Genomic DNA, 56,469 nt, shown 5'->3' on the forward strand with positions numbered 1-56,469 from the left:
GACAGAAACATTGAGATTCCTTCGGATCATACGTGCCCGCTCCACCCCGTCTAGCCCCTTCGTTCCTCAGGGGCCTGCGGCCGGGAAACTTTGCTGCGGCGCTCCTGCGTCGCTTATTTCCTCCGCAAACTTTCCCGCCCTTGCCCTGCGGGTAGACGTGCCTCCGTCGGGCACAGCTCCGCGATGCTCCGCCAGCAGCCAAAAAACAACGGGGGAGGAAAGCAAGCAGCTGGCCGGGTCACGCCGCTCCCTCACCACTCCTCTGCAAAGGACACAAACCATGATCCACAAATGCATCGCACTGGTTGTTCCACCCCGGCTCAGCGAGGCCGTCACCGCGGGCAGCCTGGACGTCCGGCACAGCGCCCTCGAAGTGCTCCTGAAAGGCGGGCTGGAATGCATCGTCCGGGGCGACTGGCACGTCTACATGAACGCCACCACCCCGAACCTCCGCCCCACCGCCCAGGCGCTGTGGCGGGAAACGCTGGACTCCACCAGGGCCATGGACGAAACCACCACCGTACGGCTCGTGGCCGCGTTCCAGCATGTGTTCATCCGGGATGTGCTGCTCTGCGAAATCGTCCATGAGCACATCGACAACGCCGGAAAGGTCCTCCTTGGACACGGCGGCATCGCCCCGGACTGGGCGCGCGTGGACAAAGCCCGGGACATCGCCCGCGAACTGATCCAGGCTGCACCGGAAGGCTACCGGGCACCCATGCTCACCCTCATCGGATGGCTGGAGTTCTACAAAGGCCGCGGCTCCACAGCCAACCACCACTTCGAACTCGCCACCCACGACACCAAGGGCTACCGGCTCGCGGAACTGCTCAGCGAAGTAATCCGCCGCGGCACCGTGGCAGGCACGGCTCAAAACCCGGACACCGCCTACCGGCCCCAGCAGTAACCCCCGGCTGGCAGGAGCCAAACGGTTCCTGCCAGCCACACCGGTCCGGCGGCCTCCCCCGCTGGCGCTCCTCCGGCCGCCGGCAACGCTGCGCGGACCAGCCTCCCCCAGCAAACCCCCATACGCTCCGGCTACAGTGGAAGGACAGAACCAACCACCGCAGCAGGGAGACCGCACCATGAGCACGTTCATCATGACCGACGACGACGCCCTGCCCGAGAACGCGAGCTTCGTCGAAGACGTCCTGGAACTGTCGCTTCTGACCGCCGGACCCGAAATCGGCCCCCTCGACGTCTCCCGGAAACAGCTCCCCGAAGACTGCTAACACCCAGCCGCAACGACGCTGCACCCACAGATTTCCATTGCAGAGGAAAACCATGAAGGCCGGCCAACGCCGGCCTTCATGGTTTAAGCACTCCTCGCCCCGGCCGCCCCGTGACCAGGTGCCGCTGTGCGTGGCGGTCAGGACGAAAGGGCATGCTCGCAGGGCTCGCACCCATTCGGGCATCCGCTGGCGCGGCCGGCTGTTGGGTCCAGGGGCCGCCGTCGCAGCGCTCCGGACCCCCTGGCCCTGTGGTGTCTACGACGTTTTTTGGCTGCTGTCCTTCGGATCATACGTGCCCGCTCCACCCCGTCTAGCCCCTTCGTTCCTCAGGGGCCTGCGGTCCGGAAACTTTGCTGCGGCGCTCCTGCGTCGCTTATTTCCTCCGCAAACTTCCCTGTCCTTGCCCTGCGGGTAGACGGGCCTCCATCGGGCACAGCTCCGCGATGCTTCGCCAGCAGCCAAAAAACAACGGGGTGCCCCTATGTTTTTCGTCAAGATGGTTTGCGCGTGTTCGTCGTCGTACAGACCTCGGCGTGGCAAGTTGGTGCGTGGTCGGCCGGCAGTAGGGTCTCCGGCGTCAGCTCTAGCGGCTGCCGGTGATACTGGTAGCGCGGGGCCGGGTCAGGGATTGTGCGAGCCGTGCATATCGGGACTGCCGGCGGAGGTTGTGGTCTTGTAATTTGGTGGCGATGGGGGCCCGGTGATTGCATCGGCGGTAGACATCGGGCACAGGTCCGTAATATGGCCCATTCCGGCGTACTCCCGGACGTCCCTAATTCCTGCAACTGCCGAGGGCTTGTCCGGAAAGGAACGCGAGACCGCCATCACCGTCCCGTCGGGAGCTGTAATTCTGAACCTGAAGCCCGAATCTTCGTCGTTGAAGAGTTCGAACATACCCGCCATTGGTCTCCTCCCGGCGGGGACCGCCACCTTGGCTTGGATATGTCATCGGGGCGGAAACACGGCGCTGGGCTGCCGTCCCGACGGTCTGGTAAAGGCATGGACTCCGGATGGCAACAAATGTGAAGCAGGCCACACGTCCGCCACTAAAGTTACGCGGAAAATCCGGTACCGGCCAGTAGAACTTTTACCGGTCACCCATGGGTTCAGGACCTTTTAAGTATTTCCCAGCCATCGAATTCGTAATTGACGACCAGCTGGGCCGGGACCGCGAACCAGGTGCCCGTTTTTCGTCTGGACGGACGACATGCTGCTACTGATTCTGGACGGCCCAGTGATTTGTTAATAAAATCTTGTCGACAGTCCGGCATGGGGCGCATTAGGCGTCCGGGAAGGAGGAGCAGATCACCGCTGACCCAGACCAATCTATGACTGACTTATCCGTTGAAGCCCCTCGTCCGAGGGGCTTTCCCGTGTCTGAGAACATCCTCGGGTGGCATGCTCACAGCAGGCCGTAGGGCTTGGCGGGGTAGACTCTGTGCCAAGCGACGCTCCTCGAGGGGGACCTCTACCCCTGGAGTGCGGACGCTGCACCATAGATTTCTTATGCAGAGGGAAACCAGTAAGAGACCGGCATGTGCCGGTCTCTTACTGGTTAACTCACGGCTAAGGAATATGCCCCGGCCGGGTGAGGCCTTGGTGCTACAGGGTTCGGGCGCGTCAGGCAGCGGCGATGCTTGCGGTTAATGCAGGGACTTGGGGGAGTCATATGAGAGTTCAACCTTTCACCGACCATCGGGAGCCGCTTCCGGAGCCCCAGGTCCTGCCCCCAACTTCTGAGCAACCTCGGGCCACGTCCCCGCTGGGCCTTGCGGAGTGCGATTCAGATTTCTCCGTTGACCGCGTGAGCCGGGGAGTACACCGGATCATCCTGCGGTCCAACGCACGCATCACCGAGGATGAGTGTGTCCAGTCAAGTGCGGAACTGCTGAAGGTCACCGGAGGAAAGCCCGGAGCCGTGCTATTGCAGATCACCGGCGTCGGTTCTGTCAGCCGTTCAGCGATCAGCCTTTGGCCCATGAACTTGAGCGTCTGGTCCTATCGGCCGCTCATGTCGACACGGACACACTCCGCCGTGAATTGCTGACCTTGGTCCGTGACCTCGTCGCGAGGGATAACGCATCCGTAGCCGGTGCCATCGTGGCTGCAGCAGACAAAGGCTTTTAGGGGCCCGGGGAACTGGAACCGCCAGATAGGCTCCCCACGGGTCGACCAGGTGCGGGGGGCTGAAGCTGCTGACGTCGCCGTCGGTATGCTACGGCCGCTCGGGCGGCTCCGTCCAGCGCCCCGCCGGAGTCGTCAGAGCTGGCCGATGCTGGAGACAAGCTCTGCGTGGCCCTCGCCGAGACTATAGGACAAGCCGACGACGGCGGTGCGGCCGTCCCGGATTGCGTCGGAAATCACGCGGGAGGTGTCGGCCAGACGGCGGGCGGTCTGTTTGACGTGTTCCACGACCATGTCGTTGATGTCGTGCTTTTCGTTCCGGATGGAGGTCAGGACCGAGGGCGTGATGCGCTCGACGAGGTCGCGGATGAAGCCGGACGGCATTTCGCCAGCCTCCACGGCTGCTTTTGTGGCGCTGACGGCACCGCAGCTGTCGTGGCCGAGGATGACGATCAACGGAACCTTCAGTTGGCTGATGCTGTATTCGAGCGAGCCGAGGACGGCGTCGTCGATGACCTGGCCTGCGGTGCGGACCACGAAGGCATCCCCGAGGCCCAGGTCGAAGATGATCTCTGCAGCGAGGCGGGAATCGGAGCAGCCGAAGATGACGGCGAAGGGATTCTGCCCTTCCACCAGGGATGACCGCCGCTGGGCGTCCTGGTTGGGGTGAATGGACTGGCCGGAGACGAATCGTTCGTTGCCGTCCTGAAGGCGGCGCCAAGCGAGGGCGGGGGTCAGGTAGTTAGCCACGCGGCTACTTTACGGGGAGGGAAGCTAGACGGCGAAACTGTTGCGGCCGGTGCCGGCGTGGCTCACGGGATTCCAACACGCCGGAAGGGGTGTGAGAACCTACGGCATCGACGCGCACGCCCACCGCGCCGCGCTGGCCGGGCACCAAGGCGACGGACCGGCGACCATCGCGGTGCTGGCCGGAGGACTTGATCGGGACTACCCGTCCGGGAACGCCGACCTCGCGGCCGCGATCCGCGCCAACGGCCTGACACTGTCGGAGCTTCCCCCGGGGTCCGCTCCCACCCGATACCGTTTCCTTATCCGGACTACTGGGTCTGGGGGATGCTGCACTGCGTATCCTGGGCCCGGGGTCTGTCCCTTGTGAGAGGGGAGAAGCAGTTTTTACCATGACTTCATGGAGTACGTGCGGCTGGCCGTACTGGAGCTCGTCAAAGCTGGAGTCATCAGCTTGGACGAGTTATGGGTTGCCTTTTTCAGTGTTGGCGGCAGCGCCGGTGAGCTGGAGCTCGAAGCGTATCTTTATGGGCTGATTCCGGTCAGTAACATCGATATGGAATTGCTTTCTCCTGCCTTGGAAATCATTGAGGATACTTGAGCACGATTGCTCCCTCCCTGTTCTGCTTTTAGATTGAAGGTATGCCGAGTGAGGACCAATCTGATGACTTTGAGCGCCTGCACGGCCTGATCTCCGGAACCGAGGACCTCAAAGGCTTCCTTGACGGCATGACCGGCTTCGCCGCGGAAATGATGACGCGAGGCACGGGTAGCCGGATCGAGTGCGCGGTCACTTTGCACCGCCGCAAGCGAAGTGTCACGATCGCCGGCAGCAGTGACGACGCGGTCTTTTTGGACGGCATTGAACAGAGCCTCGGGGAGGGGCCCTGCGTGGAGGCCCTCAAGGCGGGCCACACTATTGTTCTGGGAGATGCGTCCACTGAGACCAGATGGACCACGTATGCCCAGAATCTCCTGGCGGCAGGATGCCGCAGCGCCATGGGTGTCCCTCTCGAGCTGGGAAGCCAGGCCGATGCTGTCCTGAATTTTTTCGCTCCTACTACTGGCCTGTTCGATGACGAGGCCGTCAAGAACGCTGACATCTTCGCCGACATGGCCAGCCAGGCATTGCGCCTGGCCATAAGGATTGCGACCGCGGACCAGCTTGCCGAGAACCTACGGGCAGCAATGGAGAACAGAACAGCGATCGACCTGGCTTGCGGGATGATCATGGCCGAAAACCGATGCGGCCAGGAACAAGCGATGGAGTTCCTCAAGAAAGCCTCCAGTGACCGCAACGAAAAACTCCATGCCATTGCCGCGCAGATCATCGCCCGGGTTTCACGGGAGAATGTGCCCGCCACGTATTTCGAAGACTAAACACACGCCGCGTCGGATCCGCCGCTCGTGTCTGCGGCGAGCAGTGTCCCGGGTCTTGCCTATAGGGGGAAACCCGAATCTTTTCTTCTCAGTGTGCATTCGGAGCATCTTTTCTGAAGGCTGATCGAGACCGGGGGATTCCTAGTTCGACGACTTCCCGGTCGTGGTGGCTGTGTAGGGTCGTGGTGGCTGTGTAGTTTATACATCTGCGCGAGTTTCAGTTCGGCGCTGTTGAGGGTGACGCGTAGGCCTTCGACGTCCCCGACCCAGCCGTGTTGTTTGGCTTCGGTGATGCGCTCCTTGAGGTTGTCTATGATGTCTTGGAGTCGGGCGATCTGTGTGGGGTCGGGGCGGAGGAGCGCGCAGCGCAGGCCGTGTTCGTGTTGGCAGCCGGTGCCGTAGGCGCGTCCGCAGCTGCCCAGGCTGAGCTTGCGCTGCACGAAGTGGGCCTCGAATTCGTCCCATTCGGCAGCGGTTGGTTCGCGGTATTCCTCGGTGGGTCGAGCGACACGCCGCTTCTCGATAAATCGCTCAGGATCGTGATGCGAGTAGGCACGGCCGCAGCGCAAATCGAATGGGTTCACGGCGGGCCCTCGGCCCACGCGAAGCTGGTAGGCATAAAACGCTTTGCACACAGTCGTCGTGTGGTTGATCGTTGCGGGAATAGCGCGTCCCGAGATGCTTCTTCCCCGTGACCAGGTTCCGGCTCCCTCGCCGTTGCGGCTCGTTGCGGTTACCGACGAACTTCTCGGCCTCACGTGCCCACAACACGAAGTCGCGCGCCTCGAGCGCCATAGCCTTATCCCAGCTGATCCCGACCGCCCACAAGAACCGAAGGAACCGAAGCAACGACAACGCGTAGGTTCGCACCGTTCGCGGCGAGTAGTCCGTCGCGGCAAGCTCGAGCAGGTATTCCGTCGCAGGAGCGAACTCCTCCTCCATCGCGTCGACGACCACGAACCCAGGAACTCCGCAACAGGCCACGACCCGTCCAACCTCGGCGAGTGCCAGGTCCTCCACACGGCGCGGGGCAAAGCCTCGGTCCGACAGATCCATGAGCAAAGCATGCCGCTCACAGGCCCGTCGAGGACCGGCGACACGCGTCGTGAACCGTGGACTTAGTCCGGTAAATAATCCTGTCCCGGAACCGCATCACCGCCGCCATCGCCGGTGTCACGTGCGTGGTGGAAGCCCGCTGGCGCTCCGGTGCGCTGAACACTGCCCACCACGCCGAGACCATCGCCCGGCACGTCGCCGCCGTCCCCGGCAGTGTTCACAGCGCCAACTCCGCAGGATGCCACAGGCTCCTGAAGGACGGCGGCGCGGTACTGGTGACCGACGCGGCCGACCTCGCCGTCCTGCTCCCCGGCTAGGACCTGCAACGGCGGCCGGCCTTTGACGGCCGGTCACCGCTGGCGGTCCGCCGCGCGTGGCCGGGTGCCGCTTGTGGTCGCCGGCGGCGGACCGCCGTTCCCGCCAAGGATCCCGCTTGGATAAGCCAGGCGGGCGGCAAGCCTTGGGTGAGCGGCCGGCGTGGGCGAAACGGTGGCGCCCCAGACGAAAGGGCATGCTCGCAGGGCTCGCACCCATAAGGGCGTCCGCTGGCGCGGCCGGCTGTTGGGTCCAGGGGCCCCGTCGCAGAGCTCCGGACCCCCTGGCCCTGTGGTGTCTACGACGTTTTTTGGCTGCTGTCCTTCGGATCATACGTGCCCGCTCCACCCCGTCTAGCCCCTTCGTTCCTCAGGGGCCTGCGGCCGGGAAACTTTGCTGCGGCGCTCCTGCGTCGCTTATTTCCTCCGCAAACTTTCCCGCCCCTTGCCCTGCGGGTAGACGGGCCTCCGTCGGGCACAGCTACGCGATGCTCCGCCAGCAGCCAATAACAACTGTGAGTCTTTACGTGGCTGGTCTGGGACTAGCTGGCAGTGTTGATGCCGGTCGTTCTGCCTGGCGCGTGACTCGAAAAAACAATTGCCCTTGAAGGTGCGTTTCCCCCGATTTGTCCGCGCTGGGTGGAGCGACCGGCGTTGACCTGTCCCACGTCGTTGGCTTGATTAGAAGCTTGTCCAGCCTTTAGAGGTTGTGGCTCATCACAGTTTTGCCGCGGGGTGACTCTTCCCAGGTCCGGCGCCGGTCGTGCTGCGACCTGTCTTGCCCGTTCGAAAGGAAGGAGGGTGGCCGCGTTGACTATCGTTGCGCAGTCCCGCCCGTTCGTTATCGGCGTGGACTGTCACGCCCGAACCCATACTTACGCCATCATCGAGGCCAGCACTAAGCGACAGGTCGCGTGCGAGCAGTTCCCGACCACCTCGGCAGGGATTTCACGCGCCCTTGCCTGGGTAGGCCGAAGGACAGACGGCGATATGGGGTGTTTGTGGGCTGTTGAGGGTATCGGCTCATATGGGGCCCGGCTGGCCAGGGCAGCAACGGACGCGGGTTATGACGTCGCCGAAGCTCCACGGATGAACGCCCGAGGCCGTCGGGGGCTGGGCAAATCGGACCCGTTGGACGCCACCGCCATCGGAGCCGCTGTCCTGGGCTTGGAGGAGTCCCAACTCCGGGTTCCGCGACGGGATGAAGGAACCCGTGCCGGGCTCAGGATCCTGAGTGCGGCCCGGGATCAGCTGACGCGGGAACGAACAATGAATGTAAATGCACTCATCGCCCTCCTCCGGGCACATGACCTTGGAGTAGACGCCCGTAAGCCTCTGGTTCCCGCGCAGATCGCCGCGATCACCAGATGGCGGGAACGGCAGGAGCAGATGGAATTAGCGATTGCGCGGGAGGAAGCGGTTCGGTTGGCGCGCCGCGTTCTCGAAGTGACCACTCAGCTGGCTGCTAATCAGAAGCGCATGACTGAGCTAATTCAGCAAAGCCCCGCCGCCCCGCTGTTGGAGATGGTGGGCGCTGGCGCCGTTTCAATCGCTGCCGTCCTGACGGCTTGGTCGCATCCAGGAAGGGTTCGCAGCGAAGCTGCTTTCGCGTCACTGGCAGGGGTGAATCCCTTGCCGGCCTCAAACGGTAACACTGTCCGTCACAGGCTCAACAGGGGCGGTGATAGGCGCCTCAACCGTGCCTTGCACACCACCACCATGACTCGGATGGTTCACCACCCCGGAACGAGGGAGTACGTCGCCAAACGCACCCAAGAAGGCCGCGGCTACCGCGAAATTCGAAGATCCCTCAAGCGCTACCTTGCCCGAACCCTCTACCGCCAGCTCAACACCCTTTACGCCTCCATGGATCCTGCCCGACCTCATGCTGCAGGGGCGGAGCCCAGCCAACTCGTCGGAGCGTATCGCGATTCCGCGCCAGGCTAGGCCTCCTCGCTGCCCCAGCGTCCTAGCGCGACGATCGCCTCACGCAAGGCAAGCCCCCGATCGGTCAGCGCGTAGGCCCGGGTGTTGTGCCGGAGGGGCAGCCGGGACAGTACCCCGGCCGCTTCGAGCTCGCGCAGGCGGGTCGCGAGAATGTTCGTCGGCACGCCGAGGTCGCGCTGCAGATCGCCGTAGCGCTGCGGCCCGTCGAGCAGCCGCTCCACGACGAGCAGGGCCCACCGTGCTCCAACGATATCGAGGGCAGCAGCGAGGTCGCTCACACGGTCGGATCGGCGTCCGGCTTCATCCAAAACGGCGAGTAGTGGTAGCCGTCAGGGTCGTCGAACTGGCGCTGGTACATGAAGGGGTAGTCGTCGATATCACCGATCCGTCCGCCGGCGGCACCGGCGCGCTCGGTGAGCTCATCGACCGCCTCACGGCTGCCGAGGTCGAACGAGACCGTGACCTTCGAGGGGGTGTCGGGTCCGCCGACCAGCTCCTCGGCGCCCCCGACGCTCGCATACATCTCTCGGCTGCCGAGCATGACGTACTGCTCGGGGGCGATCGCGAAGCATGACACGTTGTGATCGGACATCTCGGGGTTGAGGGTCCAGCCGAGGGCGGTGTAGAAGGCAGTCGCGCGCTCGACGCTCTCGACCGGGCAGGTGATGAAAAGGCTCATGCGGCCAATGCTTGCAAAATGCAAGTGTGACGTCAAGACTAAGCCGCGCGCTCCGCGACTTGCGGGCGTGTAGGAGCACGTTCAGAGGTACGGACGAGTATTAGGGACCAAACCGTGCGTTCGGCAATGGTGCAGGCAGGGATCTCTAACCGGGCGTCGCCGCATCGCTCAGGCCGAGATGTCTTATATGGCTAGGGTTATGGGGCATCCCGGGTTACGAGACACCCTTTGATGTTGGCTGCATCTATTGCTCAGAGGGTGTGCCAGAACGCGGTGATGTCATTGGCGAGGAGCTCGGGTTCCTCGTGCGGAGCGAAATGTCCGCCCCGGGGCATCCTTGTGTATCTGGTGACTTGATATGACCGGGCGGCCCAACTTCGGGGTGGCTGTGCGAGGTCGAACGGGAATAGGGCGACCGCCGTCGGGACCCGCACCTGATCCACACGCGTTGTGAAGCCGGCCGCGAATTCGTAATACGGGCGGAATGACGTGCCGATGGACTTGGTGAACCAGTAGACGGATGCGAGGGTGAGGAGGTAGTCATCGCTGAACCGTGTCGAGACGTCCCCTCCGCAGTCGCTCCACGCCCGGTGCTTTTCGAGGATCCAAGACAAGAGGCCTGCCGGCGAGTCCGACAGTGCGGGAGCGAGGGTGAGCGGACGGGTTTGCTGCAGGTGTTGGTACGCACCTTCTCCTGCGACCCAGGCGTTCACACGTTCTAAATGTTCTTGTTCTTCGGGGCTGATCGTAGCGGGGTCAATTTGAAGCGGTGCAGCAACTGCGAGGAGATGGATGCCCGCGACTGCGTGGGGATGGGCAGCGGCCAGGCGTGAAGTAATTCCTGCGCCGAGGTCGCCGCCGTGGGCCGCGTAGCGGTCGAAGCCGAGGTGGTCTGTCATCAACCGGTGCCAGAGCTCGTGTGTCTGGTCGTGCAGGGATGGGCGCTGCGGGGAGAATGGCAGACCTGGCAGGGCCGGAACAATTACCGTTACGGCAGTCTCGGAACTGCCGCCGAACCGCGATGGTGCCGCTAACCGCTCGGCGAGAGCCACGAGCTCCAGAGCGGTGCTTGGCCATCCGTTGGTGAGTATGACGGGGAGGCCGCCCTGCTTTTCCGGGTCGAACCGGAGATATGCGACGGCGGTGCCGTCAATGTCCGCTGTATTCCAGGGCAACGCGTGGATGTGACGTTGTTGGGCTTCCCAGTCGAAGTCCTCGGCCCAGTACGAGACCAGTCGGCGCAGCTCTTCCTGGTCAGTTCCGGCTTCCCAGCCCGTCACAGGCCAGGAGGCAGGCCACCGTGTGTTACGAAGCCGGCGGCGCACCTCGTTGATTTCTTCGTTTGTCGGATCGAGGGTGAGGGGGGAACGGGACATAGCGCTCATTTCAACTGATGCATAAGTCGTGACGTTTAGACGAACTTATCCCAGCCTGTGCTGCTTCCTTCTCGTTGCAGCCATGCTGTGTTGGGACAGCGGAAGTGCAGGACTCGGGGTGCGGCCGGGACAATGAATGGAACCCGCCCGCACCCCTTTCCTGAGAAGACGCGGCGGACACGGCCGAAGACTGACTTGTGACGCCCTAACGATCTATGCATGCGTCCGGAAGCGCGGCCGGGGGGTTGTTGCTGGGCAACAGTGTCCGGCGATGAACGAGGACACGGCACTGGTCGCGGTGACCGTGTATTGCTTAGACAGGCATCAAGTTGCGGGCCCGACCATGACGGTCGCTTCCTCGATGCGTTCGAACCGTCCGTCGGAACCCAGGGCGGCGAAGACGTAGACCTCATAGACGACGCGCCGACCATCGACGCCGAGCAACTCGATGAGGTGGCGTTCGGCGTAGCTGCTGCCGTCGGTGATTTCATCCAGGACGGTAATGGTGACTTCTTGGGTGTTGCTTCGCAGGCGCCTGATGCGGGCGAGAAATCCGGCCCGGTCGTCCCACTGCCCGTTCGTGCGTTGGCGGAAGTCGGGGCTGATGTGACGGTCGGCTGCCTCGTCGACAGGAAGGTCGTGATTCTCGAGGAGGTCGGCCAGGGCGCCTCGGAGTGTGGTCATTGAGTGGCTCCTGATCTCCCCGGCCGCACGGATGCCGGTTCATGGCCGGCTCGTAGCGAGCTCATCGGACCGTGAGCACAATCTTGCCCTGGATGTGTCCCTGGGCCGCCCTCTCGTGCGCCTGCTGGGCGCTGGCGAGCGGGTAGGTGCTGTCGATGGCGACGCGCAATGTGCCGGCCTCGATCAGGCCGGCCAACTGTTCGAGCTGTTGGCCGTCGGAGCGCACCTGGGTGGATGAGACCACGACTCCGTGCTCGGCGACCTCCTCGGGGTCGAATTCGGCGAGGTAGACCGGGAACAGCGCGCCGCCGCGCTTGAGCGTGCGGAGGAAGCGTCGGCTGTGGGGACCGCCGACGGTATCGACTACGAGGTCGATGTCATGGGCGGTGTCTTCGGGGCGGTTCTTGGTGTAGTCGATGAATTCGTCAGCGCCGAGTTCCCGCAGGAATTCTTCGTGTTCTCCCGAGGCGACGGCGATGACGTGCGCGCCCTTCCATTTCGCAAGCTGGACGGCGAAGTGCCCAACGCCGCCCGCGGCCCCGTTGACCAGCACCGTGGTGTTGGAGTCGAGCCTGACCGGGCGGTGCCGATGGGCCTGAAAAGGCGAGGGATGGTCGTGTCCCAGCTCGACGAGGAACTGCCATGCGGTCAGCCCGGACATTGCTGCACCCGCGGCGTGCAGGTGTTCGACGCCCGCTGGCTTGTGCGCAAGGTCTGAGGCCGGCGCGGTCACGTATTCGGCATAGGCGCTGCCCTGGAGGCTGGTGGGGAAGAGGACCAGGCCGAAAACTTCTTCGCCCTTCGTGAAGCCTTCGACGTCGCCGGCGACAGCCTCCACGACCCCTGACACGTCGGTGCCCAGGATGATGGGCAGGTTCATGGGCGGCAGCATCTCTCGCGGCACGCCCGGCATGCCCTCGCGCATGTACCAGTCCGGAGGGTTGACGCCCACCGCGGAGACCCGGACGAGCACCTCGCCAGGCCCCACCTCGGGGACCGGCACCTCTTCGTGGCGCATTACCTCGGGGCCGCCGAAGTGGTGAATTCGAATCGCCTTCATACTGTTCGTGGGCATTGTGTGTCCTTTCAGTGGCCTGCCTGTACCATTACTGGAGCACTGCTCCGGTTGTCAAAAGGAGATGTGAGATGCGCGTCGACGCTCAAAGAAACTATGAGCACCTGCTCGATATTGGCCGCGTTGTTGTCGTCGAGCAGGGAGCTGAGGCGTCGCTGCGCGACGTCGCCCGCCGGGCTGGCGTTGGATTGGGAACGCTTTACAGGCATTTTCCGTCACGGGAGGCCCTGCTTGAAGCCTTGCTGCGCAAGAGCTTTGACAAGCTGGCAGCGCAGGCAGCCGAGCTTGAGGCGGCAAGCGCACCGGCAGACGCACTCATTGTCTGGCTGCGCGATTTCGTCGCGTTCTCCCGTACCTACCGGGGCGTCACGGAGATGATGATGGCCGCCATCGAAAACACGGAGTCCGCCCTCCATACCTCATGCGTCAGGCTGCGCGGCGCCGGCACGCAGTTGCTCACCCGCGCCCAGGCCGCCGGCGCCGCCCGCCCTGACATGGATGGCACCGACCTGTTCGCGCTCGTCACCGCACTTGCCTGGCTCGGCGACCAACCCTCAAGCGCGACCCGCGCCGGTCATCTCTTCGACATCATCGCAAGCGCAATCCTGGTAAATCGAGCAAGCGGCGATTCCCTCTCCGAATCCCCCTAACGCGGGACTGGGCTCGACAGGCGCCGCGACGGAGGCTCTAGATGCCGGCACAGCCGGCCCGATTGAATGTGCGATGAAGGCACAGGAATCCCAGCTGCAACAACCCGGCGTCTCATAACCCTTGAGATACGAGGCGTCTCGTCCAGAGGAAAGCACCGCGTCAAATGCGGTCCCAGGTTGTTTGAAATCACGTGGCTTTCCCAGCACCAGGCGATTCTCATAAGTATGTCTCGAAACCCTCTGTTTGAATCGGCATACTAATGATTAGTTACGAGACGTGGAGCCGCTCCGCGGCGTTGTTGGCTTGAGAAAACGGCCTTGTGGCTGGCTTGGGTAGCGGCGGATGATGGCGGTGCCGCGGTCGACGCCGCTGTGTCTTAGTGCTCAGAGCCTGTTTATGAGCGTGGTGTGGAGGGCTTCCACGGGAACCGTGGATTGGTGCCGCCAGCCCAACAGCCTAGGGGTTGACGAGCCCGTTTAGTAGATTCCTGAATCATTTCCCCGCCCTTCCCGCGGTACCTGACACCGCCAGCCCGGTGGTGCTGTTGGAGCGGATGCGAGGAGTAGATGATGGACATCGTGCACGAGCGTGCCGCGGGAATGGATATCTCCAAACGTGATGCGAAGGTCTGCATCCGGGTACCGGGAACGCGGGCAGGGACGTCCAGTAGGACAGTGGCCACATATGGGGCGACGACGAATGAGATCGTGCGTCTGCGGCGTGATCTGGAGGCAGTCGCGGTGACGGTGGTGGTAATGGAGGCTACCGGCGACTACTGGAAACCGTTCTACTTCCTGCTGGCGGAGTCGCTGAACGTGCAACTGGTTAATGCCAAAGCTGCGCGGAATATCCCGGGGAGGAAGAGCGATGTTTCAGACGCGACGTGGCTGGCGGAGCTCGCTGCCCATAATCTGCTGCGGGCCAGTTTCGTGCCGCCCGAGCCGATCCGTCAGTTGCGGGATTTGACCCGCACGCGATCGAACCTGACTCATGAGCGCACCCGCGAATTCTCACGACTGGAGAAAGCACTGGAGGACTCGAGTATCAAATTGTCCTCGGTCGTCAGCACGCTGAGCACTCAATCCGCCCGCAGCATCCTCAACGCGCTCGTATCCGGAGAACGTGACCCGCAGGCCTTAGCTTCGCTGGCGCACGCCTCGATGGGCCGCAAATCCGGGGCGCTGGTCGAAGCCCTCACCGGCCGCTTCACCGACCACCACGCATTCATGGTGCAGCTGCATCTGGACCGCATCGATCAAATCGAAGCGACCCTCGCGGCCCTCGACACCCGCATCGATATGGTGATGGAACCTTTTTCCTTAGCCCGGGAGCTGCTGATGACCGTCCCTGGGATTTCGAAGAATGTCGCTAACGTCATCATCGCCGAAGCCGGCGTGGACATGAGCGTCTTTGACACTGCGGGCCATCTGGCCTCGTGGGCGGGAGTATGTCCGAGCCAGAACGAGTCCGCTGGACGGATCAAGTCCACCCAAACCCGACCCGGCGACCACTACCTCAAAGCCGCACTGGGAATCGCGGCGCTGGCCGTGTCACGATCCAAAACGACCTATCTCGCCGTGAAATACCGTCGCATTCAGTCCCATGCCGGTTCCCTGCGTGCCGTAGTCGCTCTCCAACACACGCTGCTCGTCATCGTTTGGAACATGCTCCACGACGGTGTCGCCTACGATGAACTCGGCATCGATCATTATGACAAAACGAACCCCGAACGCGCCAGGAAACGCCTCCAACGCAGAATGGTCTCGCTTGGATTCGAGCCCAACCTCACCCCACTTTCTGCAGGGAGCTCACCTTCGTTTTCTTAGTAGACACACTCGGAGGCAGGCATGTCGAAACTCATTGGCTATGCACGCGTTTCGACACGACAGCAGTCCACGGACCGGCAGCGCGCGGATCTCCTGGCCGCCTGTGTTCGACGCGATGACCTATACACCGACCATGGGGTCTCCGGAGCACACGCATCTCGACCACAGTTCGATCGGTCACTCGACGCGCTCATGGAAGGTGACACCCTCGTCATCACGACTTTGGACCGGCTCGGGCGATCCACCCAGAACATGCTCGCCCTCGCCGATGAACTCCGCAGCAGGAAAGCCGGTTTGCGCGTGCTGAACCTGGGCGGAGGCGACGTCGACACCGCAACACCGATGGGCTCAATGTTGTTCACGATCATGGCCGCCCTTGCGCAAATGGAACATGAGATCAAGCGCGAACGCGTCACGGACTCCATCAACAAGCGACGCGAGGCGGGCCTGGGTCTCGGCGGCCGGCCCCGCCGGGTTACCGATAGCCAGATTCGAAATGCTGTCCGATTGGTCGAAGGTGGAGAGCCCGCGGCGCAGGTTGCCCGCGACCTGGGAATGTCCCGAGCAACCTTTTACAGGCGGTCACGAGCCCTTGCCGGCCAGCAGGCTGCCATTTAGCACCGTAAAAGACGGCCATATCGCGCCAACATTGACACCCGACCCCGTTGCGGGAGTGGGAGCTGTAGGTGTTTTGAACAAGCAGTGCCTTTTCAAAACGCTGGTGCCTTACCTCAGCCGGACCGAGAGCGCCCGGCGAACTTCGGCGGTACACAGCGCTGGGCGCTGTGTAATGGTCCTCGCTTCGCTCGGGCTGTAGAAGCGTTTTTCTTGTTTTGGCTGCTGTCCTGAGGGATTGTACGTACCCGCTCCGGCCCGTCTAGCCCCTCCGTGAACTCCGGGGCCTGCGTGCCGGGAATTTCCCTCCGGCGCTCCTTCGTCGCTGATTTCCTCCGGGAATTTCCCGGCCCTTGCCCAATGGTAGACAGGCCTCCGTCGGGCACAGCTCCGCAAGCTTCGCCAGCAGCCAAAACAACGGGGGGAGAGGGGAAGCTGGCCGGTCACCAAAGCCGCCCCGCCCACCGGATCCTCAGCAAAGGACGAGAGAAACCATGAACGATCGCACTGCACGCGCAGCCCTGACCCGACTCTTCGAACCCGGCGACCGTGTCGGGCGGGCCCTCGTGGGCAGGCTCGGCGCGTACGCCGCGTTGAGGCTTGCTACCGGCGCGCAGCCCGTACACGCCATTCCGGAGGCAACGGTCGAAGAACTGTCAGAGGTGTTGAGACGGTGGGCTCCGCGGGTTCCGGAGGTCGATCCGAAGAAGGACTTGGCCATCATCGAACGCCTGGGCGGCGGGTTTCTCATCCCAGGAGATGAGCGCTGGCCGGAGGGCTTGGATGATCTGCCTGACGCCCCGTACGGGCTGTGGTATCGGGGCAACATCGACGATGGCATCCCAGCGCCGTCGAAGTGTGTGGCCCTGACCGGATCCCGGGACTCGACCAGCTACGGCGCCTCCGTTGCAGGCGACATGGTATACAGGTTGGCCCAACGTGGAATCTGCGTGATCTCAGGCCTTGCCTACGGCATAGATGCACACGCACACCGGGCCGCTTTGGCCGGAAGCCAGGGAGAAGGACCGGCAACCCTCGCGGTACTGGCCGGAGGCCTTGACCGAGACTACCCGTCCGGTAACGCCGATCTCGCGGCCGCGATCCGCGGCAACGGCCTGACGCTCTCAGAGCTCCCGCCCGGTTCCGCCCCGACCGGTACAGGTTTCTGCAGAGGAACCGCATCATCGCTGCCCTCGCCGGAGTCACGTGTGTCGTGGAGGCCCGCTGGCGCTCAGGTGCGCTGAACACCGCGCACCACGCCGAAACGATCGCCCGGCACGTGGCCGCCGTCCCCGGCAGCATCCACAGCGCAAACTCCGCAGGATGCCATCGGCTGCTGAGGGAAGGCGGAGCCGTGCTGGTCTCCGATGCAGCGGAACTAACTGAGCTGCTCGCCAGCTAAGACTCCCGGGTGGCCGGTCCTTCCCGGGCCGGCCACCGCGGGCGGTCCGCCGCTCGTTAGCGGCTTGCACGTTGGGTCACCGGCGGCGGACCGCCATTCGCAAAACCAGGCGCCGGCTCAGCTGCCGCCCGCGACCCACCGCCGTGCCGGCTCACTTTGGGGATCTGTGGGCGCCCCAGGGAAAAGCTTGTTCGCAGAGCTCACAGGATCGGGCGTCCGCGGGCGCGGCCGGCTGTTGGGACCAGGACGCACCGTCGCAGAGCTCCGGACCCCCTGGCCCTGTCTTGTCTACGACGTTTTGGCTGCTGTCCTGACGGATTGTACGTGTCCGCTCCGGCCCGTCTAGCCCCTCCTTCGTCGGGGCCTGCGGCGCAGGAAATGTCCCTCCGGCGCTCCTTCGTCGCTGATTTCCTCCGGGAATTTCCCGCCCCTTGCCCTGCGGGTAGACAGGCCTCCGTCGGCCACAGCTCCGCAAGCTTCGCCAGCAGCCAAAACAACGGGGGGAGAGGGGAAGCTGGCCGGTCACCTAAGCCGCCCCGCCCACCTAATCCTCAGCAAAGGACTTTCAACATGACCGACGCAATCCGCATCTCCAGCCCCGCCGACATCCTCGGTTTCATCCCGCACTCCCTCGGGTTCGTACCGCGGGAATCCTTCGTGTTCCTGACCATGCGGGGCAAGACGCTGGGCGCGACACTCCGCGTCGACGCCCCCGCGTTCGCGGAACCCGCCGGTTTCGCCCGCTCCATGGCTGACTATCTCGCACTGGACACTCAGGCCACGGCGGTGCTGCTGGCCATCTACACCGCCAGCACCGCGGCACCCGGACAGCCGCGCCCCTTCCACGACCACGTCGAGGCCGTCATTGAGGCGCTGGAGGGTGCAGGTACCCCGCTGCAGGACGCGTGGCTGATCACCCCGTCGCACTGGCAAAACCTGCTGTGCGACAGCGACGCCGGGTGCTGCCCACCCGAATCACTGGAATCCATCACCGACGGGCAACTAAACGCGGAACTGGTGTTCCGCGGCAGCAGCTACCAAAAGACGCCCGGCACCAGCTACGCACCGTTCGCAGGCCCAGCAGACAGGGAGGAACAGATCCGTCATGCGCTCCCTGAAGTGCTCGGCGCGGAGCTGAATCCCGGCAGGGAACTGTGGGCCGACGCCCTGACCCGGGACGGCTGGACGGATCCGCAGACAGCGGTGGAGCTGCTGGCATGCTTCCAGCGCCCGGACCTGCGCGACACGTTGCTCTGCAACGTGATCAACCCGGACCTGCCGGACGCCGAGGAAAGCGGGAACCTGCTCATGGGAGAAGGTATCGCCCCGGACTGGAACCGCGTGGACCGGGCCCAGGAAACCGCCCGGGACCTCATCGACGCCGCGCCGGAAGGCTACCGGGCGCCACTGCTGACCCTGATCGGATGGCTGGCGTACCTCAAAGGTCAGTCGTCAGTAGCTGCGGACCACTTCAAGCTTGCTCTGGCTGATACACCAGGCTACAGGCTCGCGGAACTGATGGACCAGCTGGTGAGCCGGGGAACCATCGCCCCGGTCGCGAAGAACCAGGCAACCGCCTATAAGCGTCACCGCTAAAAGCAACGGGGCCGGACCGGGAAAACGGTCCGGCCCCTTGGGTGCGTCGGCGGCCTCCCCCGCATGCGCTCCTCCGGCCGCCGATCACGCTGCCGCGGGCGCAGCACCACAAGCGGGCAACGGTCCGGACGCCGGGCTACAGTGGAAAGGAACAACATCCACTACCGCTCGGGAGTAGCACTATGAGCCACGAGTACATCCTCACGGATGACGACGCCGCACCCGCTGGCGCCACCCACGCCCAAGACATGCTGGAACTGTGGATGTTGACCATGCCGCAGCCAGGCGCCCCCATCGTTGATATCTCCTGGGAGAAATCCCCGCTGGACTTTTAAATTTCTGCAACGATGACGCTGCAGCACTGATTTTCCTAATTCTGTATTAGCGGCTCCATTTGGGCTTCCGAAGCCGCTGCCGTGACGGGTTTCCTGACACCCCGCGCCGGTGGACTCCTATAGATTTCCTGGCTCTGGAGGCCTCGCAAAAGAGCGGTGGCCACTTGGCAGATTAGGTCTCTCGAAACCCGTCTCACAGCTTTGCGTGACCTGCCCTGTTCACTTGCCCAGCGGTTACTGGGTCGCTAGGGAGTGTCTGCGAATTCTGCAGGGCCGCCAGGTTGATGCTCTTTGTGGTGCGAGCCCATCGAGGGGAGACCTCCCTCTAAATTGCCGAGCCTTCGAGCTCTTGATTAAGACTGAGGCCCCCTGGATGAGCCGGTGTCACGAACGGCTAGTGAGATGGCGGACCAACGAGTCCTGGAATTAGGTCGCCGCGTGCCCCGAACAGGCTCACCCATGACAGGGAGAAGAGTTAGGAGCAGGAATTGAACGTGTACTGCGGCCTCGACTGGGCCGAAAATCACCATGACATCGCGCTCGTCAACGAAGCCGGCGAGCGATTGGCAAAACAACGCATCACCGATGACGCCGCAGGCTACAAGATCCTGCTGGATCTCCTCGTTGCGCACGGCGACACCCCGCAGGCCCCGATTCCCATAGCAATCGAGACCAGCCACGGACTCCTCGTAGCCACCCTGCGAACAGGAACACGCCAGGTCTACGCCGTGAACCCGCTCTCAGCCGCCCGATGCCGGGACCGGCACGCAGTTTCCGGCAAGAAATCCGACCACGGCGACGCGCTCGTCCTGGCCAATATCCTGCGCACCGACATGGCAGCCCACCGGCCTCTGCCCCAGGACAGCGAACTGGCCCGGGCCATCACTGTCCTCGCCCGAGCTCAACAAGACGCCGTCTGGGCACGGCAACAAATAGCCAACCAAGTTCGCTCGCTCCTGCGCTACTACTACCCCGCAGCGCTACAAGCGTTCCTTGGCAAACAGAATGGCCTCACCCGAGACGACGCCCGCATCATCCTGACCATTGCTCCCACCCCGGCCCGCGCAGCGAAACTAACAACAACACAGCTGCAGTCGGCCCTTCGCCGATCAGGACGCAGCAGGGGAATCGAGGCAGAAGCAGGCAGGCTCAAGGAGATATTCCGTGGCACCTATGCCCGACACCCCCAGCCAGTCGAGGACGCTATGGGGCTGCAACTAGCAGCCCTGCTGCTGCAACTGGACGCCGCATGCACGGCAGCAGACCGGCTCGCCCAGGCCGTTGAAGAGGCATTCCTGAAGCACCCAGACGCACAAATTCTCCTGAGCTTCCCAGGCTTAGGCGTTCAACTCGGAGCACGAATACTGGCAGAGGTAGGCGACGACCCCACTCGGTTCGTCGACGCCCGAGCGCTAAAGGCCTACGCCGGATCAGCTCCGATCACGCGCGCATCTGGGAAAAAGACCTACGTCGGCCGACGATACGTCAAAAACCACCGGCTGATGCACGCAGGATTCCTCTGGGCCTTCGCCTCCCTCAAATGCTCCAAAGGCGCCAACGGACACTACCGACGGCGCCGCGCAGCTGGAGACTGGCACGCAGCTGCCCAACGCAACCTCTTCAACCGATTCCTCGGCCAGCTCTACTACTGCCTTCAGAGCCGGAATCTATTCGACGAGCATCAGGCCTTCGCGTCTGCCGCCTGACCAGAACCCCATCAAACAACCCAAGACTCTTCAACGGCCGGGATCGGTCGTAATGCCGTGCTGCCGCAGTGCGCCTGCGACTCGCTGACGGCTAGCCTGAAGACGTTCCATTGCTGAGGAACAACCAGATGAGGCCGACGCCATATGGCGTCGGCCTCATCATCCTGACGTTAAGGTCCAGGCCCACAGGTAGCATGGGAATGTCTTTTTTGCCGAGGGACAAAGGTAAGGCCGGCACCGACTTGAACTGGTCCCCAAAAGTTGGACTGGCTAACTAAGAGCCTAGAGCAGTGTCATTGGATCGGGGGTTCCGTATGGGCTCGCAGGGCTGTTGACCCGGCGCATATGCCGCCGTACTGCCGGCGGCCCCGCTTTCCAGTAGCCGAAAGAGCTCCCTTCCAAGGCTAGGAAGGGAGCTCTTTCGGGTTTATCTGTGGTCAGTGGCTAGCGCCGAGTTTGCCGCCGAGGCGTTCGCGCATGAGGGTGCTGGCGTCGTTGAGGCCCACGATCTTCACGTCCTTGCCGTGGTGGTGGTATTTCTCGGTGATGGCGTCCAGCGCCGCGATGGTCGATGCGTCCCAAAGGTGGGAGGCGTGCATGTCGATGACGACGTGCTCGGGGTCGAGGGCGTATTCGAACTGGGTGTAGAGGTCGTTGGAGGAGGCGAAGAAGAGTTCGCCGTCGACCACGTAGGTGGCCGTTTCGTGGCCGCCGATGGTCTTGACGGTGCGTTCGACGGTGACGAAGTGCGCGACGCGGCGGGCGAACAGGACCATGGCCACGATGACGCCGACGCCGACGCCGATTGCCAGGTTGTGCGTGGCGACGGTACCGATGACGGTAGCGACCATGACCATGGTTTCGCTCTTGGGCATCATCTTCAGGGTCCGGGGCTGGATGCTGTGCCAGTCGAAGGTGGCCACGGAAACGAAGATCATCACGGCCACGAGTGCGGCCATGGGGATGACGGAGACGACGTCGCCAAGGACGACGACGAGGATCAGCAGGAAGACCCCGGCGAGGAAGGTGGAGATCCGGGTGCGGGCGCCGGAGGCTTTGACGTTGATCATGGTCTGGCCGATCATGGCGCAGCCGCCCATGCCGCCGAAGAAGCCGGTGACGATGTTGGCAACGCCCTGGCCCCAGGCCTCGCGGGTCTTGTGGGAGCGGGTGTCCGTGACGTCGTCGACCAGTTTGGCCGTCATCAGGGATTCGAGCAGGCCGACGAAAGCCATGGCCAGGGCGAACGGGAAGATGATCTGCAGCGTTTCGAGGCTGAAGGGTACGTTCGGGATGAACAGGGTCGGCAGGGAATCGGGCAGGTCGCCCTTGTCGCCCACGGTCGGGACCGCGACGGCGGCGAAGACGGTAATGAGGGTTAGAACCACGATTGCTACCAGCGGGGCCGGGACGGCCTTGGTGAGCTTGGGCAGGCCGAAGACAATCACCAGGCCCAGTGCGACGAGGGGGTAGACCAGCCACGGAACACCGAGGAGTTCGGGGACCTGGGACATGAAGATCAGGATGGCCAGGGCGTTGACGAAGCCCACCATGACCGAGCGGGGAATGAACCGCATGAGCTTCGCGACCCCGGAGAGTCCCAGGATGATCTGGAAGATGCCGGCCAGGATGACGGCGGCGACGAAGTAGTCGACACCATGGGACTTCACCAGTGGGGCTATGACCAGGGCGATAGCGCCGGTGGCCGCGGAGATCATGGCAGGGCGTCCGCCGACGAAGGCGATGGTGACGGCCATGGTGAAGGATGCGAAGAGCCCGATCCGAGGGTCGACGCCGGCGATGATCGAGAAAGCGATCGCTTCCGGGATCAGGGCCAGGGCCACGACGAGGCCGGCGAGGACCTCGGTCTTGAGCCGGCGCGGTGACATCAGGGTTCCGCGGACCGCTTGAAGCTGTTCAGGGGTGAACGCCGGCGGGTGTTCGGCTTTGGTGACGGCCATTGCTGGCTCCGTTCATGGTCAAGAAGACGCGCGTCTGCGGCTTCGTTTTGCTAATGAATGAGGGGGCGCAACGCCGCGCCGGGAAGAGGGGGAATTAGTCTTGAAGGTCTCACCCCACTACATAAACCCTACCCTAACGTGATGGTAGGGTTTAAATTCGAACAGGACGGAGGAGCTGATGACGGCTAAGACCAGCAGCACCAACACCATGCACATCGGCGAACTGGCAGAGCGGACGGGCCTGTCCCTGCGGACCATCCGCCACTACGACGACGTGGGGCTTCTCCCTGCAACAGCGCGGACCGACGGCGGGTTCAGGGTGTTCTCCGAAGATGACTTCGAACGCCTCATGGTCATCAAGCAGATGAAGCCGTTGGGTTTCTCGCTCGAGGAAATGGCTGAAATCCTTGCCCTCCTTGCCGCCCCGGGAGAAGCGCTGCCAGAAGAGTCCGGAGCCCTGTCGGGATTCCTGGAGAGGGCTGTGCATCAGCGAGCCAAAATGGCGCGGAACCTGGCCCAGGCCGATGAGTTCATTGAAAGGCTTAGCGCCCGCTCCTGAATAGATACCTGCGCCGAAGGTCTACCGTGTGCCAGCAGGAGGCAGGAAATGAGGGCTAAGCCGCGAGGACGTGGGCACGGTACCGTATCGGGCTGAGGCCTTTGAGCTTCGTTGAGATCCTTTCGGTGTTATACCAGTGGATGTACTCGTGCAGTGCCGCTTCTAAAGCGTCGACGCCAAGGAAACGGACGCGATTGAAGAGTTCTTCCTTGAGGTGACCGAAGAAGTTCTCCATCACCGCGTTGTCGTAGCAGTTGGCTTTGCGGGACATCGATTGGACCGCGCCGGCGTCCGTCAAGAGTCTGCGCCAGGAGACGTGCTGGTATTGGAATCCTTGGTCGGAGTGCACGAGTGGTTTCTGTCCCTTCTCCAGGGTGGCCAGTGCGCCGCGCAGTGATGAGTTGGTCAGTTCCAGATTGGGCGAGGTTCCAATGGCGTAGGAGATGATTTGCCGGTCGAAGAGGTCCATGACCGGTGATAGGTAGAGTTTCCTGTCGCCGACGCTGAACTCGGTTACGTCAGTCACCCACTTCTCGTTCGGGCTGTCGGCATCAAACTTCCGGTTCAGCAGGTTCGGCGCAACAACGCCCTGCGCGCCCTGGTAAGAGTTATAGCGCTTCTTCTGCCGGACCTTGCAGACTAGCCGGAGTAAACGCATCAGCTTCAACACGGTCTTCTTCGCGACCGTCCACCCTTGCTTGACCAGTTCGGTGTGGACGCGGCGGTGCCCGTACCGGGCGCGGCTCTTCTCGAAGATACCCGTGACCGCGGCTTTGAGGTCTGCTTGCGGGTCAGGGGCCAGCAGTCGCGCTTGGTGATAAAAGAACGTCGACCGGGGCAGCCCGGCAACGTCCAGAAGAACGTCCAACCGGTGTTCGGCCTTGAGAGCGATGACAGCGCGGACCTTTAGCGCTGTTCCTCGTCCCTCAAGGCGTTTACTTTTCCCAGGAAGGCCACCTCTGCCCGCAAGCGCTCGTTCTCGCGGCGCAGCCGCTGCAGCTCCGACTCTGGCTGCGTTGGCGCCTTGGGAGGTGATATAGGTCGGCCGGGTGATTTCGGGCGCAAGCCGTCCTCGCCCTCGTTGCGGTATATCCGTGCCCACTTCTTGATCAGATCCGGCGAGGAAAGCTGAAGCTCCTGTGCCAGGGCGACTTGGCTCTCGCCGGCCTGGAACCGGCGCACCGCGGCGAGTTTGAACTCGAACGAGAACTTCCGCTTGGTTGATTTGGTCACTAGCGCCGTACCTCCGCGAACTCTCCACAGGTTGTGAATGCGGATGACAGCTTTCGAGCGGACCCCTAGCCTCGTCGCCACTGACTTCGCACCCCAGCCAATTTCGAACAACGCTACCGCGGCCTCGCGCTGTTCCTCAGATAACGAACTACTTTCCTGCATAAAGACTGCTCCCCGAAAGTGCGGACTGATTTCTCAGTCCAACTTTCGGGGAGCAGTTCAACTACGGTGACCGGCCTTACCGTTTCCGGCGTTAGCCCAGTCCTGCACCGACTACGGTGACCGGCCTTACCGTTTGCGGCGTTAGCCCAGTCCTGCACCGACGGCATGGCCAGGCTGAATGGCTCTCTACACTCACAACCACGCGTCAGCGTCTCCCACCCCTAGAGGGAACCCTGAGCGGACAATTCCGAATGCACGAAAGGGATCCCTCACCGGGCGCCTGGTGAGGGATCCCGCCTATTCGGGAGAGACTTCTGTTATGCAGCACGGGTATACGAATGAAACCTATCGGCAGGGACTCCGCGTCGGGAAGCGATACCAAGGCCCCGATGCCGAAGGTAGGGCCGCCGCCGAGCTCCTTGCCCTGACTCGGCTCGTCGGGCGGATCCCGGTCCCGGCGGTCATCGATGCTGGGGAGCTCACGCTGACAACAGCCTTCGTGCCGGGCGAGCACGGCCAGGACCTCATCGAGTCTGGCCCCGCCGAGGAGACCCTGGCAGCGTGCGGGAGGCTCTTGCGCGATCTGCACATGCTCGACCCCGGGATCCTGGAGCCCGGACCGCATCCTGCCGGCGCCGTGATCCGACATGGCGACTTCGGGCCGAACAACGTACTTATGGGTCCGGAAGGGTTCGAGCCGGTCGCACTCCTCGACTGGGAGTTCTCCGGAATCGGCACACCGATTGACGATCTGGCCTGGTGCGAGTGGATCGTCAGGATGCACCACCCGGCCGCCATCCCGGCCCTGCGGGCATTCTGGGAAGCGTACGGTTCCTGCCCCGAGTGGGCCGAACGTCAGGCAGCGATGCTGAATCGGTGCGCAGAGCTCGAGGACTTCTGCCGCCGCTGGTCATCGCCCGATGCGGTCACAATGTGGCAGAAGCGCATCGTTGTCACTCGTGGATGGACGCCCGGGCACTGACCACGCTCGCCCAGACACATCCGGAGAAGGATCCGCTCGGGGAACCCCAACCAGGACGGGGCCAGACGGGAGACGACAGTCGAGTTCTAGGTGTGGATAAGAGCGCTAAACGGCCGCTTGGTACCAGCGCTATTTGGCACGTCGCGCCTCTCGCATCATGGCGAAGGATGAAAGAGCTATCCGTTCCGATCGCCACGCCGTCTCTTTCGCTCCGTCAAGAGCAGAGCACCAAGAGCAACGACCATCACAACAGGCACAGCGAACATTAGCGGCCGGAGGAAATCCGGGAAAGAGGCGGCAAGTATCCCCAAAATCAGGATGACCGCTACCGCAGGCAAAATGAAGGCAGCTCGCAGTTTCATGTCGATGCCATTCTGATTAGCCATGACCGCACCCTTTCCGCCTACGGACGTAACCCTTGCGTATCTGTTGGAGGCTATTGCTACGGTACTGGCATGACGACAATCAACACACATCCGGGGCCGCAAGACTCGGTGATCACCACGACTGTCGATGGAGTTCCCGTGGCGTATTCGGCCCCGGCTTCGATGACGACCGGTCCTCGGCTGGCGATTTGGTTGCCGTTTCTCGGTGGTACGAAGGAAACGACGTTTCCCGTTTTGGAGAAACTTTCAGAACAAGGTTTCTTCGCATTAAGTCTCGACCCGTGGCAGCACGGAGAAAGGGCCACAGAGCCGGCGAAGGAATTGATGACCCAAGTCTTCGATGGCTTCAGAGAGCGCATGTGGCCGATCCTCGGACTGACCGCCCTCGACGCCTATCGGGTTGCCGATTGGGCAATATCGACTCACGGACTCGCCAATCACTACGTGGCCGGGGGTGTATCGATGGGTGGTGATATCGCTGTCGCCCTAGCCGGAGCTGATATACGAGTCACAAGAGTCGCCGCGATCGTTGCTACGCCGGACTGGACTCGACCAGGAATGACCAGAGTTGGTGAGCGCGAAAACATGATCGAGCAAGGCGATCCGACTGCCTTTGGACAATGGCTCTACTCGCGTCTTGATCCAGCAAGTAATCTCCCCGCCTACGCTCGTGCCCCTGCGATCAGTTTCGAGCTTGGGGCAGCCGACACACACGTTCCGCCGACCGGCGCTTCCCGTTTTCGTGAAGCGTTGGGCACCACCTTCCCCAAGGCAGCGGACGCCATACGGATCACCGTCCACGATGGCTTAGATCATCTCGAAGCGGCACGGAGCCCGGATCTTCAGAACCGTGCCGTTACTTGGCTTGGCGACGAAGAGAACGTCGCCCGCTGACGCTCCACCTTACGGTGGTCGTCCGGGGGCAACGATCCACCTTCGGGATGGTGATCCGTCCCGCTAAGTGTTGCAATCACCGCAAGAACCCAAGGATCTCTTCCAGCAGACGGTGCCAGACGGATCGCCGCGGCCAATCTAAGGAGAGGCGTTGAGGTCAGTCGATCGAAGGCCGAATGGGAACCCTGCACGGCACAGGTCGTGAGGTCTAGTCCAATCGCTCCGCTGGGAACGACTACATGGACGTGGAGTGACGTAAGGTGGGCGTTATTGGCTCCATTTGGTCCATCTTTGGAGCTGTCCCGATGAGCCTTCTAGGGAAGCGGTAAGCGATGCGCGGCTTTACTTTTGATTACACTCCGTCAGATAAGTTCGACCGGCCCGATGAGGAAGTCGCACGGAATGGCTCTGTATATGACAGATCGACCCTAGCCCGACACGAAAACCTGAGTCGGGAGGTCTTTCTCATCCTGGCTGACACAGACGAGTATGACGTCTATAGCTCGCTCGCGATGAACTACACAACACCCCCGGATATCTTGGACAGGATTGTTGAACGCTTCCCGGAACTACGGGGATTTGCGGCTACCAACCCGAGTGCTTCCGCTGATCTGATGAGAACAGCCCCGCTGGCCGAACACATCGCGCAATCCATTGTTAATTTCCTGAATCAGGTCGAGGCCACCGACGCTGAACGCCGAGAACTGATGAAGCGCTACTACAAGCTGCAGCCGCCTGGCGGCCCGCTCCTAGGGGACGTCTGGGCCGACATCCGTCCGGAGTAAAGGTCGCCTCCGCCGCTTTTTTGGGGAACCGCTACCGAAATGGTTCCGATGGACTAGCCCAATTACGCGCGTGACCCGAGCGAGAGCCATGGCCAGCAGCAGGGCTGCAGGACTCAGAGTTTGTGATCCGATGTTCCTGAGAACTGTCTGGTGAGGGTGTGGAGCGCCTTTTCATACTCTGCCCGCTCGAATACGAACGTCCTGTCGATCTCTACAGGTTCTGTTGGCGTGCCAAAAATGTCATCCCACCCGAGGTCAGACCAAGTGACAGTTTTGTTCGTAATGCTGATTCGTGTGCTTAGGCCTCCGCAGCCGGGGTCTCCACATTGGCAGTACAGGAGCCATGCTCGTCCGTTCCTGTCCGCGGGCACCGGGCCGCCAAGAAGCTCCTTCAGTTGTTCCAAGAACATTTCAGATTGATCTGACCAGGGCAGGGGGATCCGGCGGTCGGGGTCATCTGCTTCGGAGGGTTCGATTAGGGCGAGCAACGGTAAGCCATCTATGTAGATTTCGTGAATGGGCGCACGGACTTTGATTTCCTGCCGGCGGCGGAACAAACGGAACCTCGACTCCGTCCACTCCAGTTCATCTCAACGAACGTCAGCGAGTTGATCGGTTTCTCCTCACAAATCTAGTTTCCCAGCTCTGAAGCCAGCGGTGGCTCCGACCATGTCCCCGCTGTGGGAACGTCTATCGGGGAGTGGGACCGTCGCTAGGCCAGTTCTCCTAGGCATCGTTCTCTAAGCAGAGCCAGGCTTGCGGGACTTGCAGCAAGCTCGACGACGCCTTTGTCGGTGTTCAGCGCGACAATTCTTCCCCTTGGTAATACTGCCCAAGGCGCCTTAGTGGGTTCACCGAAGGGGGTTGGCGCTGAATACACTTCAACAGAGGCGGCCAGAGGGCCAGTCGTGCCAGTTTTGGCTTGAAATAGGAGTCTGCCGGGTTCTGCCTTTGCATATCCCTGAGCCCACCTCCCTTTTAGAACTGATCCCTTTTCGCGATGAGCGCATTCGAAGATACCTCGTTCGGCGTCCAGTGCTATGCGCCGCTTTTTGGCGGCATGTAAAGGCATTGTGAGAATTATCGTTAGGGCCAGACTGGCGGCGATCGTGATCATAAAGCCTAGCCAGAATCCGAACTCCTTCATCCAGGAGTTCATTCCCGCCGTTACGACCGCCACCGGGGGAAGGAAAGCCAAAATATTTGGGTCCAGAATCTTCTCGATCCGGCCGCGGGGTGCTGGTTCCAGTTCTGGCTCGTTCATTGTCCTGTGCCTGGCCTTCAAATTTATGACGTCACCCTACACGCCTTTCTGAGTCGGCCACACCTCAAGCGCCGGTCGGTTCCTTCCTTCGGCGTACCGCCAAGGCAACGATGCAACTGTTCTCGTAAGGGGAATTCCATATGGAGCCTCCGTATCGTCCCGTAAGCCGGTCCGCCCGGGAACCCTTCACGGCACAGGTGGTTAGGTCTAGTCCAAGGCTTCCCCTCGGGAACCCTCATGGGACCGGTGCGACAGAGTTCGAGCCACCGCAACTCAGTGCCATGTTCTAGCGCGCCAACGCCTCGCCCAGCCGAGGCAGCGTTGAAGTATGCCGGGGCCAATTCCGGGAAAGTGCGCATACATTAAGGCTTTTGCCTTATCCCCGTCGAACCAGACGATCTTGAAGGAATCGAGCATTTCCTCCATCTCGGACTTGTCTTCGGCAAAGAATGAGTAGTCACTGTCCTGGATTTCCACCATGCATTCCGGTCCGGCGAACTCGAGGAGATACCACTCCGGGGTAGCTGAAGGCTGGGAGTAGTAGAGAATGAAACATCCAGCATGCGAGCCCTCATGGCACAGTCCAATGGACGCACGATCCTTGCCTTTGGGCCCGACGGACAAGTAGGGACGTGACGAATCACGTGAACCGGAAATCATAATTTGATTATGAGGCCATGCCCTTGGTGTCGAACCCGAACCTCGAAGGGACACAGACGGCCGACCGTCTCCCGGTGGCTAAGATTCAGACACCACGGTTTAGAGCACGCTTCAAGATTTGGGGGAGATATGAAGATGGTCCTTGTCGCAATTGCAGCCTGGTGCCTGACTGGCCTCATAGTCCTACTTGGAATTAGCGCTGGAGCCACAATCTGGTTCTACATGGAGCCAGTCGTCGACACAGTGCCCGATCCAGGAAGCTACTTTGTAGCCGCGGGTGCTGGATTCCTGGCACTAGCCCTGAGCCTGTTTGTCAGCGCCGCTGTTACTGTTCATGCCGCCCAGAGCAAAGCCACATGCAAGCCTAAATCCATCTGAACAACGCTGTTCGGGAGGAACCGGCTATGGCATCTGTACAAGTCAATCCAGCTATCTCTGACTACTCCGCGTGAGCTTTAACAGGCCCCCGACCAGAAAGGCTGCGCCTCCCAAAATCCAGACATAGGCCCCGTTCTGCAGTCCTTGGATAGTGAGCCACCAAATGCCCAAGACGAGAAAGAGAACGCCTCCGAAGAGCAAGAGAATTGCTTGGTTGCGAGGTTTCATGATCACCGTTCATCTGCATTGACGAATTAGTAAGCGGAGTCTATACCGACGGAGGCGGGCACTTGGTCTAAAGGGAACAACAAACCCCATGAGTTTGGTGTCCTGCTGCCAGGGGCGAGGCTGTCCCGGTAAGGGCAGCCCGCAAAACGTCCCGCAAGCCGGTCCTCAAGCAGAAACTCCTCCACCTGACCTGAGACGTTGAAACCTGACCTGAGACGTTGAAACCTCACCAGGCAATGCATCCCGCAAGACCAATCCGACAAATCGTCCGAGGAGGGAGCCCCGTATGGAGCCTGCGTTGAAGGATTTGTCCGCGGAACAAGGTCCTGTCCTCGCCTGGGGCAAGACACCTCAGCCCAGGCAGTCTCATGAAGGTTTGAACATCGTCAGTTGAGGCTGGTCCAGAATCACCGTCTTAGCGGTGCTGCGTCACGTTTGCATAGTCAGCGGCAGGACTGGCACTTGACGCCTTGGCACCGTGAGATGTCTTTTGCTGAGGGAAAACAAGGGAAGGCCGGCACCAATGTGCCGGCCTTCCCGCTAATTATTCTGGAATCATCCTCGTTACCCTGAATTCCCCCTCGGGTAGGGGCCTGCGGTGATCAACGCGTCAATGTCACCGGCAGTTCGAGCTCCGTCCACGCTCCTGCACCCGTGGTGTCATTGGCGCTGACGAGAACCGTCCTGGTGCGGACAGTACCCGGCTCCCACGGGCCCCAATCGAACTTCGCCCAGTATGACCACGCCTCGCCGACGTCCAGCAGGTTATTACCGTTGGCATCGCCACCGGTGTACGAGTAGAAGTCCGTAGCGGGGTCCTCGCGATCGGAGAATCCCTTCAGCGGCGTGCTATCCGAATCAGCCGTTCTAACCACATCGAATGTCACCGTCGAATACGGATAGTTCCCGTCCAGAGCCGTGGAATACTGCGTCTGAAGATTCACCGCTGAAAGAGATGGCGCTGGTATCGCAAATGCCTGCAAAGCACCAGCAATGTCCTTGCTGGTTCCGTCCGTGAAGCTAACCCGGACAGAGTAATCGACGATCCCCGGGCTCGTCGGTGACCACGTCAACGTAGCAGGGATGGTCGGCATGCCCGGCGATATCTCTGCGTTGGGGATGGGATTCGAAAGCCACTGAACTGAAAGAACGTCGCGCCCGTCCGGGGCTAAGGTGACCATTCCCTTTTGCCCGACCCGGACCGGCACTGTCGGAAGCTTCGTGCCGGTTTTTGGATTGAGTGCCTTGGATGTCTTGGCGATGTTAGTCGCAGCGGACTGGACATACGCGGCGCTGTCACCGGTCGGCCAATAGTAGCTTTCGTGAATTTCTTTCGCTGCCGCAATAGTGCTTGCGTTTCTTGCCTGCAAAAAAGCATTCCAGTACTTGTTCGAAGAATAGCTCAAGTCCAGGTTGCTGGCGTCGCAGACGAGGTCTTTGGCATGGCAGACCGAATGAAACCTCGTGGCCGGCCAGTATGGAAGATTCGGGATCGGCGCCTTCAACGGTTTGTACTTAGCGCTGGTGGCACCGACGGCCGCGCCGCCCCACCAGATGCCGTACCCTCCGTCGCCGGCTGTATCCATCGGTACGCCACCTTGGTTGGCCACCCTGTCGCCGTCGGCGATCGCAAGAACACCATCCAGTCGAGGCAAAACCTGGCCTCCAAGCGCAGAATACTTGGTCTTGGGCTGAGTAAGTTGCCAGAGAGCCCGGTGCATCACCATCGCGCCTTGCGAATAGCCCATCAAGACGTAATGCTCGCCCTCGTCCTGACAGCGTGGTACCCGTTGTTCAAGGAACTTCAACGTTTCATAGACACCTGAGTCGATGGAGTCAAAAAAGGTCTGGCGATACTGTCTGGTCGTCAGCGAGATGGGATCCGCTGGAGCCGATGGATAGGGGACGGTGTAGTACCCGACCTCGTAGCCCTCCATATGCCCCGCGTATGCCGTTAAGCCGAGCCACGCTTCGGGACCAAACCCGTTATTGTCTGCGTACGTCTGCCCCGAACCTTGGGCCCCCAGGACTACCACGTCCTGGCAGGGCGACGTTGATCCCACCTTGATCGGATCGGCGCCTGCTGCATGTGCCGGGACGACAGCCGAGGCGGTGATTCCCACCGTCGCGGCCAAGGCACAAAGTACCTTTCGGAAATGTCTTTGATTCAACCCCAGTTCCCCCTCTTGTCCGGCCACATGAAATCGCTGGCCTCTGGGCTGGACCTTATCTGAACCGCGTTTCCTGACGAACACTTGTCGCCTAAAAACCGCAAAATTACGCGATGGGGCCGGTGGTGCCGCGTCACGCAGTGCAATTGATCTGTTTGCAGTCCAACCAGCACTCCGACTGCAGCCCGCGCAAGGTCAATCGGTTGGCTGCTTTCGGCCTCTCCCGCTGACTCTATAGCCTGGGCCCGTGAGTGTGTGCCATTCCGATTTGTCGACCGGGACCTTCCAGGCATTGAAAAAGGCGTCCTTGATTACGACCCTGGGTATTCAGGGATAATGATCGTATTGGGGACCGCAGGAATGAAGCATAAGGAATAGGACCCCATGGCCAGGGAATATCGCGTCCAGCTGATCGACGACATTTCAGGTGACGAAGCCCAGGAAACCGTCACGTTTGCTCTGGACGGTGTGCAGTACGAAATTGACCTCACAGATGGGCACGCGGCAGAGCTCCGGGAGCACCTCAACCCCTTCATCGCCAAAGGCCGGCGCCTACGCAATGGCGCCGCCAGCCACCGCCCCAGAACAGCAGCCGCCATCGGCCGGGAAGAGTCCAAAAAAATCAGGGAATGGGCACAGGAGCACGGCTACACCCCCAGTTCCCGGGGAAGAATCAGCCAGGACATCGTCCAGGCCTACGCCGCGGCCCACGGCTGACCGCCGGCCAAGCCCAGCAGACCCGTCGAGCCCGGTCCAGGCGCCGACGGACGACAGCCTGCCCCACCAGGCCGGGACTGCTACCGGCCGATCACCTCCATGATGTCCAGGGCAGTGCGGAAGAGGGCCAGGACAAGCCCGGCCGAGGCGATCCAGATAGCCGCGACCTGGAGCCGAACCGAACGTTCACTGCTGTGCTGCTTAACCACTGGATGCCTTCCTCTTTCAGCCGGAGGACCATCCTAGGACCGGGGACCGTCAGCCAAAGGCGGGCTTCCCGGCGGCAGGACCGGGCTGTGCACAGGTTCCCAGCCGGTGCCGGCTGATGCGGCAGGGGAGTGTGGACAAGGGCGGTCTGCCCATCCACAGAAACCAGCCGGCGTGTCCTGAACCCCGGCGTGTCCGCGGGTTAAGAGCCGAGCCACGCAAGCCGAGAAGGCCGCCAGCCGTTGATCCGGGCGGCCGATGCCGCGGCACAGGGGAAAGGCCGGGGCACACGGGCGCCGGGCAGGCTGCTGGGAATGGCTGCTGCGCGGCCGGGCGGTGAAAAGCATGCCCGGGGGCGGTCAAGGCAAGTGGCGCCGCCGGTCCCCGGCGTCTGGGAAAGGTTGCCGGGGCCGACGGACTGACCAGCGACGCGGTATCCACCGATCAGTAGCACGAGCCTGACAGGTCGACCTTGGAAAACGGTCATCGGCTGGAGCATAAAGGGGGGGCCGGAACATATCCCGGCCGCGTCAGCCACCGCTCGGCGGGATCACAGCAGGGTCGCGGGTTCGATGAGTTCGGGTCCGTCGTTGCGGACGCTGTTGACCCGGTCGCTGACGACCCGCGGGGTGAGGACCGGTTCGGGCATGGCGTCCAGCAGTTGCTGGATGTCAGCCTTGTCCGTGGTCCCCGGATCCAGCCAGTCAGCGTACATGTCGGCCGGGACGATCACGGGGGACCGGTCATGGACATGCCCCAGGGAATCGTGCGCGGTGGTCGTGAGGATGGTGCAGCTCAGCAGCCACCTGCCGGGGTCGTCCTCGGGCAGGGAAGGGTCCGGCCACCACTCATACAGTCCGGCGAAGGCCAATAGATCGTCCTTCCCGGGGTGCAGGTAGATCGGGATCTTTTTGCCGTCGTCGGTCTTCTCCCACTCGTAGTACCCCTCGGCCGGTACCAGAGCACGCCGCTTCACAGCCGCGTTCCGGAAGGATGGTTTCTCCAGGATGGTCTCGCTGCGGGCGTTGATCATCTTGGACCCGATTTTGATGTCTTTGGCCCAGGATGGGACCAGACCCCAGCGGGCGATCACGAGCCGGCGCTCCAACGTGTCCTCCGCCAGGTGCTCGGTTACGATCGGCACGTCCCGGGTCGGGGCGACATTGAAGCTCGGAGGGGGCATGTGCCCCTCCACTTCCTCAGCGCCGAAGTGGCTCAACAGGTCACTGCTGGGCTTTGCCATCACGTATCTGCCGCACATGCGTTCATTGTTCCCCATACCCGGCAACCAGGACCGTCACAGCACAAAAAGCAGGCCATGGACGATATGGGGAAGCGCCCGGGTCACGTTCTCGCCTGCAAGGACAGTCAGGCGGTGGGGGAGTTTTCCTGCGGCTCTGTTCCGAGGACCAGGCGTGGGGCGGCTAAACGCCTGTGTCGTTTTCAGAAGCTGACTGCACTGAATTCCGCGTGGTTACGGGAGTTGTGCAGAGGACTTTAGAACACTGGCTGGTCGATAGTGCCCTGCACTATGGTGCTTGTGTTCGCTACTCCTGTTCAAAGGAGGCAGGCATGGAAGCTGATCCGGGTCGCATCGTTGAGGAAGGGCAGCTGACGATGTCCGACGCCTTATGGGAGCAGGATATAGGCGGGGCATTAGGTGCGGACGGTCACGGTGATGTCGGATTCGGCTGCGTATTCGTCGATGGCCGCGAGTTCCTCGCCGGTAAATGCGAGGTTGTTTATGGCGCATAGCGTGTCTTCCAATTGCCTGACGCTGGATGCACCCACCAGGGCGGAGGTGACGGGTGATCCCTTGGGCTGGTTGCGGAGGATCCAGGCGATGGCCATCCGCGCCAGTGATTGCCCGCGGCCGGCGGCGATCCTGTTGAGCCCGCGGACACGGTCCAGTTTGTCCTCGGTCAGGGCAGATTTGGACAGGAACCGTTGTTTGGCCGCCCGCGAATCGGCCGGGATGCCGAGCAGATAGCGGTCCGTCAGCATGCCCTGTGCCAGCGGGGAGAACGCGATGGAACCGGCGCCCACCCCTTCGAGCGCCTCGTAAAGGTTCGGCGTTCCGTTTTCGGTCCAGCGGTTCAGCATGGAGTAGCTGGGCTGGTGGATGAGCAGCGGAGTGCCGAGCTCCTTCAGGATCCGGGCAGCCTCGATGGTCTGTTCCGGAGTGTAGGAGGAGATGCCCGCGTACAGCGCCTTGCCGGAGCGCACGGCGTAGTCCAGCGCCCCCATGGTCTCTTCCATCGGCGTCTCGGGGTCCGGCCGGTGGCTGTAGAAGATGTCCACGTAGTCCAGGCCCATCCGGCCTAGCGACTGGTCCAGGCTGGAGAGCAGGGACTTGCGGGATCCCCACTCGCCGTGGGGGCCCGGCCACATGTAGTAGCCGGCCTTCGTGGAGATGACCAGCTCGTCGCGGTACGGCTTGAAGTCGTCCTGCAGGTGGCGGCCGAAGTTGGTTTCGGCCGAGCCGTCCGGCGGGCCGTAGTTGTTGGCCAGGTCAAAGTGGTTGACGCCGAGGTCGAAGGCGCGGCGGAGGATGGCGCGCTGTTCATCGAAGCGCTTGTCGTCGCCGAAGTTGTGCCACAGGCCCAGGGAGATGGCCGGAAGCTTGAGGCCGCTGCGTCCGACGCGGCGGTAGGGCATGGATTCATAGCGGTTGGTTGCAGCCGAATAGGTCATCGGTGCCTTTCTGCCTGCCGCTGGAAGAAGCGGGCCGGCGCACGGGTGAGGGAAGTTTGAAGGCAGGAATGAACCGGCCAGAAAGGGTCAACCCAGGAGGTCACCAGGTACGCGAGAGCCGCAACAAAGCCAGGGTCGCTCTGACGCCTTGGTGCGGACAGCACTGATGCTTCGAGCGAAGCCCAAGCTGCTGTGTTTCGCGGCGGGTGTGCAGCCTCCCGCCATCCGAGGCTGCACACCCCCGTTTTTTCGTACGTTATTCGGCCTCGACGGTTAGCGTGGCCCGGTAGGCTGCCCAGTGCTGCGCTGTGGCGTGCAGGGACGAGGGCGGGATGGGCTGTTCGCTGGGGTCGGGAACGTCGAGGCGGTCGGTGTAGTAGAGGCTGGGAACACCGAGACGTGTTTGTGCCGAGGTCCAGCTCTGGTAGGCGGCTTGGCTGGGCAGGGCCCAGCCGTCGGTGTCGATCAACAGTTCCGGGCAGGCTGCCCGGGCGACCCGGGCCCGGTGGGTCATGGTGTCGACGACGCCGGTGCCGGGGGTGGTGTTGGGTGGTTCGGTGTGGCCGCCTGGCTGGTCGAGCATGAGCACGTCGTTGAGGCGGAGCATGTCGGTCACGTCGCGGAAGCCGGGGTCTGGTGTGTGGGTGACCACGAGGGCGTCGGGGTTGATGTCCTTGATGGCCTGGTACAGGACTGCGAGCAGTTCGTGGAGCAGGTCGATTCCCCATGACGGCCCGGCATGGGTGAGGGCGGAGCCTGCGGGGGTGGAGGCGGTGAAGTCTATTTTGATCCCGTCGGCACCGAGCTCGCCGATCATGGACCGTGCTGCTTGCTGGATCAGCTTGCGCCCGGCCGGTGATTCGGGGTCGAGGGCGACCGGCTGACCGGTGTGGTCACGGACGCAGGCTTCCGGTGGTGCGCCCTCGGTGTCCCAGGCCTTGTACCAGAGCAGGACCCGCTGGCCGGCGTCATGTCGTTCCCGGATCCATCCGGCCATGTCCGGCCATTTGTCGGTGTCGGGCCGGCAGGTGGCATAGTCCTGCTGCCATTTGTCGTCGATGACGATGGTTCCGGGCATGATTCCGTGCGTGGCGAGCGTGTTGAGATAGCCGTCGTAGTCTACCTGTCGTGCCCGGTCCACTGCTGGGCGCTGATCGCCGATGGAGGCCATTGCGTCGGCGTTTTGGGCCCCCCAGCCGCAGAACATCGGTTCGAGCCACGCTGGTGAGGGCGGGGCCTGGGTGCGGGCGGGCAGCAGACCGCGGGCGTCGAGCAGCTCGCGGTAGCGTTTGAGCCCGTCGTAGGGGTTATCGGCGAGGAACAGCAGGAGTGTGGGTGTGGTGAATTGGCCCTCGACTGAGGTGTGTCCGTCGTAGTCGTAACGGAGGGAGAAGCCCGGGGTGAGGGCGTCGTAGGTGAGTTGGGTGAAGGGGCGCCGCTTGGCTGCGACACCGATCATCAGGCAGGGCCCGCCCGATGCCGGGGACGCGGCGGGGTCCGCGGGGGAGAGGGCCAGGCACAGTGGGGGTGGGGTGAAGAGCCATCTTCCGACGCCGGGTTGACCGCCGTCTCCCACCACGCCCAAGGCTGCGGATTCGCCCGCCGGGCGGAGGACCTGCCATGGCCGGTCCGGGTTGGGAGAGAAGACGGTGCTGTGCAGCAGGTCGCTGGGCAGCAGACCGGAGCCGGCCACGTGGGCACCGAGCTGGCGGATGGATGCGATGCGGCCTGTGCCTTGGACCGTGGTGGTCAGTTCGAGGGCATCGCCTTCGGCGCGCAGCTGGGTGTGGTGGTGCCGCCACAGTGAGCTCGTTGCCGTGATTCCCACCTGGGTGAGGTTCCCGTCGGGGGCGTTGACGTTGACGTCTGTGACACGGATTTCGTCAGTGCCGGCGGTCGTATTGATGCTGGCAAGCAGGCGAAGGCGCGCCAGGGATGCGCCGTCGGGGATGGCCAGGGTGAGGACCTGACGCGCAGGGTCGATCGAGATCGCCATCCCGGCGGCCAGGAAGGGACGTGTGCTGTTCGCATGCAGGTCCAGGGTCAAGGGGTTCTCCGTGGGTTGGGTTGGGGTTTCCGGCGGCGTTTCATCCCGTGGGATGGGTGTTTCCTGGTCATGGTTTCCAGGAGAGGCTGTTCCCGTTGCGGGTCACCATTCCTGCCGTTCCTGGATGGTTCCGTACGGGATATCGGGGTGGAGCTGGACGGTGAAGTCCCGGGCGGAGTGCCGGGCAACGAGGATCCCTTTGCCGCCGCAGAGCGGGGCCCGTTCGGCGAGGATGTTCACGGCTTTGTCCAGTTGGTCCTCTAATTGGCTGCGTTTCTGGACCCGAACGTGGAGGAGGTCTTCAGTTGATGCATTGGTGTACATGGCGGTCCTGTAGGGGTGGATCGTTGTCGCGGGTGGAAGAGGCGGAACCGAAAAGGTCCGCCCCTTCCATCGGCGTCGGATGGTTACTTGAAGAGGGCGTTGACTTGTTCGTTGCCCTGGGTGAGCGAGCTGGCCGGGTTTTTGCCTGCTACCACGGCGTCAACGGCGGGTTTCATGATGCCTTCGACCTTCGGTGCCTTATCGGCGATGGGGAAGAGGAACGTGGCGCCGTCCTTCACGGGCTGGGTGAAAGGCGTGACGTCGACGCCCTTGGCCTGGAATGCCGCTGCGGCCTTTTCGGAGGAGGTCTTGACGGCGGGGAAGACCACTGCCTTGGACGCGACGACGTCCTGGCAGGCTGCGGATCCGAGGTATTCGACGAACTTCGCGGCGGCGGCAGGCTTCTTCGTGCCGGACCATATGGTGTCTCCGAGACCGTTCAGCATGGATGCCCGCTTGCCGTTGACCCCGGTGGGGGTGGGCGCGATGCCGAGGTTGATGTCTTTGTAGCCGGTGTACTGGCCGATTGTCCAGGAGCCGTTGACGTTGATCGCTGCCTTGCCCGCGGCGAAGATGTCGGCAGTGCTGGCTCCGACCGTGGTTTCCAGCTTGGGCATGTAGCCCTTGTCGATCAGGCCGGCGTACCAGGCGATGGTCTGCTGGAATTTGGGGTCGTCGTAGTTGAAGTGGGTGCCCCAGGGGTTCTTGTCGGTGTGGGTCCAGCCGGTGGTGCCGGTGAGGTAGCTCCATTCGGTCTGGCCCAGGCCCCCGCCTGCGCCGTTGAGGCCCAGGCCGTAGACGGCGACGTTGTTCTTGTCGAAGCCGGGTTCGTCGCCGCGTTTGCCGTTTTTGTCCACGGTCAGGTGGGCGATGGTCTTCTCGTAGCTGCCGCCGTCCTTGGGGTTCCAGCTGAGGTTTTTGATCTGTTCTTCGCTGATGCCTGCATCGGCGGTCATTTTCTTGTTGTAGAAGATCGCGACCGTGTCCCAGTCTTTCGGCAGCCCATAGCGCTTGCCGTCTTCTCCGACCCAGAGGTCGGCCAGACCTTCGTTGTAGATCGAGAGGTCTACCGAGTCCTTCTTGAGGGCTTCATCAAGGGGCAGCAGCTGCTTGGTCTTGATCAGTTCCGGGTATTTAGTGAGGTGGTTGGTGAAGATATCCGGTGCGTTTCCGGCGACGAAGCCGTTGGTGAGGGTTGCCCAGTAATCGTCCCATCCGCGCTGGGTGACCTTGACGGTGATGTCCGGGTTTGCCTTGTGGAAGTCGTCGGCGCACTGCTGATAGGCAGGGCGCTGGTTCGGGTCCCAGAGCCAGTAGTTCAGCTCGCCTTTTGCTTCCTCTGAGGAGGTGCCTCCACCGCCGGAGCAGGCGGACAGGGCCAGGAGGGCGGCAGCCGCAACGGCGGTGGCGCCGGCTGTTTTCATTTTCATAGTGGGTCCTTTCAGGACAGTGTGGGGCGCCGGAAGGGGGTGGCGCTGGTCTTGCAGGTTTGGGAGCTGGTCCCGCAGGGTTATTTGATGCCGGAGAAGCCGATGGAATTGACGATTTTCTTACCGAAGGCGATGAACAGCAGAAGGATCGGCAGGGCCGAGACCAGGGTCGCGGCCATCAGGCCGGACCAGTCCGGAGCGCCTTGGGGGGCCTGTGCCTTGAAGACGCCAAGTCCGACGGTGAGGACCCTCAGGTCGTCCTGGTTGGCGACCAGGAGCGGCCAGAAGTATTCGTTCCATTGGCCGATGAAGGTCAGCAGCGCGAGGGTGGCCAGGGGTGCTGCGGCGTTGGGGAGGACGATCTGAAAAAAGATCCGCAGGTGTTTGGCGCCGTCAAGCATCGCTGCCTCCTCGACTTCCCGGGACATGTTCAGGAAGAACTGCCGCAAGAAGAAGATCGCGAACGGGCTCATGAACAGGTAGGGCAGGACCAGGCCGAGCAGGGTGTTGAGCAGTCCGAGGTTTTTGATGAGCAGGAAGTTGGGCAGTGCGGTGAAGATCCCTGGGACCATCATGGTGGCGAGGAAGAGGCTAAAGACTGCGTTCCGGCCTTTCCAGCGCAGCCGGGCGAAGGCGTAGGCGGCCATCGCGCTGAAGAACAGTGCACCCACCGTGGTGATGGAGGCGAACAAGACCGAGTTGCGCAGGTACAGCCAGAAATCGATGTGCGCCCCGGAGCCGCCCTCTGCCATTGCTTCTTCGGCTGACTGAAGGCCGAACACGCGCTTGAAGGCGCCGAGGTTGAAGTCCGCCGGCAGCAGGTTCGTCGCGTTGCTGGCCAGCGAACCGTTGGTGGACAGGGAGGTCCTGATGACCCAGTAGAAGGGCAGCACGGAGGCGGCCACAGCGAGGATGATCAGGGCCCAGGACAGTGCCCGGCGCACGGTCATGGGTTTGCGGATCCGCTGCAGGCGGGGACGGGCTGGGTGGTTGGTGGCGGTCATGGTTGGTTTCCTTAGTCCAGGTCCGACTCGTTGCCGCGGAGGAACTTCATCTGCACGAAGGCCACCACGGCGAGGATGACGAAGAGGATGACGGCGAGGGCGGAACCGTAGCCGAAGTCTGACTCGGTGAAGGCCTTTTGGTAGATGTAGAACTGCAGGACCCGGCTGGCGTTGACCGGGCCGCCCTGGGTGGTCACGGCAACGGTGTCAAAGATCTGGATCGATCCGATCGCGGTGACGATGACCACCAGCGCGATCACCGGGCGCAGCAGCGGCAGGGTGATGCGCCGCAGCGTCTGGAACGGGGAGGCGCCGTCAAGGTCGGCCACCTCGTAGATTTGCCGGGGAATGGCCTGGAGGCCGGCGAAGAGGAGCAAAGCGGTGTAGCCCACGTGGCGCCAGGTGTTGATCAGGGCCTGGGTGGGGATGGCCCAGGCCTCGCTGCCGAAGAACGCCACCCGCGGCAACCCGAGGGCTTCGATGAAGTGGTTGACGATGCCGATCTGGTAATCGAGGAGCCAGAACCAGAGCAATGCCGCGATCACGTTCGCCATCAGATACGGCAGCAGGAGTGCTCCCCTGATGAGGGTGGACTTGGCGACCCGGTGCATCAGCAGCGCCAGGCCCAGGGCCAGAACCGTCTGGAGGACCATGTTGATCAGTACGTATTCGCCCGTCACCGCCAGTGCGTTCCAGAACAGTGGGTCTTTCGCGATCGCGGCGTAGTTCGCCCCGCCAACCCACTCCGGTTCACCCAACAGGCTGTACTCGGTGAAGCTCAGGTAGGTGCCCCGGACCGCGGGGACCACATAGAAGGTGACAAAACCGAGCAGGGCCGGGGCGATGAAGAACAGGGCAATCCGCAGGTCCCCATGGTTCCGGCGCCAAAAGGGCTTCCCGGCCCGTCCTGGTGGTGCATGAAGCGCTGTGTCGGCTCTGGCGGCCCGGCTGGCGGCAGTGGTGGTCATCGTTGATCCCTCTCCTGTGAGGTAGGTAACACTTGGCCGTCACTCTACGCGCGTTGAGTAAATTAATGCAAGTTATTCCCCGGAGATCAGGGGGTTTTGGGAAAAATTAGACGATCTATTGACGCGCGTAGATTTGTGCCCCATGCTTTCTTCCATGACTTCTTCAATTGGAATCGTTGGTGCAGGACAGTTCTCAGGCGTATTCGCCAAGCTCTTCGCTGCCCACCCCGGAATCTCAGACATCTACTTCACCGACCTCATCACTGAGCGTGCAGAGGCGCAAACGAGCAGTGTTGGGGCTGCAGGAACGTTCGACAGCTTCGAGGCAATGCTTGAAAGCGACGTCGACGCCGTTGCGATCTTCACCCAGCGCTGGACCCACGGACCCCTGGTGGTGCAGGCGCTGCGGGCCGGCAAGCACGTCTACTCCGCCGTGCCGATGGCCATCTCCGAAGCGGAGATCGCAGAAATCATCGAAGCGGTCCGGGAGACCGGGCTGACGTACATGATGGGTGAGACCAGCTACTACAACCCGGCAACCGTCTTGGCCCGCAAGAAGAATGCCGAGGGCGCCTTCGGCCGGATCTTCTACGCGGAGGGCGACTACGTCCACGACATGGACCTCGGCTTCTACAACGCCTACCAGTACAGCGGCGGAGAAAACTGGAAGAGCACCGCCAGCTACCCGCCCATGCTCTACCCCACCCACTCCGTAGGCGGGGTGCTCGGAGCAACCGGCGGTCACGCCGTCAGCGTCAGCTGCGTCGGGGTCCGGGACGAGCGCGGCGACGGCGTCTTCGACCGCGAGGTAAGTATGTTCGACAACGACTTTTCCAACGCCAGCGCCCTGTTCGAACTCGCCGGCGGCGGGTCCATGCGCATCAACGAGTTCCGTAGGGTGGGCTACCCCTCCCACCTGCGCGAGAGCCGCTTCCGCTACTTCGGCACGGAGGCAAGCATGGAACAGCTCGCCCTGGTCAGCGTCTGGCAGGACAAGCACACCGTGACCGACATCAGTGACCAGCTCGAGACCCAGGCCACCATGGACGCGGATGACCCCATACTGGCCGACGTTGCCCCCGCACTGCGCGATGCCTTTATCTCCGGCATGGCCTCCGTGCACGACGCCGGACGCCTGCCGGCAGAGTTCCGCGGCCTGCCCAACGGGCACGAGGGCAGCCACCACTTCCTCGTCGACGACTTCGTCACCGCCATGAACACCGGCACCCTGCCTCCGGTCAACGCCTGGGAAGCCGCCCGTTATACGCTTCCCGGCATCGTTGCCCACCAGTCCGCCCTGCGCGGCGGCGAACGCCTGCCGGTGCCCGACTTCGGCGACGCCCCGGCAGAGCTGCCCCGCCCGGCACTCCGCGAATCCGCCAAGTAAACGCCGCTAGCATGGTTGCCATGCCGCACCCGACCTCACACGCCAAGCCCACCACACGCGACGACGTCGCCCGGATGGCAGGGGTTAGCCCCGCCGTCGTCAGCTACGTGGTCAACGGCGGGCCCAGGGCCGTTTCCCCGGCGAACGAGGCCAAGGTGCGGCAGGCAATCAGGGCGCTGGGCTACCGGCCCAACGCGGCAGCCCGGGCACTTGCCCTGGGCTCCAGTGAGATGCTCGGGATGATCGTCTCCGATGCCATGAACCCGTTCTTCGCCTCGCTCGCCCGCGCCGTTGAAAACGCCGCGGCCGAGCGGGGCTACACCCTCCTGCTGGCGGACTCCCAGGCTTCGCTCCGCACAGAGCGCCGCCTCATCAAGAACTTCGCCGCCCGGAGGGTGGACGGCCTGTTCCTCTGCAGCATGCTGTTCGAGCCGGATCTGATGGACCTTGAACAGGCAGACATCCCCGCCGTGCTCCTGAACCACAGCACCGACCTCGCCACCGCAGGCAGCCCCGCCGTCGTGAAACACGGCGCGGGAGGCCACGGTTCCAATTCCGTTGGAGTGGCCTTCCAGGACGGGGCGCGCATGGCGGTCGAGCACCTCATCAGCCACGGCCACGAACGCATCGGGCTGGTCATGGGCGGCAATGCCGGCGGTGACCTTGACGCACGCGAGGTCGGATGGCATCAGGGGATTCAGGATGCCGGCCTTACGGCGGGCCCCATCGTCAGGGCAGCGTTTTCCCGCGAGGGCGGGTACCGTGCCGGACAGGAGCTGCTGGCCCGCAGTGAACGGCCCACCGCCGTCTTCGTCAGCTCCGACCAGCAGGCTGTGGGTCTGCTCTGCGCCCTCCACGAGGGCGGCCTGCGGGTGCCGGAGGACCTCGCGGTGTTCGCCTTCGACGGATCACCCGAATCCGAATACACCTGGCCCCGGCTCAGCACAGTCGCCCAACCCGTAAAAGAATTGGCGCAGACCGCCTTGGAGGCCCTCCTGGCCCCCAGACCCGGAGGGGAAACGCAGACGAAAATCTTCCCCACCGAGCTGGTACTGCGCGCTTCCTGCGGCTGCCACTGACACGAACACGGCCTCTCCGGCTGCGCTAAAGGCGATCACCTGCCGGTGGAGGGCCGGCCTCCCCCAACGCTGGGAGAACCCGCTCCTCGGAGCCCGACGTTTGTCCTCAACCGCCCACCGGCGATCGCGTTTCCTTGCTGCCCGGAAGTCACCCCGGCAACCGCCGCAGCTGCCACCTATCCCCGGCGACCCACCGACTACTCGTTAAGGCACCCAACGTCATGACTGCCATTCCCGTCCAAGAGGGTGACATCTTCAGGCCCGCCATCCACTACACGGCCCAAAATACCTGGCTGAACGACCCGAACGGACTCGTCTACCACGAGGGCATCTACCACCTCTATTACCAGAACAACCCCTTCGGGAACGTCTGGGGCAACATGTCCTGGGGCCACGCCACCTCGGTGGATCTGATCAGCTGGGACGAGCAGCCCGTGGCCATCCTCTGCGACGCCGAAGAGGACATCTACTCCGGCAGCATCGTCATCGACCAGTACAACACCAGCGGCCTCGGCAACGGGCAGACCGCCCCGCTGGTGGCAATTTACACGAGCGCCTACAAGGACAGCTCAGCCCGCCGGGGCACACAGGCCCAGTCCCTGGCCTGGAGTTCCGACGGCGGCTACACCTGGACGAAGTACCAGGGCAACCCTGTTCTTGACAGGAACTCCGCAGACTTCCGCGATCCGAAGGTGTTCCGCTACAACGGACCCCCGGGCAGCTATTGGGTCATGGTGGCCGTCGAAGCCGAGGAGCACAAGGTGGTCATCTATAGCTCCGATAACCTTCGGGACTGGCACTACCTCAGCAGCTTCGGACCCGCCAACGCCACCGGCGGCGTCTGGGAGTGCCCTGACCTTTTCCCCTTGCCACTGGACGGCGACGAAGAGCGGACCAAGTGGATTCTCACCGTGAATCTCAACCCCGGAGGGCCCAATGGCGGGTCGGGCGGCCAATACTTTGTCGGCCGCTTCGACGGCGTGGCCTTCACATCCGAAACAACCGTCACCGACGGCGGCAGCAGCCGAACGGCCGAGCTCGATGCCTACCACTGGCTTGATTGGGGACGTGACTACTACGCGGCCGTCTCATTCAACAACGCACCCGATGGGCGCCGTCTTATGGTCGGCTGGATGAACAACTGGCAATATGGCGCCGCCATCCCGACCTGGCCGTGGCGCAGTTCGATGTCACTCGTACGCGAAATGTCCCTGGTCACAGACCAAGGCCAGCCCCGACTGTCCCAACGGGTCGCCGACGAATATCGAACCGGCAACGCACTGTCGGTGAACACCTGGTCTGATCTTGCAATAGATGAAGGAATGCGCCCCCTGCACACCGGAGCGCCGGTAGAGATCATCGAGGTGACCTTCATCCCGGAATCCGCAGAGGAATTCGGACTCATCATTCGAGGCAACGGCACCGACGGCACACGCATCGGCATCCGCCCCTCCGAGAACCGGCTCATCATGGACCGAACAACCTCCGGCAACACGGAATTCCATCACGCCTTTGCTTCCACCGATACGGCACCACTGAAACCTGCCTCTGACGGGTCATACACTCTCACCCTCTTCATCGACCACTGCTCAGTGGAAGTCTTCGCCCAAAACGGCCAGGTCACCATGACAGGCCTTATATTTCCCGGGCCGGACAGCACCCGCGTGTCCCTCTACGCCAAACGAGGGACCGCCACCGCCCCCAACCTGAAAGTGACGCGACCCGCAGAGCCGCCAGTGCGAAACGCAGAGCCATTGGTCCTGAGTCGGTAGCGCCTAACGACCAATCAGTAGGACTTCCCGAGGCTCAGAGTGTGCCCTCGATGATATCGGCCCACCCCTAAACAAGGACGTCATTGCAGTAGTGCAGACGGCTTCTGACAGTCCGTGCAGACGACTTCTGAAACTGACAGCGGCGTCCCGCCGCAGGAAAAGCATGGCCGTGGACGACTGGATCCGGGCATGCGGGCTGGAAGACAGAACGTCACCCAAGATTTGGGCCGGCTCATACCGAAGGCTCTATTCCGAGGACCAGAAATGTGGCGGCTATTCGCCAGGAGCTGACTGTCATTTTCCGAAGTCGTCTGCACAAGCTGACCCGAAAGTACGGGAGTTGTGCAGTCGGGTATGGACATCTGGTGTCCGAAGTCCCCTGCACAAAGCGTCACTTTGGTCGGGAGTCGCCTGCACGAAACGTCAGGGTACCGGGGCTCGCCTAAGGCCGGTCTACGGGCATCTGCTGCGTCCCTCCGGGCCCGCCTTACAAGCAAGTGTCACCAATCGGTGCATCAGTCCCCAGTGCGCCAACGTCGAGACAGCCCTCCAACGACGTTGAGCCAGCGATCTTGTCGGAGGTGCCGTGCATCCTGATCCCACGAGACCGGACGCACGTAATTAGGAGAAGACAGATGACTGAGGGCCGGATTACCCAGCAAGACCTCGATTGGTGGCTGGAGTTTGCAACCTCCCGGGAGTGGACGTTCGCTAAGAGCTATGCCGAGTCGGCACCCCACCACTACATCGTCGAAGGGCGCACCTCGGGCGTGACCCACGAGGACATGGTTCGCGCCGCGCGCGTGATCCACACCTTCGGGCAGCCGGGCAAGTACTACTCGCTGACCAAGATCTATCTCCTCAGCCCCGACGGGAAGTACCGCTGGTGGACCGAGGACAACCACTTCACCGACACCACACTGGTCAACCGGGCAACCACTGGGCTGTTCTACGGAATCCAGAACGCGCCCTCCACGGTCAGCGGCATCGAGTCGCCGTACGACGCGGTCGCCACTATCTGGGATGTCGAGCACCCCATCGGTTCCGGGGAGTCGAACCGTGTCAAGCGGCTCCTCGATGATGCTCGGGGAAAGTACCCGCCCCACGTTCTCGACATCGGCTGCGGCACCGGTCGAGTGCTCGATCTTGGGCTCGCCAGTGCGGACCGCTACGCGGGCGTTGACTCGAGTCAGGCGATGCTCAACCTCCTGATCCGCAAGCATCCGAAGGCCGCAGCGATCTACCCGGTCGATGTCCGCGATGCACTCACCGCCAACACTTTCTCTCCGGGCCAGTTCGACTGGGTCTTCCTCGACACTGCGGTCGAGATGACGACCGAGCAGCGCGCCCAGGTAGAGCACATCGCCCGACTCACGATGATCATGGTCGACGGGCACGAGTGGACTCTTCGTGATGTCGGAGAGAACTCCGCGAAGCGCATCCGCGCGGAGTCCGACTCGATGAGGGCCGCGTCATGAACCGGGACATCGGAGCCTTCCTCATCGCTCTAGACCCTAGGGATCACGGGTTGGGGTGACACCCATATCCTGCCGCCGGCAATCTCCGTCACGATGCGCCACTTTGGAGCGAAGGACGCAAACGCTTCGGCTGCGGCGTCCTGCAATGACCGTCAGAGGCCCTCAACTGCCAACGCGCGCACCAGTCGCACACAGAGCTGTATCCGGTCCTCGCTATCCACTAGGCGGCCGCGTTCGGGATTCTGCTGGACCAGAACCCGCAACTGGTCGTCAGAGTCGAACGCCGTCAGGGCCTTGACAACCTTGGTCTCGACGGTCTCACGGTCGTCTGGAAGGACGAGTTCGAAGGCGTCGTCATCACAGCGAATCTCGATGCGGGACTTCTTGAGCGTGAGGCCTGGGTCGTCGCGGTGCCACCAACTTGGTTCCTCGGCATCAGAACCAAGGGAGCCGTCGACCCAGGCCGCACGTAGCAGCGCGTCGCTGAAGTAGGCGTTGTAGTTGCTACCGTGAAGCATCCGGAGGCGCTGATAAGCGAATCCGCCGGTCGTGCTGTCGTAGGTGCCGTTGTAGTAGCCATCGCCCTTCGAGCTGCGGGCGCCGGAGTAGCGGACGAGGTAGTAGCGCCAGTCGTAGAAGTTGCGGGACTCGCGTTCAGCGAGCCACTGGGCGCGGATCGCATCGAGGGCGTCGCTCGGCTGGTGCGTGCCGGTCGCCGCCCGCGTGGCGACGTCGTCCAGCAGAGCCACCAGCGGCTCGCGGATGTTGGCGAGATTTGCCCGAGACCCCGTGGTGAGCATGTCAGTCCAGGAGTCGTCCTTCTGGGAACTTCCGAGCTGGCGACGCCTTCCCTCCCAGCCAACATCGCGTGAGTAGTCCCCTTTCGTGAGCAGCGCGGCGCCGAGCAGGTTGCGCAGTTCCGGTCGGCTCACGTCTGCGAATGCTTCAGCCCGTGCTTCCAGCATGGCTGCATCGAGCTCGAACGCCATGATGCGTCCGCGAACCAGTGGGTGGTCTTCGAGTTGATGGACGGCGTCAATGGCTTCTGGGTGCTCGTCCAGAAAGGACCACTTGAGGACTTCATCAGCAACCCAATCGCTTCGGAAGGCCCCTGAATCCTCCAGTTCGCCGTGAACGATCAGCTTCTCGGTCTGTGCGACGTAGGCAGGCATGCGATTGAAGTCGAGGAATGCGGCAGTGACATTGCGTAGAGAACGCAGGCGCTTGGCGATCTCGTCCTGACTGATCGTGTCGTCGGCCTGTCGCGCGAGCAGGACTCCGAAGAGGAGCAGCGTCTCTTGTGCCGTGAAGTCGGACCCGTACCGGACGATGCAGCCACCGAACAGGTCAGGAGTTGTGGAGAAGAGCGGAATCGACCCTTCCCCGACGCCGCCGGCGGTGAACAGCTTGCTGAACTCGGCGCTCGGGTCGGGAGGAACTCTGATATGGGTGACGGGATCGGCGCCAATCCACGTGTCGAACGCGTGGAAGAAGAAGTCTCGATTCCGAGCGGCATGTTCGTTGTCGGGGTCGGCGAAGGCGAGTCGGGCTCGCTCCTCGATTGGCCAAAGCCTTCGTGCGTGCTTGTCGTGCCACTTTCGGTCAGACTTCCCGTCGCGCCACTCGGAGATTTCGATAATGAAAGTGAGGTACCGCTCAAACTCGTCGTCGATCTTGTAGTCGCTCGCCGCTCGCTTCTCGTACTCCCAGAGCAGGTCGGCCCACACTCCGTCGATGCTCTCGACGAGGTGCTTGTGCCGGTCAGGGTCGGCTGACTTGATGATGCTTTCGAAGTCCGCCTTGAAGACCTCAAACGTCGTCAGTGGCTTCCCGCGCGAGTTCATCTTGATATAGAGGTCTTCGCCGTGGGCGATATCGACGACGGGGAGGAACAGGAACCAGATGGCACTGTTTTGGACGTCGGCGGGGCGAGCTGCCAGCCGGTCCCACACGGCGTCGATTTCGTGGGTGTGCGGGTCGAGCCGTCGATGGATCGCGTCGAGGATGACGAGCATCGAAGCGATGGTCGGGTCGTGGCGCCACGGGTAGACGTACCACGGCTGGTCGCTGATCCAGTCTGCTGGAGAGGCCAACCCGCCTGGATAGGGGTTGTTGGCGATTATTTGGGTGAAGTCTCTAGCTGTGGGCCGTGTCGAGTAGGAGAAGCTCAGCCAAGGGGCGGCCGGGTCGAGCTTGTCTGCGCGCGAAGCGACGTACCAGTGCAGCAAGAACAGGGTAGTGAGGCGTTGTTGGCCATCGAGTGGCTGCAGGACTCCGGCTCGAACGTCGCCGTACACGAAGTCGAGACCCATGTGCCTGTCAGTCGTGGCGGCTTCGATGACCTTGTCGAGGAAGCGGTCCCGGAGGGCGCTGACCTCCTCGTCAGGTCGGCCCTGCGCGAAGTCACGCTGGATGATCGGGATCTCGATCTCAGTGATGCCGGGACGGTCTCCGACTGGTTCGTCGAATAGGCCGAGGAACGTGATGGGGTAACCCTTCATGCATGGACCTCGTCAGCGGGAGAGCTCCCGACAATCAGGAATCGCTCCACCTTGTCGATTAACGCAGTGAGGTAGTTGGCCTGATCCTGGGGACCCCACAGGGAGAGTTGCTGGTCGGCCGCGGCCGTGTAGTACTTCAGGAAGACGTTACGGGTGCAGGGCAGGATGTAGGCCCCATCCTGGTCGAGCCCGATCACTTGTTCGCGCTTGAGGGCGAAGACCGCGTTGTTCAGCTTGCTGTTGAGGTCGCGTTGGAGCAGCGCCAGATTGCCGAGTCCGTGCGTGTCCTCATCTGTGGCGTCAGCGTCAGGAGCGCTGAACAACGCCAGGACCTGCCGGAAGATCCAGTCGAAACTCCGCTCATCGGTCTTACCGTCGGCCATGGCCAGATGGGCGTTGATCTTGTCGATGATCTCGTCCACATCGGCCCGCTGATCTGGCGGCCAGTGAGACTCTTCAATCTTCTTCTTGTGCGTCCGTAGCCAGTCTCGACGTTCGGTCTCCTTCTCGAAGGCTTCGGAGTTCTGTGCGTGGATGTGTTCCAGCGACCAGTTATCAACGTAGGCGTGGAACGAGAAGCGGCTCCCGATGTCGCTGCTGCCGAGTACGGTCTCGACATTCATGAGGAGCAGGACGTCGGTGCACTTGCCGTAGTCCTTCCCGTAGCGCAAGAGGGAGACCTTGTCAGTAGTGAGATCAAGGCGCTTGCGTGTTCGGTCAACGAGGGCCTTTTGGAAGACCGAGTGCGTCCGGGATCGGGATAAATCGATGAGTTCTTGGATCGAGTCACCGACCTGGATGAGGTAGCCGATCCGGTGGTAGAGATAGCGGTCTTGGAACCACCCTGTCAGCAGTCCGTGGCGCTCGACGACGTCGCGCCAGAAGGCGGCCATTCCCCGCTCGGCAATGTCCTCCTGGACTTTGCTGAAGGTCCAGTAGCGGGGCCGTTCTCTTAGACCCGCCTTCGGCGTCATGGACTCGAAGAGGAAGTCGATGTGGGTCGACCTCTCGGTCGATGAGCGCGTGAGGAATGCCCAGAACTGCGGATCACGAAGATCCCTCTCGAACCCGTCCCATTGGGCAGCGATCTCCTGTTGCCGCCCCGATTTGCCGCCGGCTGCGCCGCTGTTTGATAGCACCAGAGCCTTGATCAACTCCGAGTCCGTCAGCGGGATGCGATCACGGTTCAGCCGCGTGAAGAGTGCGGTGGCGTCGGTGCCCGGCGGCGCCTCGTACCAGATGACGTAGACCCAGTTAGCAAGCGCCGTGTGGAGATTGATGGCGGCCTGTGTGGCGTTCGGCTGTTTGTCGAACCACTCTGCGATGACGTCGTACGCCTGTGCGATGTGGTAGTAGTCGATGTTCTCGTCACGGCGGGAGAAGTCGAGAGTCTCCAGGAAGTCGCGGCTACCTTGTCGGGTTTCGTAGGTGAGCAGGTAGTCCAACCTGGAGTCGGCGATCTTCGTGGCGACGTATTTCGTGATCAGGAACAGGGTTGTTAGGCGCTGCTGGCCGTCGACGAGTTCCCAGCTCCCATCATCGCGCTTTAACACGACGATCGGCTGGAGGTAGTAGTCGGTGGGCTCTCCCCTGCCGGCTTCGCGCTTGTGGGTCTTGATGTCCTTCAGAAGTTGGCGCACTTCGTCGCGTCCCCACCGGTAGCCGCGCTGGTACGCGGCGACGAAGAACTCGCCTTGGATGAACGGCTTGTCGTCGTCGCCCTTCATCACGAGCCGGGGCTCAATCGTCGCCTCCGATCGAGCTGGTTGGTCAGCGTGTTCTCCCATGAGAGAAGACTCTAGTGGGATGCCCCGACAGATTGGGGGCGGTTGCGATGACGCGCGTCGCGGCGACGGCGGGGCGCAGCGCACACCTTACTCCTGAGAGAGCCGGCGGCTTCCAGATCCCGGACCTGCAGTGCCCTGTCTCGCTCGGCCGAGCTCACCCGCGCGGAACGCAGGCGTGCCCCCGGTTCCGCTCCCCGGTGTCCCGTCAAAGGTCCCATCGCAGAGATTCCGAGAACACCCTCGTGGGACACATTGATAGGACGAGGTGGCGCCGGCGAAATACCGGGGGGCGCCCGGGGCGTTGAGACGCGCGGCTGCCGATCCCGCCAAGGATCCCCATGCGGACATGTAGTCGGCCGCGCAGACGACTTTGGACATTTCGTGCAGACGACTTCGGAAAATGACAGCCTGTCAGTTGACGGGCCCGCCCCAGAAAACCCGAAATTCCTGATCCGAAAAACCCCTAGAATTAGCGGCAAGAGCGCTATTCATTCAGCTGAATGATTGCTAGAATGGAGGCAGCAGTACAGATCAGACGAACCTAACCAGACGTGATACGAAACCGAGGACTGACAATGACTCTCACCATTTACACCAAGCCCTCCGGATGCTTCGGCTGCACCAAGACAAAGCAGAAATTCGTTGAGGCCGGCCTTCCCTTCCGCGAAGTGGACATCACCGCCAACCAGGCCGCTTTCGAGTACATCACCGAAGAACTCGGCTACTCCCAGGTCCCCGTCGTCGTCTATGAGAAAGACGGCACCGAAAACCACTGGTCGGGACTGGACCCGGTCAAGATCGCGCAGATTATCGCCATTGAACGGCCCCGCCAGGAAGACGCGGCGTCATGAGCGTCAGCGACAGCACCCTCACCGGTGCTGAGCTCCCCGGCTAAACCGGGCCCCCGCCCGCACCCGCACGACGAAGCACCCCCGCCAATACGCAACCAGCTGAGAAGGAACAAAACCAATGAGCGGCGAAAACAGCACCAGCATCACCGGGAACCTCACCGCGGACCCACAGCTCCGCACCGTTGCCGGCACAGCGGTCGCGAACTTCACCATCGCCTCCACCCCCAGAATCTTTGACGCCCAGACCAAAAAGTGGAAGGACGGCGAGACCCTGTTCCTCCGTGCGTCGGTATGGCGGGACATGGCAGAGAACGTGGCCGCCTCCCTGACCAAGGGCTCCCCCGTCGTCGCCTCCGGACGGCTGAAGCCGCGCACGTACGAGACGAAGGCGGGGGAGAAGCGCACCGTCATTGAATTCGAGATTGACGAGATCGGCTTGTCCCTTCGCCACTCGGCCGCCGCGCCGACCGGCCCGCAGCGCAGCCGGAACGAACCTGCAGAAGGCGTCAGGGAGGAGGCCGGCCACCCGGCCGATCACTTCACCATCAGCCCCCGCGAATTCGCTGAAGATGACGCGTGGTTCGGGATCCACGCCAACCCGGGCGGCCGCGTCCACATCGCCGGTGTCACTGACGCCCCGGCATTCCAGGCCGGGGCGCAGGGAAACAGTAAGGAGCAATGAGTGTGAAGAAGGTCGCGGCGTTCACCCCGTATTTCACCGAGGACGAGGCCGGGCAGGTCCGGGCCGCGTTCCTGGCCACGCGCGCGCTGGAGGGGGACGCGAGTGTGTCAGAGTTCATCGTGCGGGCCACCATGCGCGAAGTGAAGCGCTTGCAGCGCAAACACAACCAGGGCCGGAGCTGGGAGCCTGTCCCTGCCGGATCGCTGCGGCACGGCCAGCGCACCAGAGACGAAATCCGCCAACGCGACACCAGGGAGTAAACCATGCCCAGAAAGACCACCGAACCGGACGCGACACCACCGGCCACGACAGCCTCGACGCTGCCCAGGATGCTGACGCTGGAGCAGGTCCAAGAAATCCTGAACGTCAAGGGCCCCCTGGTCTACGCCCTGGTCCGCAGCGGTGAACTGCGCGCCGCGCAATTCGGTGGCCGCGGTTATCTTGCTCAGTCACGTGGGTCGATGCCATTTCTGCCCGGAACTCATGGCGAGAGGGCTTGATTCCGGTGATTGATTTCTGTGCGGTTCGTGAGGATCGTTGGGCCCGGTTGGGTAGTCTTTGGGGCGTGATGTGCTGTGGCTGAGAAGCGGTTTCTGGCGTTGGCTGATGTTTCGGAGATTCTGAACATCTCTTCAGCCCAGGCGTATGCCCTGGTCCGGTCAGGCGAATTGCCTGCGATTCAGGTTGGGGGCCGGGGGCAGTGGCGGGTTGAGTCGCGCCTTTTAGAGGAATACATTTCTCGGGGTTATGAGAAGACGGCCGAGTATATCCGTGCGCAGTCTGCTGAGGGCCGGCCCATGCCGGACGGTGTCTAGCGCTTTTCAGGCAGTCGGGCCTCGAGCTTCGTGACGGGCGCTGCCTCGTTACGTTGTTTCATCATGGTCCTGTTGATGGACTGCGCGGCTCGCAGCTGGTCGTTCAGGTCTTCGACCTGGGCTTCGAGTAGTGAGATGGCGCTGCGTGCCTGTTCAGCGGTCTTGCGTTCTGTGCTGAGTTCGTTTTCCAGTTCGCTGATGTAGCTGGCCATCTGTTCCGGGGTTCTCCCTGCCAGCGCTTCGGCGAGGTTGGTGTTTACTGCGCGTTTGTAGTGATCGCGTTGCCGGGTAACCGTGGCGAGTCGTTCCTGGAGCCGCAGGAGTTCGGTCACTGCGCCTTTGGGTGTCATCCCTGCCTGTTCGTGGCCTTGGGTCCAGGTCGCGCGCTGCTGCGCAGCGGCGCGGGTGACTGCGGTTTTCAGTTCCGGGGTGTTATAGATCAGCCAGCGGCTGACCCCGGCTGCCCTGGCGACTGAGGAGACGGTTAGCAGCTCGGAGCCGTTGATGAGCCGGGTGATTGCTTTCCGGACGAGGGCTTGTTTGGTTTTGCTTTCCTTTTTCTTGGCCGTAATGAGCCCGGCGATGGCTGCCTGCCGTTTTTCGCTCACGTCCGGTCCGCGGTTCGGACGGGTGTCAGTGGCAGCATTCGGCGCTCTCCGGCGGCTTCAAGGTGAGGCGCTGCGGGAGGGATTTGCTGCAGGAGCGTGACGGCGTCATCGATGGCGGCCTTGTCCTCGGGGGTGAGCTTGGATTTTTCCTTCAGCAGCGCGGTGCGCATTCGTTTGTAGGAGCTGATCTCTGCTTTGAGTGACTGGTGGATCCAGGGTTCGGCGATGTCGCCGGCCGCGGCGAGGTCTGCGGTGAGGGCGACGATGTGGGCGTCGATCTGCGGCAGGTGGGCGAGGTTGGCGCGGTAGTACTGGCAGCCGCCGCATTTGTTGCGGACGGGGCAGGATTGTCCGGCTGCTTTGACGTTGCTGGGCTCGGTGCAGAGGCCCAGCGGCGTCGCTACGGATTCCCGGACATAGGCTGCGTAGTCTTTGGGTCCGTGGAGCAGCCCCCGGCGGTCGATCGTGGTGCTGTTGACGGTCTCGATGGCCTGACGCTGTCGTTCCCTGGTGATCTTGATGTATCCGGTGGAGGTCGTGAAGCTCTTGTGGTTCATCAGTTCCTGAATGACGTCAGGTGGAGTGCTGTTGTCGCTGAGCCGTTGGGCGTAGGTGTGGCGCCAGTTATAGAGGCCCATCCGGGACCTGGTGAGGAAGTCGGCTGGTTTCGTCGGGTCGGCCCGGACGTCCGGCAGCTTCCGGATCCGGTCGATCCAGCGCCAGTAATTGGTGTGAAAGCCAGTGGGCGTGATGTGGGTCCGTGACTGGGGGCCATAGCGCCGTGGCGAGGGAAACAGGTAGCCGGCAGCGTCGGGGTGGACGTCCTCGATGCTTTGAAGCGCGTTCTGCCAGGTCTGGATGACGCGGGCGGTGGAGCGGTGGATGGGAAGTTCAAGCCCGTACTCGTCCGTTTTGTGGCTGTTGTAGATGATGTAGGGCTGGCCGTCGTCGGTTTCCCGGAGGGTGTCGCGGGGCAGGGAGTAGATTTCCGTGGGCCGCCGGCCAAGGTCTCGCAGCAGCTGGTAGATGGTCTGCAGGCACCGGGACGTTCCGCTCATACGGTGACTTGGGCCAAGCTCCGTTCGGGTTACTGCGCCGTTCAACATGGACGTGGGGCCCAGGAACCGTGCAGCCCAGATGGCCAGAGTCCGGCAGCATGTGCATGTCCTCCAGCCTCAGGCCGAGTACTTCGCCGGCCCGCAGGCCGCAACGCAGCATCAGCAAAACCATGAGCCTGTCCCGCGGCCTCTCGACCGCATCCAGGACACAGCTGACCTGTGAAGGGGTCAGGACCACCGGCCGCCGCTTGATCTCCCGCGCCTTCACCAGCCTGGCCGGAGCCGTCTTCCATTGCCCCTCGGGGCCAAGGGACGCCACGGCGTGGCGGCCGCCCTCCACCGTAGCCCGCAACTGATCAGTCCCGAAGCCCTGGGCCACGGCATAACGCAAGAACACCATCACGGCCGTCACATGAGCATTGACCGTTTTCCCCGACAACCTGGCCCCACTCCTGGCAGGCAACCCTTCAAGGCTGGCCTTGTAAGCGGCGAGCTGGTGAAAGCGGAGCCCTTCCCATGCGGCCTCCGTTTCAGCGCACCAAGAGAGGAACCTCGCCAGCCTTAGCTGATAAGCCTTTTGAGTATTGACGGCACGACCCGAATGCGCCAACCACAACGCGTAACCACGGCATTCCTCGCTCAGGACGAACAG

At 62.6% G+C, this 56,469-nt stretch carries 54 protein-coding genes and 3 pseudogenes; 29 read left to right on the forward strand and 28 right to left on the reverse strand.

Annotation, left to right across the window (positions count from 1 at the left end; translation table 11 throughout):
• Positions 1-280: 280 nt before the first annotated feature.
• Together J7E80_RS19920 and J7E80_RS19925 are read left to right on the forward strand one after the other, a co-directional pair.
• Positions 281-907 (forward strand): DUF4192 family protein, encoded by a 627-nt coding sequence (locus J7E80_RS19920; protein WP_215053960.1) that lies wholly within the window; start codon positions 281-283, stop codon positions 905-907.
• Between the two features lie 178 nt (positions 908-1,085).
• Positions 1,086-1,232: a hypothetical protein gene (locus tag J7E80_RS19925; RefSeq protein WP_215053961.1), complete on the forward strand. Its 147-nt coding sequence runs from the start codon at positions 1,086-1,088 to the stop codon at positions 1,230-1,232.
• A gap of 621 nt (positions 1,233-1,853) precedes the next feature.
• Here the strand turns inward: J7E80_RS19925 and J7E80_RS24730 are convergent.
• Positions 1,854-2,135, reverse strand: coding sequence for a DUF1508 domain-containing protein (locus J7E80_RS24730; protein WP_215053962.1), 282 nt, complete (start codon positions 2,133-2,135; stop codon positions 1,854-1,856).
• A 1,356-nt stretch (positions 2,136-3,491) separates the two neighbouring features.
• On the reverse strand, positions 3,492-4,106 hold the full coding sequence (locus J7E80_RS19935) for a carbonic anhydrase (RefSeq protein WP_215053963.1): 615 nt from the start codon (positions 4,104-4,106) through the stop codon (positions 3,492-3,494).
• A 100-nt stretch (positions 4,107-4,206) separates the two neighbouring features.
• Between J7E80_RS19935 and J7E80_RS19940 the strand changes: the two are divergent.
• The 3 genes and pseudogenes from J7E80_RS19940 to J7E80_RS19950 all read left to right on the forward strand — a co-directional run.
• Positions 4,207-4,413: pseudogene (locus J7E80_RS19940) on the forward strand (DNA-processing protein DprA); the annotation flags it as partial.
• Between the two features lie 90 nt (positions 4,414-4,503).
• Complete coding sequence (locus J7E80_RS19945; protein ID WP_215053964.1) at positions 4,504-4,704, forward strand: hypothetical protein; 201 nt, start codon at positions 4,504-4,506, stop codon at positions 4,702-4,704.
• Positions 4,705-4,745: 41 nt separating this feature from the next.
• On the forward strand, positions 4,746-5,483 hold the full coding sequence (locus J7E80_RS19950) for a GAF and ANTAR domain-containing protein (RefSeq protein ID WP_215053965.1): 738 nt from the start codon (positions 4,746-4,748) through the stop codon (positions 5,481-5,483).
• 59 nt (positions 5,484-5,542) lie between these two features.
• Here the strand turns inward: J7E80_RS19950 and J7E80_RS23995 are convergent, their stop codons facing one another.
• Complete coding sequence (locus J7E80_RS23995) at positions 5,543-6,067, reverse strand: hypothetical protein (protein ID WP_251037141.1); 525 nt, start codon at positions 6,065-6,067, stop codon at positions 5,543-5,545.
• Entirely contained in the window at positions 6,015-6,539 is a 525-nt protein-coding gene (locus tag J7E80_RS24735) for a site-specific integrase (RefSeq protein WP_396020816.1), read from the reverse strand. Before J7E80_RS24735 ends, J7E80_RS23995 begins: the two co-directional genes overlap by 53 nt.
• Positions 6,540-6,619: 80 nt before the next feature.
• On the opposite strand from J7E80_RS24735, the pseudogene J7E80_RS19960 reads away from it, so the two are divergent.
• Both J7E80_RS19960 and J7E80_RS19965 read left to right on the forward strand, forming a co-directional pair.
• Positions 6,620-6,856 (forward strand): annotated as a pseudogene (locus tag J7E80_RS19960) (DNA-processing protein DprA); the annotation flags it as partial.
• An 807-nt stretch (positions 6,857-7,663) separates the two neighbouring features.
• Complete coding sequence (locus tag J7E80_RS19965; RefSeq protein ID WP_251037148.1) at positions 7,664-8,800, forward strand: IS110 family transposase; 1,137 nt, start codon at positions 7,664-7,666, stop codon at positions 8,798-8,800.
• Here the strand turns inward: J7E80_RS19965 and J7E80_RS19970 are convergent.
• From J7E80_RS19970 to J7E80_RS19990, 5 genes are all read right to left on the reverse strand, one after another.
• Positions 8,797-9,078: a helix-turn-helix domain-containing protein gene (locus J7E80_RS19970; RefSeq protein WP_215053966.1), complete on the reverse strand. Its 282-nt coding sequence runs from the start codon at positions 9,076-9,078 to the stop codon at positions 8,797-8,799. The two genes, J7E80_RS19965 and J7E80_RS19970, sit on opposite strands and share 4 nt — an antisense overlap.
• Positions 9,075-9,479: a VOC family protein gene (locus J7E80_RS19975; RefSeq protein ID WP_215053967.1), complete on the reverse strand. Its 405-nt coding sequence runs from the start codon at positions 9,477-9,479 to the stop codon at positions 9,075-9,077. The genes J7E80_RS19970 and J7E80_RS19975 overlap by 4 nt, the downstream gene beginning before the upstream one ends.
• A 251-nt stretch (positions 9,480-9,730) precedes the next feature.
• Positions 9,731-10,855: an epoxide hydrolase family protein gene (locus J7E80_RS19980; protein ID WP_215053968.1), complete on the reverse strand. Its 1,125-nt coding sequence runs from the start codon at positions 10,853-10,855 to the stop codon at positions 9,731-9,733.
• A 324-nt stretch (positions 10,856-11,179) separates the two neighbouring features.
• Entirely contained in the window at positions 11,180-11,539 is a 360-nt protein-coding gene (locus J7E80_RS19985) for a hypothetical protein (protein WP_215053969.1), read from the reverse strand.
• 61 nt (positions 11,540-11,600) lie between these two features.
• Positions 11,601-12,614: an NADP-dependent oxidoreductase gene (locus J7E80_RS19990; protein WP_215053970.1), complete on the reverse strand. Its 1,014-nt coding sequence runs from the start codon at positions 12,612-12,614 to the stop codon at positions 11,601-11,603.
• Between the two features lie 71 nt (positions 12,615-12,685).
• On the opposite strand from J7E80_RS19990, the gene J7E80_RS19995 reads away from it, so the two are divergent.
• From J7E80_RS19995 to J7E80_RS20025, 7 genes and pseudogenes are all read left to right on the forward strand, one after another.
• On the forward strand, positions 12,686-13,264 hold the full coding sequence (locus J7E80_RS19995) for a TetR/AcrR family transcriptional regulator (protein WP_215053971.1): 579 nt from the start codon (positions 12,686-12,688) through the stop codon (positions 13,262-13,264).
• 570 nt (positions 13,265-13,834) lie between these two features.
• Entirely contained in the window at positions 13,835-15,091 is a 1,257-nt protein-coding gene (locus tag J7E80_RS20000; RefSeq protein WP_215054021.1) for an IS110 family transposase, read from the forward strand.
• Between the two features lie 21 nt (positions 15,092-15,112).
• A complete protein-coding gene (locus tag J7E80_RS20005) occupies positions 15,113-15,709 on the forward strand; it encodes a recombinase family protein (RefSeq protein WP_215053972.1) in 597 nt (198 codons plus the stop codon).
• A gap of 491 nt (positions 15,710-16,200) precedes the next feature.
• Positions 16,201-17,096, forward strand: a pseudogene (gene dprA, locus J7E80_RS20010) (DNA-processing protein DprA); the annotation flags it as partial.
• Between the two features lie 582 nt (positions 17,097-17,678).
• Positions 17,679-18,704, forward strand: a complete 1,026-nt coding sequence (locus J7E80_RS20015) for a DUF4192 domain-containing protein (RefSeq protein ID WP_215053973.1) — start codon at positions 17,679-17,681, stop codon at positions 18,702-18,704.
• A 182-nt stretch (positions 18,705-18,886) separates the two neighbouring features.
• Complete coding sequence (locus J7E80_RS20020) at positions 18,887-19,039, forward strand: hypothetical protein (protein WP_215053974.1); 153 nt, start codon at positions 18,887-18,889, stop codon at positions 19,037-19,039.
• 488 nt (positions 19,040-19,527) lie between these two features.
• Entirely contained in the window at positions 19,528-20,745 is a 1,218-nt protein-coding gene (locus J7E80_RS20025) for an IS110 family transposase (RefSeq protein ID WP_215053975.1), read from the forward strand.
• 437 nt (positions 20,746-21,182) lie between these two features.
• On the opposite strand, the gene J7E80_RS20030 is transcribed toward J7E80_RS20025, so the two are convergent.
• The gene (locus J7E80_RS20030) at positions 21,183-22,706 is read right to left on the reverse strand and encodes a SulP family inorganic anion transporter (RefSeq protein ID WP_215053976.1); all 1,524 of its coding nucleotides are present in this window, start codon (positions 22,704-22,706) and stop codon (positions 21,183-21,185) included.
• 178 nt (positions 22,707-22,884) lie between these two features.
• Between J7E80_RS20030 and J7E80_RS20035 the strand changes: the two genes are divergently transcribed.
• Positions 22,885-23,265, forward strand: coding sequence for a MerR family transcriptional regulator (locus J7E80_RS20035; RefSeq protein ID WP_215053977.1), 381 nt, complete (start codon positions 22,885-22,887; stop codon positions 23,263-23,265).
• Positions 23,266-23,320: 55 nt separating this feature from the next.
• Here J7E80_RS20035 and J7E80_RS20040 read toward each other — a convergent pair whose 3' ends face one another.
• Positions 23,321-24,133 carry an IS3 family transposase gene (locus tag J7E80_RS20040; protein ID WP_215054023.1) on the reverse strand — a complete coding sequence of 271 codons (813 nt, stop codon included), beginning with the start codon at positions 24,131-24,133 and terminating at the stop codon, positions 23,321-23,323.
• A 38-nt stretch (positions 24,134-24,171) separates the two neighbouring features.
• Positions 24,172-24,498, reverse strand: a complete 327-nt coding sequence (locus J7E80_RS20045; RefSeq protein WP_311380898.1) for a helix-turn-helix domain-containing protein — start codon at positions 24,496-24,498, stop codon at positions 24,172-24,174.
• A 481-nt stretch (positions 24,499-24,979) separates the two neighbouring features.
• On the opposite strand from J7E80_RS20045, the gene J7E80_RS20050 reads away from it, so the two are divergent.
• Complete coding sequence (locus tag J7E80_RS20050) at positions 24,980-25,642, forward strand: phosphotransferase (protein ID WP_215053979.1); 663 nt, start codon at positions 24,980-24,982, stop codon at positions 25,640-25,642.
• 176 nt (positions 25,643-25,818) lie between these two features.
• Here the strand turns inward: J7E80_RS20050 and J7E80_RS20055 are convergent, their stop codons facing one another.
• A complete protein-coding gene (locus J7E80_RS20055; protein WP_215053980.1) occupies positions 25,819-26,028 on the reverse strand; it encodes a hypothetical protein in 210 nt (69 codons plus the stop codon).
• Positions 26,029-26,097: 69 nt separating this feature from the next.
• Between J7E80_RS20055 and J7E80_RS20060 the strand changes: the two genes are divergently transcribed.
• Both J7E80_RS20060 and J7E80_RS20065 read left to right on the forward strand, forming a co-directional pair.
• Entirely contained in the window at positions 26,098-26,922 is an 825-nt protein-coding gene (locus J7E80_RS20060) for a hypothetical protein (protein WP_215053981.1), read from the forward strand.
• Between the two features lie 332 nt (positions 26,923-27,254).
• Positions 27,255-27,707 (forward strand): hypothetical protein, encoded by a 453-nt coding sequence (locus J7E80_RS20065; RefSeq protein ID WP_215053982.1) that lies wholly within the window; start codon positions 27,255-27,257, stop codon positions 27,705-27,707.
• A 712-nt stretch (positions 27,708-28,419) separates the two neighbouring features.
• Here J7E80_RS20065 and J7E80_RS20070 read toward each other — a convergent pair.
• The 3 genes from J7E80_RS20070 to J7E80_RS20080 form a co-directional block, all read right to left on the reverse strand.
• On the reverse strand, positions 28,420-28,971 hold the full coding sequence (locus J7E80_RS20070) for a hypothetical protein (RefSeq protein WP_215053983.1): 552 nt from the start codon (positions 28,969-28,971) through the stop codon (positions 28,420-28,422).
• A gap of 273 nt (positions 28,972-29,244) precedes the next feature.
• Positions 29,245-29,631, reverse strand: a complete 387-nt coding sequence (locus J7E80_RS20075) for a hypothetical protein (RefSeq protein WP_215053984.1) — start codon at positions 29,629-29,631, stop codon at positions 29,245-29,247.
• A gap of 1,208 nt (positions 29,632-30,839) precedes the next feature.
• Positions 30,840-32,372 (reverse strand): cutinase family protein, encoded by a 1,533-nt coding sequence (locus J7E80_RS20080; RefSeq protein WP_215053985.1) that lies wholly within the window; start codon positions 32,370-32,372, stop codon positions 30,840-30,842.
• A 420-nt stretch (positions 32,373-32,792) separates the two neighbouring features.
• Between J7E80_RS20080 and J7E80_RS20085 the strand changes: the two genes are divergently transcribed.
• Complete coding sequence (locus tag J7E80_RS20085) at positions 32,793-33,125, forward strand: Lsr2 family protein (protein WP_215053986.1); 333 nt, start codon at positions 32,793-32,795, stop codon at positions 33,123-33,125.
• An 80-nt stretch (positions 33,126-33,205) separates the two neighbouring features.
• Here J7E80_RS20085 and J7E80_RS24360 read toward each other — a convergent pair whose 3' ends face one another.
• The 8 genes from J7E80_RS24360 to J7E80_RS20120 all read right to left on the reverse strand — a co-directional run bounded on the left by J7E80_RS24360 (position 33,206) and on the right by J7E80_RS20120 (position 41,799).
• A complete protein-coding gene (locus J7E80_RS24360; RefSeq protein ID WP_285291887.1) occupies positions 33,206-33,334 on the reverse strand; it encodes a hypothetical protein in 129 nt (42 codons plus the stop codon).
• Positions 33,335-33,882: 548 nt separating this feature from the next.
• Positions 33,883-34,593, reverse strand: coding sequence for an SOS response-associated peptidase (locus tag J7E80_RS20090; protein WP_215053987.1), 711 nt, complete (start codon positions 34,591-34,593; stop codon positions 33,883-33,885).
• Between the two features lie 395 nt (positions 34,594-34,988).
• Complete coding sequence (gene mgrA, locus J7E80_RS20095) at positions 34,989-36,026, reverse strand: L-glyceraldehyde 3-phosphate reductase (RefSeq protein ID WP_215053988.1); 1,038 nt, start codon at positions 36,024-36,026, stop codon at positions 34,989-34,991.
• Between the two features lie 256 nt (positions 36,027-36,282).
• Positions 36,283-38,073 carry a hypothetical protein gene (locus J7E80_RS20100; RefSeq protein WP_215053989.1) on the reverse strand — a complete coding sequence of 597 codons (1,791 nt, stop codon included), beginning with the start codon at positions 38,071-38,073 and terminating at the stop codon, positions 36,283-36,285.
• Positions 38,074-38,175: 102 nt separating this feature from the next.
• Positions 38,176-38,397 (reverse strand): hypothetical protein, encoded by a 222-nt coding sequence (locus tag J7E80_RS20105; protein WP_215053990.1) that lies wholly within the window; start codon positions 38,395-38,397, stop codon positions 38,176-38,178.
• A gap of 83 nt (positions 38,398-38,480) precedes the next feature.
• Positions 38,481-39,827 carry a sugar ABC transporter substrate-binding protein gene (locus tag J7E80_RS20110; protein WP_215053991.1) on the reverse strand — a complete coding sequence of 449 codons (1,347 nt, stop codon included), beginning with the start codon at positions 39,825-39,827 and terminating at the stop codon, positions 38,481-38,483.
• Positions 39,828-39,907: 80 nt separating this feature from the next.
• Entirely contained in the window at positions 39,908-40,831 is a 924-nt protein-coding gene (locus J7E80_RS20115; RefSeq protein ID WP_215053992.1) for a carbohydrate ABC transporter permease, read from the reverse strand.
• An 11-nt stretch (positions 40,832-40,842) separates the two neighbouring features.
• Positions 40,843-41,799 (reverse strand): carbohydrate ABC transporter permease, encoded by a 957-nt coding sequence (locus J7E80_RS20120; RefSeq protein WP_215053993.1) that lies wholly within the window; start codon positions 41,797-41,799, stop codon positions 40,843-40,845.
• Between the two features lie 154 nt (positions 41,800-41,953).
• On the opposite strand from J7E80_RS20120, the gene J7E80_RS20125 reads away from it, so the two are divergent.
• The 4 genes from J7E80_RS20125 to J7E80_RS20140 all read left to right on the forward strand — a co-directional run bounded on the left by J7E80_RS20125 (position 41,954) and on the right by J7E80_RS20140 (position 47,515).
• Positions 41,954-43,186, forward strand: a complete 1,233-nt coding sequence (locus tag J7E80_RS20125) for a Gfo/Idh/MocA family protein (RefSeq protein WP_215053994.1) — start codon at positions 41,954-41,956, stop codon at positions 43,184-43,186.
• Positions 43,187-43,197: 11 nt separating this feature from the next.
• Complete coding sequence (locus J7E80_RS20130; RefSeq protein WP_215053995.1) at positions 43,198-44,265, forward strand: LacI family DNA-binding transcriptional regulator; 1,068 nt, start codon at positions 43,198-43,200, stop codon at positions 44,263-44,265.
• 221 nt (positions 44,266-44,486) lie between these two features.
• Positions 44,487-46,037: a glycoside hydrolase family 32 protein gene (locus J7E80_RS20135; protein ID WP_215053996.1), complete on the forward strand. Its 1,551-nt coding sequence runs from the start codon at positions 44,487-44,489 to the stop codon at positions 46,035-46,037.
• A 635-nt stretch (positions 46,038-46,672) separates the two neighbouring features.
• Positions 46,673-47,515 carry a class I SAM-dependent methyltransferase gene (locus J7E80_RS20140; RefSeq protein WP_215053997.1) on the forward strand — a complete coding sequence of 281 codons (843 nt, stop codon included), beginning with the start codon at positions 46,673-46,675 and terminating at the stop codon, positions 47,513-47,515.
• Positions 47,516-47,667: 152 nt separating this feature from the next.
• Here the strand turns inward: J7E80_RS20140 and J7E80_RS20145 are convergent, their stop codons facing one another.
• Together J7E80_RS20145 and J7E80_RS20150 are read right to left on the reverse strand one after the other, a co-directional pair.
• A complete protein-coding gene (locus tag J7E80_RS20145) occupies positions 47,668-50,016 on the reverse strand; it encodes a DUF262 domain-containing protein (RefSeq protein WP_215053998.1) in 2,349 nt (782 codons plus the stop codon).
• Positions 50,013-51,803: a DUF262 domain-containing protein gene (locus tag J7E80_RS20150; protein ID WP_215053999.1), complete on the reverse strand. Its 1,791-nt coding sequence runs from the start codon at positions 51,801-51,803 to the stop codon at positions 50,013-50,015. The genes J7E80_RS20145 and J7E80_RS20150 overlap by 4 nt, the downstream gene beginning before the upstream one ends.
• Positions 51,804-52,378: 575 nt before the next feature.
• Between J7E80_RS20150 and J7E80_RS20155 the strand changes: the two genes are divergently transcribed.
• From J7E80_RS20155 to J7E80_RS20175, 5 genes are all read left to right on the forward strand, one after another.
• Positions 52,379-52,654, forward strand: a complete 276-nt coding sequence (locus J7E80_RS20155; RefSeq protein ID WP_215054000.1) for a glutaredoxin family protein — start codon at positions 52,379-52,381, stop codon at positions 52,652-52,654.
• A gap of 118 nt (positions 52,655-52,772) precedes the next feature.
• On the forward strand, positions 52,773-53,336 hold the full coding sequence (gene ssb, locus J7E80_RS20160; RefSeq protein WP_215054001.1) for a single-stranded DNA-binding protein: 564 nt from the start codon (positions 52,773-52,775) through the stop codon (positions 53,334-53,336).
• Positions 53,333-53,596, forward strand: coding sequence for a ParB family protein (locus J7E80_RS20165; protein ID WP_215054002.1), 264 nt, complete (start codon positions 53,333-53,335; stop codon positions 53,594-53,596). The genes ssb and J7E80_RS20165 overlap by 4 nt, the downstream gene beginning before the upstream one ends.
• A gap of 3 nt (positions 53,597-53,599) precedes the next feature.
• Positions 53,600-53,836, forward strand: coding sequence for a helix-turn-helix domain-containing protein (locus J7E80_RS20170; protein WP_215054003.1), 237 nt, complete (start codon positions 53,600-53,602; stop codon positions 53,834-53,836).
• Between the two features lie 75 nt (positions 53,837-53,911).
• Positions 53,912-54,151 (forward strand): helix-turn-helix domain-containing protein, encoded by a 240-nt coding sequence (locus J7E80_RS20175; protein ID WP_215054004.1) that lies wholly within the window; start codon positions 53,912-53,914, stop codon positions 54,149-54,151.
• Here the strand turns inward: J7E80_RS20175 and J7E80_RS20180 are convergent.
• Together J7E80_RS20180 and J7E80_RS24000 are read right to left on the reverse strand one after the other, a co-directional pair.
• Complete coding sequence (locus J7E80_RS20180; protein WP_215054005.1) at positions 54,148-54,759, reverse strand: DUF6262 family protein; 612 nt, start codon at positions 54,757-54,759, stop codon at positions 54,148-54,150. The genes J7E80_RS20175 and J7E80_RS20180 overlap by 4 nt on opposite strands.
• Positions 54,756-55,817 carry a tyrosine-type recombinase/integrase gene (locus J7E80_RS24000; protein ID WP_251037142.1) on the reverse strand — a complete coding sequence of 354 codons (1,062 nt, stop codon included), beginning with the start codon at positions 55,815-55,817 and terminating at the stop codon, positions 54,756-54,758. The genes J7E80_RS20180 and J7E80_RS24000 overlap by 4 nt, the downstream gene beginning before the upstream one ends.
• A gap of 170 nt (positions 55,818-55,987) precedes the next feature.
• On the opposite strand from J7E80_RS24000, the gene J7E80_RS24005 reads away from it, so the two are divergent.
• Positions 55,988-56,173 (forward strand): hypothetical protein, encoded by a 186-nt coding sequence (locus tag J7E80_RS24005; protein ID WP_251037143.1) that lies wholly within the window; start codon positions 55,988-55,990, stop codon positions 56,171-56,173.
• Positions 56,174-56,469: the final 296 nt, after the last annotated feature.

The organism is Arthrobacter sp. ISL-28 (assembly GCF_018613875.1).
GTDB lineage: Bacteria > Actinomycetota > Actinomycetes > Actinomycetales > Micrococcaceae > Arthrobacter.

Excerpts from the sequence above, each read along its gene's own strand:
- J7E80_RS20060 (WP_215053981.1), top strand. The coding sequence starts at position 26,098 with ATGACGACAATCAACACACATCCGGGGCCGCAAGACTCGGTGATCACC.
- J7E80_RS20090 (WP_215053987.1), bottom strand. The coding sequence starts at position 34,593 with ATGTGCGGCAGATACGTGATGGCAAAGCCCAGCAGTGACCTGTTGAGC.
- J7E80_RS20105 (WP_215053990.1), bottom strand. The coding sequence starts at position 38,397 with ATGTACACCAATGCATCAACTGAAGACCTCCTCCACGTTCGGGTCCAG.
- J7E80_RS24000 (WP_251037142.1), bottom strand. The coding sequence starts at position 55,817 with ATGAGCGGAACGTCCCGGTGCCTGCAGACCATCTACCAGCTGCTGCGA.
- J7E80_RS20125 (WP_215053994.1), top strand. The coding sequence starts at position 41,954 with ATGACTTCTTCAATTGGAATCGTTGGTGCAGGACAGTTCTCAGGCGTA.
- J7E80_RS20050 (WP_215053979.1), top strand. The coding sequence starts at position 24,980 with ATGCAGCACGGGTATACGAATGAAACCTATCGGCAGGGACTCCGCGTC.
- J7E80_RS19985 (WP_215053969.1), bottom strand. The coding sequence starts at position 11,539 with ATGACCACACTCCGAGGCGCCCTGGCCGACCTCCTCGAGAATCACGAC.
- J7E80_RS20030 (WP_215053976.1), bottom strand. The coding sequence starts at position 22,706 with ATGGCCGTCACCAAAGCCGAACACCCGCCGGCGTTCACCCCTGAACAG.
- J7E80_RS19990 (WP_215053970.1), bottom strand. The coding sequence starts at position 12,614 with ATGCCCACGAACAGTATGAAGGCGATTCGAATTCACCACTTCGGCGGC.
- J7E80_RS19995 (WP_215053971.1), top strand. The coding sequence starts at position 12,686 with ATGCGCGTCGACGCTCAAAGAAACTATGAGCACCTGCTCGATATTGGC.
- J7E80_RS20015 (WP_215053973.1), top strand. The coding sequence starts at position 17,679 with ATGACCGACGCAATCCGCATCTCCAGCCCCGCCGACATCCTCGGTTTC.
- J7E80_RS24735 (WP_396020816.1), bottom strand. The coding sequence starts at position 6,539 with ATGGATCTGTCGGACCGAGGCTTTGCCCCGCGCCGTGTGGAGGACCTG.
- J7E80_RS19950 (WP_215053965.1), top strand. The coding sequence starts at position 4,746 with ATGCCGAGTGAGGACCAATCTGATGACTTTGAGCGCCTGCACGGCCTG.
- J7E80_RS20155 (WP_215054000.1), top strand. The coding sequence starts at position 52,379 with ATGACTCTCACCATTTACACCAAGCCCTCCGGATGCTTCGGCTGCACC.
- J7E80_RS19980 (WP_215053968.1), bottom strand. The coding sequence starts at position 10,855 with ATGTCCCGTTCCCCCCTCACCCTCGATCCGACAAACGAAGAAATCAAC.
- J7E80_RS20130 (WP_215053995.1), top strand. The coding sequence starts at position 43,198 with ATGGTTGCCATGCCGCACCCGACCTCACACGCCAAGCCCACCACACGC.
- J7E80_RS20065 (WP_215053982.1), top strand. The coding sequence starts at position 27,255 with ATGCGCGGCTTTACTTTTGATTACACTCCGTCAGATAAGTTCGACCGG.
- J7E80_RS20005 (WP_215053972.1), top strand. The coding sequence starts at position 15,113 with ATGTCGAAACTCATTGGCTATGCACGCGTTTCGACACGACAGCAGTCC.
- J7E80_RS19945 (WP_215053964.1), top strand. The coding sequence starts at position 4,504 with ATGGAGTACGTGCGGCTGGCCGTACTGGAGCTCGTCAAAGCTGGAGTC.
- J7E80_RS20020 (WP_215053974.1), top strand. The coding sequence starts at position 18,887 with ATGAGCCACGAGTACATCCTCACGGATGACGACGCCGCACCCGCTGGC.
- J7E80_RS20140 (WP_215053997.1), top strand. The coding sequence starts at position 46,673 with ATGACTGAGGGCCGGATTACCCAGCAAGACCTCGATTGGTGGCTGGAG.
- J7E80_RS19925 (WP_215053961.1), top strand. The coding sequence starts at position 1,086 with ATGAGCACGTTCATCATGACCGACGACGACGCCCTGCCCGAGAACGCG.
- J7E80_RS20000 (WP_215054021.1), top strand. The coding sequence starts at position 13,835 with ATGGACATCGTGCACGAGCGTGCCGCGGGAATGGATATCTCCAAACGT.
- J7E80_RS20110 (WP_215053991.1), bottom strand. The coding sequence starts at position 39,827 with ATGAAAATGAAAACAGCCGGCGCCACCGCCGTTGCGGCTGCCGCCCTC.
- mgrA (WP_215053988.1), bottom strand. The coding sequence starts at position 36,026 with ATGACCTATTCGGCTGCAACCAACCGCTATGAATCCATGCCCTACCGC.
- J7E80_RS20055 (WP_215053980.1), bottom strand. The coding sequence starts at position 26,028 with ATGGCTAATCAGAATGGCATCGACATGAAACTGCGAGCTGCCTTCATT.
- J7E80_RS20075 (WP_215053984.1), bottom strand. The coding sequence starts at position 29,631 with ATGATTTCCGGTTCACGTGATTCGTCACGTCCCTACTTGTCCGTCGGG.
- J7E80_RS19920 (WP_215053960.1), top strand. The coding sequence starts at position 281 with ATGATCCACAAATGCATCGCACTGGTTGTTCCACCCCGGCTCAGCGAG.
- J7E80_RS20085 (WP_215053986.1), top strand. The coding sequence starts at position 32,793 with ATGGCCAGGGAATATCGCGTCCAGCTGATCGACGACATTTCAGGTGAC.
- J7E80_RS20115 (WP_215053992.1), bottom strand. The coding sequence starts at position 40,831 with ATGACCGCCACCAACCACCCAGCCCGTCCCCGCCTGCAGCGGATCCGC.
- J7E80_RS20035 (WP_215053977.1), top strand. The coding sequence starts at position 22,885 with ATGACGGCTAAGACCAGCAGCACCAACACCATGCACATCGGCGAACTG.
- J7E80_RS20120 (WP_215053993.1), bottom strand. The coding sequence starts at position 41,799 with ATGACCACCACTGCCGCCAGCCGGGCCGCCAGAGCCGACACAGCGCTT.
- J7E80_RS24730 (WP_215053962.1), bottom strand. The coding sequence starts at position 2,135 with ATGGCGGGTATGTTCGAACTCTTCAACGACGAAGATTCGGGCTTCAGG.
- J7E80_RS20150 (WP_215053999.1), bottom strand. The coding sequence starts at position 51,803 with ATGGGAGAACACGCTGACCAACCAGCTCGATCGGAGGCGACGATTGAG.
- ssb (WP_215054001.1), top strand. The coding sequence starts at position 52,773 with ATGAGCGGCGAAAACAGCACCAGCATCACCGGGAACCTCACCGCGGAC.
- J7E80_RS20135 (WP_215053996.1), top strand. The coding sequence starts at position 44,487 with ATGACTGCCATTCCCGTCCAAGAGGGTGACATCTTCAGGCCCGCCATC.
- J7E80_RS24005 (WP_251037143.1), top strand. The coding sequence starts at position 55,988 with ATGAGCCTGTCCCGCGGCCTCTCGACCGCATCCAGGACACAGCTGACC.
- J7E80_RS20070 (WP_215053983.1), bottom strand. The coding sequence starts at position 28,971 with ATGAACGAGCCAGAACTGGAACCAGCACCCCGCGGCCGGATCGAGAAG.
- J7E80_RS20145 (WP_215053998.1), bottom strand. The coding sequence starts at position 50,016 with ATGAAGGGTTACCCCATCACGTTCCTCGGCCTATTCGACGAACCAGTC.
- J7E80_RS20170 (WP_215054003.1), top strand. The coding sequence starts at position 53,600 with ATGCCCAGAAAGACCACCGAACCGGACGCGACACCACCGGCCACGACA.
- J7E80_RS19975 (WP_215053967.1), bottom strand. The coding sequence starts at position 9,479 with ATGAGCCTTTTCATCACCTGCCCGGTCGAGAGCGTCGAGCGCGCGACT.
- J7E80_RS20165 (WP_215054002.1), top strand. The coding sequence starts at position 53,333 with ATGAGTGTGAAGAAGGTCGCGGCGTTCACCCCGTATTTCACCGAGGAC.